The following is a 54,217-nucleotide window of genomic DNA, read 5'->3' as shown; positions in this document are numbered from 1 at the left end:
GTCAACGGCGCGGCCGTGGAGGCGATCCTTGCAGCGATCGACGTACCTGTGCAGCTCGGTGGCGGCATCCGCGACATGGCCACGATCGAGACGTGGCTCGACCGCGGCGTGACCCGCGTCATCCTCGGTACCGTCGCGGTGGAAGACCCCGACCTCGTCCGCGAGGCGGCGCGGGCGCATCCGGGCCGCGTCGCCGTCGGGCTCGACGCGCGCAACGGCCGCGTCGCCACGCGCGGCTGGGCGGAGGAGACCGATGTCGAGGTGACGGATCTCGCCCGAAGGTTCGAGGACGCAGGCATCGCCGCCATCATCTATACCGACATCGACCGGGACGGCGCGATGGGCGGGCCGAATATCGCGGCGACCGAGGCGCTGGCGCGGGCGGTCGCGGTTCCGGTCATCGCCTCCGGCGGCGTCGCATCCCTCGCCGACCTCATCGCGCTTCGCGAAACCAGAGTCGTCGCGGGCGCCATCTCCGGTCGCGCTCTCTATGACGGCGCGCTGGACCTGCGCAAGGCGCTTGCGGCGCTGTCCGGTACGGCAGAGGGCGCATCATGCTGAAGACCCGCATCATCCCCTGCCTCGACGTCAAGGACGGACGCGTCGTCAAGGGTGTCAACTTCGTCGACCTGATCGACGCGGGCGACCCGGTGGAGGCGGCGCAGGCCTACGACGCGGCGGGGGCGGACGAGCTCTGCTTCCTCGACATCGCAGCGACGCACGAGAACCGCGGCACCATGTATGACCTCGCGACCCGTACGGCCGAGCACTGCTTCATGCCGCTGACGATAGGCGGTGGAGTCCGCACCCCGGACGACGTGCGCAGCCTGCTGCTGGCTGGCGCCGACAAGGTCAGTTTCAATTCTGCCGCCGTCGCGGATCCGACGGTGGTCGCCCGCTCCGCCGACCGCTTCGGCAGCCAGTGCATCGTCGTCGCCATCGACGCCAAGCGCGTTGCGCTAAGCCGGTGGGAGATCTTCACCCACGGCGGCCGCCGCTCCACCGGCCTCGACGCTCTGGCCTTCGCCGAGGAAGTCGAGCGGCAGGGCGCGGGCGAAATCCTGCTGACCTCGATGGATCGCGACGGCACCCGCTCGGGCTTCGACCTCGAGCTGACGCGGGCGGTGTCGGACCTCGTCTCGGTGCCGGTCATCGCCTCGGGCGGGGTCGGCACGCTGGACCATCTCGTCGAGGGCGTGACCAAGGGCGGCGCGTCGGCGGTGCTCGCCGCGTCGATCTTCCATTTCGGCGAGTACACCATCGCCGAGGCCAAAGCGCGCATGGCCGAGGCCGGAATTCCGATGAGGCTATCGTGAGCGCGCTGGAGCGGCTGGCCGCCACCGTTGCGGCACGCCGCGGCGCCGATCCAGAGTCGTCCTGGACGGCAAGGCTGCTGGCGCGCGGCCCCGGCAAGTGCGCGGAGAAGTTCGGCGAGGAGGCGGTCGAGGCGATCGTCGCCGCCGCCTCGGGAAGCCGCGAGGAGCTGACGGCCGAGGCGGCCGATGTGCTCTACCACCTCTTGGTGATGCTGGCCGCCCGCGACATCCCGCTGGACGACGTGCTGGCCGAACTCGAGCGGCGCGAGGGACGCTCGGGGATCGAGGAGAAGGCCGCGCGCCGCTAGGCCATCAGGCGCCGGTGGTCCACCATCGCGCAACGGTCCTGCACTACCGCGATCCCGCGCGAGCGCGCCAGATCGGCAGCCTCGTCGTTGCGGATGCCGACCTGCATCCAGATCGTGCGCAGACCCGGAAGCGCATCGATGGCCTCGCGCACGAGGGGCAGCACGTGCCCCGGGCGCCGGAAGATGTCCAGCATATCGGTGTCATCCGGGGCGTCGCCCACAGTCGCGACCACCGTCTGGCCCAGCAGTTGCCGGCCCGCCTGCCCCGGATTGACACCGACGACGCGGTAGCCCGCGCCGGCGAGGTACGCCGAGACGTAGTGGCTGGGGCGCGCGGGATTGGGCGATAGACCAACGCAGGCGATGGTCCGCGTCCGCCGGAAAATGTCGCGCAACTCGTCGTCGGATGACATGACATTTCCTCTTTGCGCCCGCCGCGACCGTCGAAGAAAAAGGCGCCCGAAGCAATGCTCGGGCGCCAGTCACGGAACGAGGGACAGTGATAGGGACAAGGGTGTTCCAAACCGATGCCCCGTAACGGGAAAGATAGGAGAAAGGACTGAGTTTTTCAGCCTATAGCGCGAAAACGTGAAATGTCCGCGATCAGCCGAGGACGTCCGGCCAGTTGTCGTCCGCGCGCCTGATGTTACCCGCGATGTCTCGCCTGAAGAGCGCGCGCTCTCGCAGGGTCCTGTTAAGGTAGAGAGCGCCGTCATGGATCGTCCAGGCGCCCGGATCGATCGGCGCGGTGTGTCCCCTGCTGACGGCGAAGGCACAGTAGCCGCCGTAGCGCGGCGCGTAGGCCGTCGGGTTGGCCTCGAACCGCTCCCTGTTCTCCGACGATGCAAAGAGCCAGACCGCCCCATCCCACTGGACGCCTTGACTGATCTGGCCGGCAACAGGTCCGCCTGCGGTAAAGTAGGCGACGGGATCGGCGCCACGGATGGCAATTCCGTGCTCGGCGAAGATCGGCGGGTGCCCCGCTTCGACCGGAAGCGCGGCGACGACCGGCATCGCGAGTGACGACAGGAGCAAGGTGCGGCGGCAGAGCATGAGACGATTCGTGGTAGCGTGAGACCCGGCGAAGGTGCGCTCCACCGCCGCCACTTGGAAGACCCGGCACGAATGCGTGAAGCCGCGTGAGCCTTCAGTCGAAGATGTCCTCGATCGTGTCGAGCGCCTTGGCGAAGAGGCGGTGCTTGATCGACTTCTTCCGTCGTTTCGGTCGGCGCGGCAACGGCTGGTGCGGGATCTCGCGCCGCGCGACGGGCGCTTGCCTGGCCTTGAGCCGCTTCATCGCGTGGAGCGGCGCACCGCAGGAGGCGCAGGCGAGTTCATGCCGCTCGCGCCCCTTGAGCGTGAGCGCGGCGCGCGTGCCGCAATAGCAGCAGGTGGCGATCTTGACGTCGGGCATCGGCGGCAACTTAGGTCCTGCGAGCGCGACTTTCGAGTGGCTCAGTCCGCTCGGCGTCGAGACGCCGCATAGAGCGCAACCGCTGCCGCGTTGGACACGTTGAGCGAGCCGAACTCGCCCGCTGCGCGGATACGCGCGAGACAACCGCAGGTCTCCCGCGTCTTCTCCCGAAGCCCCGGCCCCTCGGCCCCGAGCGCGATCGCTACGGGTCCCGACGGCAGCACGTCGCCCAGGTCGGCATCCGCCTCGCCAACGAGACCGACCAGTGCGTATCCCAGGTCCCGCAGCCGCAGCATCTCGTCCGCGAGGTTTCTCACCCGGAGATACGGCTGCCGTTCAAGGGCGCCCGACGCCGCCTTGGCGAGCGCGCCGGTCTCGGGCGCGGAATGGCGCGCCGGAGCAATCACGGCACGTGCACCAAAAACCTCCGCAGATCTCAGGACCGCGCCGACGTTGTGAGGGTCCGTCACGCGATCGAGCAGGACGAGGACCGGAGCCTCGTCCGGCGCTGGCGCGCACACCTCCTCGACACCGCCCCAGTCGAGCGGCCGCACCTCGAGCGCAGCGCCCTGGTGCACGGACCCGGCGTCGAGAGGCACGTCGAAGCGCCGCGGGTCTCTGACCTCGGCTTCAGGACCGTGCGCGAGAGCCGAGCCAAGGCGATCTGCCGCGTTGCGCGTGACGACGAGGCGCAGCGCCTCGCGCCGCGGGTTCAGCAGCGCATCGCGCACCGCGTGGAGACCGAAGAGCCAAACGGTCTCGGATGCGCCGGCGCGGCGCGCGCGCTCCTTGTCGATGACCCATTTCGGTTTCTTCATCGCGGCCTTCCATGCCCGCGGGCCCGCCGCGCGGCAAGCGGATTTCGCCTTGACGCTTCCGGGAGGCGCCGGTATCCCCGCCGGCGCGTCGGGCGACGTGCTGCAAGGTGCGGCAGCGGACTGTAACTCCGCCGGGGAGACCCACGCCTGGTTCGATTCCAGGGTCGCCCACCATCACCCTTACAATGCAAGCGTGCGGAGCTGCTCTGCGCTCACACCCCGCGCACGGCGGCATCCCTCCCGCGCTGCAGGATCAGCCATGCCAGCGAGCAGGTCCAAATCAGCGCGATCATTCCCAGAAGCCGTTCGTAGACGCCGTCGACACTGGTCGGCACGAAGAAGAACACCGGCGCCGCGACCGCCCATGCGACGCCGCAGAGACGGAAGATCCGCCGGTAGCCGAGGTGGACGCTGCCGGCACCCTTGGCCATCGAGAGCGGGGCGAGCGCGAAGAGCACGCCAAGCAGGTACACGAGGTAGATGTGGATCACGATCCCGTCGCGGTCAGAGTCGCCGTACTCGTTCCGCGCACCGACCATCACCACCAGCGCCGCGATGATGGCGAGGGAGAAGATCCCGACGGACCACCAGCGATCCCCGAGATGCGCGTGGGCGGCCCCGATCGACAGGGAAATCAGTCCCGCCGCGTAACCGTAGAGCGCGATGTCGACGATGATCTCCAGCGGCCCCGCCCCGAGGTCGCTGATGGTCTCGGCCACCCAGTCATGGTCCGGCACGAAGATGCTGCCCACGACGACGCCGATCAGGAGCGCCGCGGCACCGAGCAGCGCGATTATCCCGGATGCGACGAGCAGGTGCGACTTCTCAGATGCAATTGAAGTCATCGAGACCCGAACACCGCCGCCGGGCGCGGGTTCCAAGCGTCGCTCCGCATCGGCCCGGCCGGACGTCCGGCACGCATCGCGGCCAGGCCCGGTTGTCATGTGCCGGCCTCGGCCGTCGGATGAGCGCCGCCACCGTCGCGCGAGGCGCCGGCAACATTCTCTTTGCGATCCGGCGCAATTTGGCCAGACTTGCGGGAACGACAGCCGCGTGAGCGTCCCGGCGTCAGCGCGCAACGCAGCGAGGGAAACGGCATGGGATTTCTCGAGGTATTCTTCGGATGGATCGGAGACTGGACGTGGGGCTGGTCGCTGATCCCGTTCCTCGTCGTCCTCGGCTGCTTCTTCACGATCGCGAGCGGCTTCGTCCAGTTCCGCTTCTTCGGACGGATGTGGGGCGTGCTCAAGGGCCACGAGAAAGGTGCGGAAGGGCACGTGAGCTCTCGCGAGGCGCTCCTCGTCTCGGTCGGCGGCAGGGTCGGCGGAGGCAACATCGCAGGGGTTGCCGTCGCGATAACGCTTGGTGGACCAGGTGCCGTCTTCTGGATGTGGGCGATTGCCCTCGTCGGCATGTGCACGAGTCTGATCGAGTGTTCGCTGGCCCAGCTCTACAAGCGCTCCGAGGGTGACGGCACCTATCGGGGGGGGCCGGCGCGCTACATCATCCACGGGCTGGGCGAGAAGTTTCGCTGGCTCGCCATCCTCTACGCCATCTGCCTGATCGCCGCCTTCGCCCTCGGCTTCAACGCCTTCCAGGGCAACACCGTCGCTGGCGCGATGCAGGACAGCTTCGGGATCGGCCGGATCTGGACGGGGCTGGCGCTGGCGGTCCTGACGGGATTCATCGTCTATGGCGGCATCCGGCGCATTGCGCGGGCCGCAGACGTCATCGTGCCGATCATGGCGATCGGCTACATCGGGTTGGCGCTCGTCATCATCCTGATCAACATCGCCGAACTGCCTGGCGTCATCGGCACCATCCTCGCCAACGCCTTCGGTTTCCAAGAGGCCGTCGGCGGCGGCATGGGGGCGGCCGTGGCGCAAGGGCTGCGCCGCGGTCTCTTCTCCAACGAGGCGGGTCTAGGCAGCGCGCCCAACGTCGCGGCGGTCGCCTACGTACCGCACCCGGTCAGCCAGGGCATCGTGCAGTCGCTCTCGGTCTTCATCGACACGATGATTATCTGCAGCGCCACCGCCTTCATGATCCTGCTGGGCGACGTCTACGTCCCGGGCGCCGACATCGACGGCGTGGTCCTGACGCAGCAGTCGCTGGTGAGCCACGTCGGCGATTGGAGCCAATATTTCCTCTCGATCGCGGTGCTGCTCTTCGCGTTCAGCTCGATCATCTACAACTACTATCTGGGCGAGAACGCGCTCAGCGTCTTCACTCACTCGCCCCCCGCGTTCCACATCCTCAGGATCGCCATCATCGGCCTCGTGTTCCTCGGCTCGGCGGCCCCGGCCGCAACGGCGGTCTTCTTCTTCTCGGACCCGCTGATGGGCGTGCTGGCGCTGGTGAACCTGCTGGCGATCGCGATGCTGTTCCCGGTCGCGCTGCGGCTCGTGAACGACTACCGCGCGCAGCTCGCCGCGGGGGCGGACGAGCCGGTGCTGGACCCTGCGGCATGGACGGGTCACGATATTGACCCGACGGCGTGGGAGGACGCGGCGGTCGGCGGCCGCGCCGCCACGGCGCCCCGGCCAGCCACCGCATAGGGTCGTCCGCCACCGGCATTGCCCGTGCTCGGGCCGTCGACTAATCAGGCGCGACATCCATAGGGGAGAGCGCCATGACGGACGGCCCGAGCTACGGCTTCGACACACTGCAGATCCACGCGGGCGCGAAGCCGGATTCCGCGACCGGTGCGCGCCAGACGCCGATCTACCAGACCACCGCTTATGTCTTCCGCGACGCCGACCATGCCGCGGCGCTCTTTAACCTGCAGGAAGTGGGCTTCATCTATTCGCGCCTGACCAACCCAACGGTGCAGGCGCTGGCGGAGCGTGTCGCGGCGCTGGAGGGCGGCGCGGGCGCCGTCTGCTGCTCGTCGGGTCACGCGGCTCAGATCATGGCGCTCTTCCCGCTGATGGCGCCGGGGCGCAACATCGTCGTCTCGACCCGCCTCTACGGCGGCACGGTCACCCAGTTTACCCAGACGATCAAGCGCTTCGGCTGGTCCGCGAGGTTCGTCGACTTCGACGACGAGGACGCGGTGCGCGCCGCCATCGACGACGACACCCGCGCAATCTTCTGCGAGTCGATCGCGAATCCGGGCGGCTACATCACCGACATCCCCGCCATCGCGGCGATCGCCGACGCGGCCGGCCTGCCGCTCATCGTCGACAACACTTCGGCCACGCCCTACCTCTGCCGCCCGATCGAGCTCGGCGCGACGCTGGTGGTGCACTCGGCCACCAAGTACCTGACCGGCAACGGCACCGTGACCGGCGGCGTCCTCGTCGACAGCGGCACGTTCGACTGGTCGGCCTCGGGCAAGTACCCGTCGCTCAGCGAGCCGGAACCGGCCTATCACGGGCTCAAGTTCCACGAGACCTTCGGCCCGCTCGCCTTCACCTTCCACAGCATCGCCATCGGGCTGCGCGACCTCGGCATGACGCTGAACCCGCAGGCGGCGCACTACACGCTGATGGGGATCGAGACGCTGAGCCTGCGGATGGCGCGGCACGTCGAGAATGCGGTCCGGGTGGCTACTTGGCTGGAGAGCGATCCGCGCGTCGACTACGTGACGTATGCCGGCCTCGACAGCTCGCCGTACAAGAGCCGCATGCCGACCGTCTGTCCCAAGGGGGCCGGAGCGCTCTTCACCTTCGCGGTCAAGGGCGGGTACGACGCGTGCGTCAAGCTGATCGACGCGGTCGAGATCTTCAGCCACGTGGCGAACCTCGGCGACACCCGGTCGCTCATCATCCATTCCGCATCGACCACGCACCGGCAGCTCGACGAGAACCAGCAGCGCGCCGCGGGCGCGGCGCCCGAGCTGGTGCGACTCTCGATCGGGATCGAGGATCCCGACGATCTGATCGCCGATCTGGATCAGGCGCTGGCCAGGGCCACCGCCTGACCCCGCGACGGCGCCGCTATTCGGCGGCGCCGATCGCGAACTCCATCGTCACCGTCGCCTCGATGCCGACCTCGCCCCGGGCGACGGGGACGCTGTCCATCGCCATGCGCATCTCCGCCTGCGGGAACGGCCCGCGCTGCGGCTCGGCGGCGTCGAGGCGCAGGACTTCACCAAGCGCGACGCCCGCCTCGTCCGCCAGCAGCTCCGCCTTGCGGGTCGCGTCGGCCACCGCCTCGCGCAGGGCCTCGTCGCGCAGCGGCTGCGGCTCCTGCATCCCGAAGTTGAGGCCGCGGAACGTGTTCGCTCCCTCGTCCGCCACGGCGTCGAGAACCGCACCGAGCCGGTCGAGATCCCGCACCCGCACGCGCAGAGTGTTTTCGGCGACGTATCCCATGACCTCGGGGTGCCCGCCGTCAGGCGCCGGCCGGTCCGCGTAGCGGGGCGAGAGCGACAGCACGTCGGTCTGCAGGTCGCGATCCTCGACCCCCTCCTGACGCAGCCGCTCCAGGACCGCCGCCATTGCCTGCGAGTTCCGCTCCAGCGCCTCGCCTGCCGTCCCCGCCTGGGTGGTCACGCCGACGCTCAGCGTCGCGAGGTCGGGCACCGCGGCGACCTGCCCCTCGCCCTGCACCGTCAGCGACGGCGCCTCCTGCGCCTGCACTGCACCGCTCAGCAGAACCGCCAGCACAACCGGCATAAATCGCATCTTCACCACCTTCGACTACCTCCCCGGACCGGCGGCCGACTGGCCGCGACGCCGGCCGAGGTTACGGAGAGGACTAGGTTTCGGCAAGAAGCTGCCCTAGTCTGCGCGCGGGAGAACACGCTGTGCGAAGGGAACGACGCTCATGGTAGGTCTTCGTTCATGAGAGCCGATTTTGCGCTCGATCTGGGTCTGGATCGCGTCCGCCTGCTCGCGCAGACGGACTTCGGTGACGAGAGCCTGGGAGAGGTCCGGCTGGACGACCCCTCCTTCCGCGCCCGCCTCGCCGAACTTCGCCGCACCGCGGGCCGCGACGGTCCGCTGCCGGTCGATGCGCTGATCCCGCGCTCGCAGATCCTCTACCTCGACATCGCCGGTGCGGGCGAAGGCGTGGAACACGCCCTTGCGACACGCCTCGAAGGCGCGACGTCCTACGACGTGCGCGACCTGATCTGGGACGTGAGGCTCGACGGCGGCACGTCGCGCGTCGCGGTGGTGGCGCGCGAGACGCTGGCCGAGGCGCAAAGCTTCCTTGATCAGCACGGCTTCGTCCGACAATCCTTCGCCGCGCGGCCTGCGCCGGAAGAGTTCCCCGGCGTCCCGCACTTCAAGCTCGCGCCCCGCGAGGCGCCCGCCTTTCGGAGCCTGCGACCGGCCGCCGCGCACCCGCAGCCCGAGCCGCCGGCCGTGACGCCCCTGCCCCAGGTGCCGCAGCGGCCCCGAGGCGAGATCGCGCGCGGTTCGAAGCTCGAACGGTCCGCGGGGCGGCGCCGGCTGCCGCTCGCCGCGGCATTGGCCGCCGTCGCGGTCGCTGCGGGCGTCTTCGCCTGGAGCGGGCGTCCCGCCGCCACGCCGGCGCCGGCGGACACGGCGCACCAGGCGGAGGCACCGGCGGCTCCGGCGATCGCCGAAGTTCCATCCGCGGAACCGAAGCGGACGGTCGTCGCCGCCGCCCCGGAACCCGCAGCGACACCTCCATCTGCGCAGCCGAGCGCGGTCAGCGAGGACGAGATCGTATGGGTCGCGCCGGACTTTGACTTCGCCGACGAGATCTACCTGCCGGACTTCGACGGGAGGTCCGGTGCCCACGACGCCATCGCGCTGGCCGAGCCGCTGGTGATGGCGGACGTGGCGCCGCAGCCGGTCCTGCTTCCACCGACTTTCGGCACGACCTACACGTTCGACGACCGCGGTCTCGTGGTCGCCACCCCGGACGGCGTGCTGACGCCGGACGGTGCCTTGATCTATGCCGGCGCGCCGCCCCTCGTCCCACCGATGCGCCCCGGCCCCGAAGCGGCGACGCGAAAGGAGCCCGAGCCGGAAGTGGCCGAGGTGACAACTCCTGTCGAAGCGCTTCCGGGAACGCGTCCCCGTCTGCGCCCCGCCGAGATGGCGGTGGCCGTCGTCGTTCCTGCGGAGCCGATGGCGCGGCCGCGGGTTCGGCCGGATCTTTCTGCGGTTGTCGCGGCGAACGTGGCTGCCGGGACCGATTTCGCGGCGCTGGCACAGCAGGCGCGCGAGCAGGCGTCGCAGGCTGCAGCGAGCACCGCACCGGCGGCCGTCGCTCCGCCACCGGCAGAACGGCAGGCTGTTGCGGTACCGAACCCAACGGTGCGACCGAACATCCCGACGCAGGCGTCGGTTGCGCGCCAGGCGACGCTGCCCAACGCGATCCGGCTGAACCGGCTCAATCTGATCGGCGTCTACGGCTCGGCTTCGAACAGGAGGGCGCTGCTGCGCCTTCCGACGGGGCGCTACGTCAAGGTGAAGGTGGGTGACAGCGTCGACGGCGGCCGCATCGCCTCCATCGCGTCCAGCCGGCTGGACTACGTCAAGGGCGGACGGACCGTCACACTGGCCATGCCCAATTGACGCCAACCATGCTAAGGGCGCCACGGCCATATGGCCGGGCGCCCTGAAGGTTCTTCGCAGCCCTGCCGGGCCAAGACATCCTTCGGCGGCCGGTCAGGCCGCGCGGCTGAGCAGCACGTCGCCCACCTGACGCTGCGCCGCATCCTCGTCGCCGCTCACGGCCGCGATCTCGCGCGTCAAGCGCTCCAGCGCTGCCTCGTAGAGCTGCCGCTCCGAATAGCTCTGCTCTCGCTGGTCGTCGGCGCGGTGCAGGTCGCGCACGACCTCCGCGATCGCGATCAGGTCGCCGGAGTTGATCTTCTGCTCGTACTCCTGCGCGCGGCGCGACCACATGGCCTTCTTGACCTTCGCCTTGCTGCGGAGCGTGGCCATCGCCTTCGACACGATGTCAGGCGACGAGAGCGAGCGCATGCCCACCTCGCTGGCCTTGTTCGTGGGGACGCGCAACGTCATCTTGTCCTTCTCGAACGAGATGACGAAGAGTTCCAAGGTGAGGCCGGCGATGTCCTGCGTCTCGATCGAGACGATCTGCCCCACGCCGTGCGCGGGGTAGACGACATAGTCGTTCGGCCGGAAGTCCGAGTTCTTGTTCTTGCTCATAGAAACTTCGTTCCTCATAGCTGCCCGCGGGCGGCGACAAGAAAGACGGCGGGCACCCCACGTTTTGCCCGTCGTCTTGCATCGTCACTTACCGGATCGCGCAGCCCATGCGATCCGAGCACCCCATGGGTCCCAATCTCTGCTCCCTATATATAGCAAAAAAACGATGCTTCGCCAAGTCCGGCGCCGCAGCGTCAACGGATCCTGCAATTCAGGCGAAAACGGTCAGGTAGGCGGCTCTCGGCAGCTTCGCGCCGAGAGATGCGCGAATCAGCCCCCTTCGCCGGCAGCCTCCGAGAAGAGCTTCATCTTCTCCGGCTTGCCGTCCATCTCGTCGGCGTCAGGCAGCGCGTCCTTCTTCGTGACGATCACAGGCCACTGCTCGGAGTACTTGCGGTTGAATTCGACCCACTGCTCCATATCCGGTTCGGTGTCCGGCCGGATCGCGTCGACAGGGCACTCCGGCTCGCAGACGCCGCAGTCGATGCACTCGTCCGGGTGTATCACCAGCATGTTCTCGCCTTCGTAGAAGCAGTCCACGGGGCACACCTCGACGCAGTCGGTGTACTTGCAGGCGATGCAATTGTCGGTGACGACATAGGTCATGCGGACCTCGTAGCTGGCTGTTGCCTCGCACTATGCGACCGCCGGTTGCTATTCAAGCGGCCTGCGCTTCGCAAGTATGGCATCGCGTCGCTCGTCCCGCTCCGGCCGGCCCTGCCGCGCCTCGGCTTCGGGCGGCGACAGATCGGTGTAGAGCGTGCGCGCCTCGGTCGCGGGGCCGCGCCGCTGGGCCAGCGCCTCGATCCGGATCACCCGCACGACACGGCCCTGCTGGAAGGTGAGCACGTCGCCGGGGCCGACGCTGCGGGCGGGCTTCGCCACCCTATTGCCGTTGACCCGGACATGGCCCGCCAGCACGACCTTGGTGGCCAGCGCGCGAGAGCGGAAGAAGCGGGCCTGCCAGAGCCACTTGTCGATCCTGACGCTGGCCGGCGGTGCCTCGCTCAGGACTTGTCCCTCAGGTTCATGAGGGCGGCGGCAAACGGGTTGTCCGGGTCGATCCGATCATTGCGTCGCGGCGGACGCGACTCGAAGTTGCGCGGCTTGTCCTTGGGCGCCTTGTCCTTGGGCGGCTGGCGCTTGCCCTTGGGCGGACCCTTGCGGCCGCGCCCGTCTTTCGCGTCGGCCGCGCGGCCCTTGCCGCCAGCGGCCGCGCTGGCCTCGCGCCGGCCGCCGCGCTTCATCCAGGTGAAGGTATAGTAGATCTCGACGCCCGCCTCCGGCTGCTCGGGCGCCGCCTCGGACGAAGGATCTGCCGGAGCCTTCGCCTCGGGCGGCTCCTCCTGCGATCCGTCGGCGGACTCCTCCTCCTCACGCGCAGCCTGTCCGTCCGCAGCCGTCGCGGGTTCCGCAGGCGGCGCGGCCTCCGGGCCATCCGCCTCGACCGGCTCGCCGACCGGAGCCTCCTCGGTCGCCGCCGGACGAACCGGCGCGGCCTTTGGCCGCTCGCCCCGCTCGGCGCGATAGCCGAGCCCCTCCATCAGCCGCGCGAACTGCTCCAGAGACAGGCCGGTGATCGACAGCATGTCCGCCGTCGCCTCGAACCCGCCGCGGCTGTCCCGGTTGCGCAGCATGTCGGCCAGCCGCTCCAGCATGTCGATGCGGATCGCCCGCTCGCCCGCCTGGCGGTAGCCCGACATCTCGTGATAGCCCGCCGGCGCGTCCTTGGCGGCGGGTATCGTCACGAGTCCGGGTGGCGGACTCTCTGGAAACTCGTCGTGTCCGTTGGCCAGCGCCCAGAGCACCAGCCTGAGCCGCGTGGGCGCGGGCTTTAGCAGGAGCGGCAGGAACACGGTGAACTGGCCGAACCGCACCCCATGCTTGCGCAGCGCCCCGCGCGCCTCCTGGTCCAGCTCCTTGACCTCGCCCGCGACCCGCTCACGCGGCAGGATGCCCAGAGCCTCGATCATCCGGAAGCCGAAGCCGCGCGCGAGGCCCGTCAGCGGCTCGTCCCGCTGGATCGCCAGCAGTGGCTCGAAAAGCGTCGCCACCTTGCGGTCGATGAAGTGCTGCAGACGGCGCTGCACCTTCTGCGCTACCTCCGGCCCCGCCTCCTCGTCGACGAATGCCTGCACCTGCGGCCTCAGCGGCTCCGGCCCGGGCACCAGCTTGCCGACGGCATGCTCGCCCCACATCAGGCCGCCCTGCTCGGTGTAGTCGAGCTCGGTGTCGGGCGCGTTGTAGAACCTGTCAGCGCGCAGGTGCATCTCCGGCCGCAGAGCCTGCAGGCTCGCCTGCCTCAGCGTCCGCGCCTCGTCAGCCGAGCCGCTGGCGTCCTGGCGGAAGCGAAAGCCCTCCAGCCGCCCCACGAACTGGTCCTCGACCGTCACCTCGCCCTTGTCGTTCACCTCGGCCAACAGGCCCTCCCTCTGCTTGAGCCGCCGCAGCAGGACGCTCGTCCGCCGGTCGACGAAGCGCTGTGTGAGCGCGTCGTGCAGCGCATCCGACAGGCGGTCTTCTACCGCGCGGGTCGCGTCGCGCCAATGTGATTCGTCCCGAACCCAGCCGTGCCGCTGGGCCACATACGTCCACGTCCGGATGTAGGCCAGACGCTTCGACAGGGCATCGATGTCGCCGTCGGTGCGGTCGATCCGCTGCACCTGCCGCGCCAGCCAGTCGTCCGGCACCCGCCCGTGCTGGTGCAGGAACCCGAAGATCCGCTCGAGCAGCCCGGCATGTTCGCCGGAGCTGATTCCGCGGAAGTCCGGGATCCGACATACGTCCCATAGCAGCCTGACCGATACCGGGTCCGACGCGCGCGCCCGCACCTCGGCGACCTCCGCCAACGACTTCAGCGCGCCCAGATCGTCCGCCTCGCGGGCGCGCCCCAGCCAGATGTCCTCGGTCGGCCGCTCCAGCGACACGATCAGACGGTCGAGGTTGCCGAAGTCCAGCCGCGGGTTGCGCCACTGCAGCCGGCTGATCGGCGTGAAGCGGTGCGCGGTGATCGCCTCCACCGTCTCGTCCTCCAGCGGCCGCGCCTCGCCCGTCACGCCGAAGGTGCCGTGATTCATATGCCGCCCTGCCCGGCCGGCGATCTGTGCCAGCTCGTTCGGCGCCAAGGGCCGCATCCGCCGCCCGTCGAACTTCACGGTGGACGAAAACGCGACGTGGTCGATGTCTAGGTTCAGCCCCATGCCGATCGCGTCGGTGGCGACGAGGTAGTCGACGTCGCCGTTCTGGTACATCGCCACCTGCGCGTTCCGCGTCCGCGGGCTGAGCGCACCCATGACCACCGCCGCGCCGCCCTTCTGCCGGCGGATCAGCTCGGCGATGGCATAGACGTTCTCGACCGAGAAGCCGACGATCGCGCTCCTCGGCTGCATCCGGCTGATCTTGCGCGCGCCGGAATAGCTCAGCGTCGAGAACCGCTCGCGCCGCTGGAACGTCGCCTCGGGCACCTGCGCCGCAATCGCCCCCCGCATCGTGTCGGAGCCGAGGAATAGCGTCTCGTGCAGGCCCCGCGCCCTCAGCAGCCGGTCGGTGAAGACATGCCCGCGTTCCGGATCGGCGCAGAGCTGGATCTCGTCGACCGCCAGGAAGTCGACGCCCATCCCCTCTGGCATCGCCTCCACCGTGCAGACCCACCAGGCAGTGCGCGGCGGCACGATCCGCTCCTCGCCGGTGACGAGCGCCACCACCGAGGGACCCCGCACCGCCACGATCCGGTCGTAGACTTCGCGCGCCAAGAGACGCAGCGGCAGGCCGATGACGCCCGTCCGGTGCGCCAGCATCCGCTCGATCGCGTAGTGGGTCTTGCCGGTGTTGGTGGGGCCGAGGACCGCCGTTATGCGTCCCGCCATGTCGAGCCTTTCGCGGGAACTAGAGCGTCTCGCCCATCGTGCGCCGTTCGAGGCGCTCCATCACTTCGTCGAGCTCGGGGTGGTTCGGCGTGATCTTCGCCACCTCCCGCCACGCCTCGAGCGCCGCGTCGTCCTCGCCGATCCGTTCGAGGATGATGGCAAGGCCGGACATAGCGCCGAAGTGCTGCGGATTGAGCGCCAGCGTCCGCCGGATGTCCTCCAGCGCCTCGCCGAAGCGCTCGGCCTGAAAGTACGCGGTCGCGCGGGCATTGTAGCCCTCGGCGAAGTCGGGAGCGTGGTCGATCAGCGCCGAGAAGTGCCCGATGGCAACGTCCCACTCCTGCGCCTCCATCGCCTCGCGCCCGCGGTCGAGCAGCAGGTCCATCGCGGGCGAGCCGCTCTGCGACCACTCCTCGTAGATCTTCTGCTCGATCGCCACCACGGCGTCGCCCTCCGCCGTCTTGAGCGCGGCGAAGAGTTCGTCGAGGTCGCGCTGCTGCGACGCGGCCGGACCGGCGGCCAGTCCCGCGCAGACAGATGCCGCAACGACGAGTTTGTGGATTTGTTTGAGAGCACCCATTATCGGCAGGAACGTAGCCGCTGTCCGACCGCTTTCCTAGGCCTCGGCAGTCACAATGCAGGAGCAACTTGATGAGCGACGTGATCGACCGCGCGGTGAGCGAACTGAACGCCAAGCTTGACGGAGGGTTCGACAACACCGCGAAGTTCGTGATCGAGGACGAGGGCACCGTCTTCGTCGACGAGAGCGGCGCGCGTGCCGGCGACGGCGACGCCGAGGTCACGCTGACCGCCGACGCCGAGACCTTCCGCCAGATCATCAACGGCGATCTCGATCCCACTGCCGCCTTCATGCAGGGCCGCCTCAAGGTCGACGGCGACATGGGTGCAGCCATGAAGCTCGGCGCCGCGCTCGGCTGAGATCGTGTCGGCGCCTTTCCATCTCTCGGTGGCCGAGGGGCCGGCGGCGGTGGAGGCCCGCTGGCTGACCGCCGCCGACGGCATCCGCATACGCGGCGTCGCCTGGCCCGAGGGCGAGGCGGGCACCATCCTGCTCTTCACCGGCCGCACCGAGTATGTCGAGAAGTACGGCCGCGCCGCAGCGGAATTCGGAGCGCGGGGCTATGCTGTAGCCAGCGTCGACTGGCGCGGCCAGGGCCTCTCGGATCGGGCTCTGACGGACGTGCTGACTGGGCACGTCGCAGATTTCGCCGACTACCAGCACGACGTGGACGCGCTCGTCGGCATGGTTCGAGAGATGGGGCTGCCGCGGCCCTTCCACCTCGTGGCGCACTCGATGGGGGGCGGCATCGGCCTCAGGTCGCTGCACCGGCGCATCGATGTCGCCTCGGCCGTCTTCAGCGCCCCGATGTGGGGGATCGGCATGTCGCCCTTCGCGCGACCGCTCGCGTGGCTGATGTCGTGGACGGCGCGCGGCCTGGGCCACGGCCACCGCTACATTCCGGGCACCAGCGCCGCCAGCTATGTCGGCGACGCACCCTTCGACGACAATCTTCTTACGACCGATCGGGAGATGTTCGACTACATGCAGCGGCAGACGGCGACGGTGCCCGAGCTGCAACTTGGCGGGCCGAGCATGTCGTGGCTGCTCGCCGCGCTGAACGAGACGCGGTCATTGCGCCGGCTGCGGCCGCCGGACGTCCCGACGCTGGCGATGATCGGCACCGACGAGGGCATCGTCGACCCTGACGCGGTGCGGGACCTGATGAAGCGCTGGCCGCGCGGCCGGCTCGACGTGGTGGAAGGTGCGCGGCACGAGATCATGATGGAGCGGCCGGACACCAGGCGCCGCTTCTTCGAGACCGCCTGCGATCATTTCAGGCGGCATTCCACGACGGGCTCGACAGTCGGGCGGAGCAACGCTGCACAGTGACGCAGGGCCGGCGGCGCGGGAACGCAAGCGGCCGGAGCCCCGTTCGTCCCTCACACAGCAACGGAGTCGGCGACATGTCCAAGGAAAAGCTCGAAGGTCGCCTGATGGGCCAGCGCAAGGTGCTGGCGCTCGTCATCGCCACACTGGCCTCTGGCAGATCCGCCGACGACCTGCTCGAACGCCTGGAGGAGCTTGAGAACTTCCAGGGCTACGACGAGGATCCGGGCGCCGTTCCGACCGAGGCCTTCGCCATCGAGGCCGCCCTTGCCGAGGAGGTCAGACTCATCGTGGAGGCGGCCCGCCGCGCCCGCAACGCTCCGGAAGGCTGAGACTTCTTCTGCGTGCCCTGCCAATCAACTTCAGCCCCACGGGCCGCGTCCGGCGCCCCTTCCGCGAGCTCCCGACTGAACGGCGTTTCCCATCTCGGCGGCCAGCGCCCGCAGTGCCGCGACGCGGTTCTCGGTCTTTGGGTGAGTCGAGAACAGCTTGTCGTAGCCATGCGCGTGCAGCGGGTTGATGATGAACATGTGCGCCGTCTGCGGATTGCGCTCGGCCACGTGGTTGTCGATCCGCGCGGCGGCGGACTGGATCCGCGTCAGCGCCGAGGCGAGCCACATCGGGTTGCCGCAGATCCCCGCGCCGATCCGGTCGGCCTCGTACTCCCGCGTGCGGCTGATCGCCATCTGCACCAGCGCCGCCGCCAGCGGCGCGAGCAGCATCATCGCCAGCGTCCCCACCAGCCCCATCGGGCTGTCCCGCCGGCCGCCGAAGAAAAGCGCGAAGTTCGCAAGCATCGCGATCGCGCCGGCGAAGGTCGCCGTTACCGTCATGATCGCCGTGTCGTGGTTGCGGATGTGCGCCAGCTCGTGCGCGATCACGCCCGCGACCTCTTCGCGGCTCAGCCGGCCGAGCAGGCCGGTGGTAACCGCGACCGCCGCTCTTTCGGGGCTGCGCCCCGTGGCGAAGGCGTTCGGCTGCTCCGTCTCGATCAGGTAGACCGCCGGCACCGGCATGCCCGCCCCCTGCGCCAGCTCCGCCACCATCGCGTGCAGACCCCAGCGATCACCCGGCGCCACCGGCCGCGCGTTGTGCATCCTCAGCACCATGCGGTCCGAGTTCCACCAGGTGAAGGCGTTCATCGCCGCCGCCACGACCAGCGCAATGATCGCCCCGCTGCCCCCGCCGAGCAGATAGCCGACGCCCATGAAGAGCGCCGTCATCGCCGCCATCAGAAGCGCCGTGCGCACGTAGCCCATCATCGCTCGGAACCCTCCTGGTCTGCTCCAGAAGGGGATATGTGCGGCGTCCCGTTCCTCGGCAAGCGCCTCAGGCGCGCACCAGCGCCTCGTATTCCTCCGCGATGTCGCGGGTGAGCTGCCCGACCTCGAAGCGGTAATCGCCGATCTGCCCCACCGGCGTGACCTCGGCGGCGGTGCCGGTCAGCCAGCACTGCTCGAAGCCCTCCAGCTCCTCGGGCATGATGTGGCGCTCGTGCACCTTGATCTGCCGGTCCTTGAGCAGCCCGATCACGCGCTGCCGGGTGAAGCCGTTGAGAAAACAGTCGGCCAGCGGCGTATGCACCTCGCCATCCTTGACGAAGAAGACGTTGGCGCCCGTCGCCTCGGCCACATAGCCGCGATAGTCCATCATAAGGCTATCGGAGCAGCCCTTGGCCTCGGCCGCGTGCTTGGACATCGTGCAGATCATGTAGAGGCCCGCCGCCTTGGCGTGGCTCGGGATCGTCTCCGGGCTCGGCCGCTTCCACTTCGAGATGTCGAGCTTGGCGCCCTGCATCTTGGCGTCGCCGTAATAGGCGCCCCATTCCCATGCAGCGACCGCCATCCGCACCGGGTTGCGCTTCGACGACACCCCCATGTCCGGCCCCGCCCCGCGCCACGCGACGACGCGCACATAGGCGTCGGAAAAGCCGTTCGCCTCCAGCACCGCGGCCTTCGCGTCCTCGATCTGGTCGACGCTCCACGGGATCGGCATGTCGATTGCCTCGCCAGACGCTAGCAGCCGTCCCGAATGCTCCCGCGACATGAAGATCCGGCCGCCGTAGGCGCGCTCGCCCTCGAATACCGAGCTCGCGTAGTGCAGCGCGTGGGTCAGGATGTGGACCTGCGCGTCGCGCCACTCCACCATCTCGCCGTCCATCCAGATCTTGCCGTCGCGATCGTCATAGGCCCCGGACATCGTCCCCTCCTTAACCGGATATTGCGCAACTGCGTCCGATGCGGACCTATTGTTGCGTTTTAGCCCGCATCCGCTAACAGCGAGGTCTTGGAATGTCAACAAGGCTGACGTAAGCTCGCACCCGCAGAAGGAGGCGGTACATGGCGGACGACGGCGCCGGTCGGCCGGGGGGCGAGAGCCTCCTGTTCCTGACCGACGAGCAGCTCAAGAAGGGGATCGAGGCGATGTTCTTCGCCTACCGCGGCTTCACCGCCGACCCCGACCGGATCCTTGCGCACTACGCCTACGGCCGGGCGCACCACCGGGCGCTGCACTTCATCAATCGCGCGCCGGGCACGACGGTGAACAACCTGCTCGCAATCCTCGGCGTCACCAAGCAGTCGCTCAACCGCGTGCTGAGGACGCTGATCGCCGACGGCCTCGTCGAAAGCCGCGTCGGCACCCGCGACAAGCGGGAGCGGCACCTGCATCTCACAGACAAGGGCCACGCCCTCGAGAGCGAGCTAAGCGACGCCCAGCGCGACCGCCTCCGCGCCGCCTACCGCGCCGCGGGGCCCGAGGCGGTGGCCGGCTTTCGCCGCGTGCTGGAGGCGATGATGGAGCCGGAGATCAGGCGCCACTTCCGGACGCTCAGGGAGGAGCGCGCGTGACGCCGAACGACCAGCACCTGCTTGTCGTCGACGACGACGAGCGGATCCGCGGCCTGCTGCAGACCTTCCTGCGCCGCAACGGATTTCACGTCACCACCGCCCGCGATGCCGCTCAGGCCCGGCGCCTGCTGGCGGGGCTGGAGTTCGACCTGATCGTGCTCGACGTGATGATGCCGGGCGAGGACGGCATCGCGCTGACCGCGTCGCTGCGCGAGGACCTCGCCACGCCGATCCTGCTGCTGACCGCGCGCGGCGGCACCGAGGACCGTATCGCCGGGCTCGAGGCCGGCGCCGACGATTATTTGCCGAAGCCCTTCGAGCCAAAGGAGCTCCTGCTCAGGATCAACGCCATCCTCCGCCGCGTGCCCGCGGCCGTCGAGGCGGTGGGACCAAAGGTGCTGCATCTGGGTCCGGTGCGCTACGACGTCGAGCGCGGCGAGATGTGGCAGGGCGAGAGCCTGATTCGCCTCACCGCCACCGAGAGCCACCTGATGCGTATCTTTGCCGCGCGGCCGGGCGAGGCAGTCAGCCGCACGCAGCTGGTCGAGGACCTGGGGCGTGACGAAAGCCAAGCGCAGGAGCGAGCCGTGGACGTGCAGATCACCCGCCTGCGCCGCAAGATCGAGAGCGACCCTCGCCAGCCGCGTTACCTCCAGACGGTCCGCGGCGCGGGCTACATGCTCGCGCCGGACTGAGCCGGGGCAGCCACATGGCCGCCCCGTCCGTTACCTTACTTGCGGAGTCGCCGCAGCCCCGCCAGCCCGCCCAGCGCGCCAAGCAGCAGCACGCCCGCCGCGGGCAGCGGGATCGGCGCCATCTCGTAGGTCGCCGTCGCGATCGGCAGCGAGGTGAGATAGCCGCCCTCCACCTCGGAGTCGACGCCGGCCAGGCTGTTCTCTATGCTGAATGTCTTGCCGGGCTGGTCGAAAGCCCCGTGCAGCACGTACTCCCTCAGGTTCAGCGGCGAGATGCTGGCCACTTGGTCAGGCGTCAGGATATACCTCTGGCTGAAGTTGATCATGCCGCCGGTCGCGTCCGGGAACGTCGCGAAGTCGTTCGGATCGTTGGTGGCATTCAGGAACACGCGAATGCCGCCGTAGAACGGCGCGCCCTCGGCCAGTTCGACATAGTCGTCGTCGTCGAAGATCGGGTTGTCCCGGTCGGGCAGGTTCGGCGGCGGGACTGAGTCGAGGTTCTGCCCGTTCTCGATCACGCCGTGGATGTGCTGGATATGCACCTGACCGGGCGCAATGCCGAAGCCGGTGCCGTCACTCTTTGCATCGACCGTCACCGTCAGCATGTTGCCGTCGATCGTGGCGGTCGTCGTGCCGAAAACGCCGGACTCGTTCAGTTCGGTGATCTTGCCAATATAGGTAACGGGCGCCGCGAAGGCGCCAACCGGAAGCAACGCGGCCAAGGCCGTCGCTGCAGCACGTTTACAGAAATTGTTCACTACTCACTCCCTTGTACTCTTGCTGGTTTCAGCCGCGATGATGCTAGCTTGCCGGCGTCGCACGTCCTGCCGCGGCGGCAGCCACGCGCCGCGCGGTGCGTGGCTCTTCAGGGTTTTGTCGAGTTACCGCAGGCACTTCCGGCGCGCCTGACGATCGCGTGACACGCCGCCTTGCCGTCGGACGTCGCGACGCCTAGCGTCGTGGCGATGACGCTGCTCTTCACCCACTCCGATTGCCTCGATCATGTGACGCCGCCCGGCCATCCGGAGCGTGTCGAGCGGATGCGGGCCCTTCAGGAGGCCCTGACGGACGAGCGCTTCGCCCTGCTCGACAGGCGCGACGCCCCCCTGGGCGCGGACGCCGACATCCTGCGCGTCCACCCGCAGAGCTACCTCGACCGCATCGTGCAGGCGCTGCCCGAGGAGGGCTGGACACAGCTCGACGCCGACACCCACCTTTCCCCCGGCTCCCTCGGCGCAGCGCGGCGCGGGGTCGGCGGCAACGTCGCGGCCGTCGACGCGGTGCTCTTGGGCGAAGTCCACAACGCCTTCGTCGGCTGCCGCCCGCCCGGCCACCATGCCGAGACCGAGACGGCGATGGGCTTCTGCCTCTTCGGCAACGTCTCGATTGCGGCGAAGCGGGCGCTCGATCACCACGGCCTCGACCGCGTCGCCATCGTCGACTTCGATGTGCATCATGGCAACGGCACCCAGGACCTGATGTGGGACGAGGAGCGCGTGCTCTTCGTCTCGACCCACCAGATGCCGCTCTACCCCGGCACCGGGGCAACGCACGAGATCGGCGCGCAGGGCAACATCCTGAACCTGCCGCTGGCGCCGATGACGGGCTCCGCCGAGATGCGGCGCACCTACGAGCAGGCGGTGTTCCCCGCGCTCGAGGAGTTCGAGCCGCAGCTCCTCCTGATCTCCGCCGGCTTCGACGCGCACGCCCAGGACCCGCTCGCCAACCTCAACTGGAGCACCGACGACTTCCGCTGGCTGACCGAGCGGCTCTGCGGCGTCGCCGCTCGCCACTGCCAGGGCCGCGTGGTCTCGACACTCGAGGGCGGCTATGATCTGCAGGCGCTCGCCGCCAGCGTTGCGGCCCACGTGTCGGTCCTGATGGAGAACACCTGATGCCGGATCAGCCGCAAGCCGCGCCAATCGACCAGATGAGCTTCGAGGACGCGATGGCCGAGCTCGAGCGCGTGGTGGACCGGCTGGAGCACGGCGATGTGGCGCTCGAGGAGTCGATCCGCCTCTACGAACGCGGGGCCAAGCTCAAGGCACATTGCGAGGCGCGGCTCAAGGCGGCGGAGGAGCGGGTCGAGGCCCTGACGCTCGACGCCGCCGGTCAGCCGAAGGGGACGACGCCGGTCGAGGGTCTGTGACCTTCGCCGACCGGCTGGCCGCCCACGCCGCCCGGATCGAGAGCCACCTTCTCGCAACGCTCGACGACTATCCCGGCGACGCGGTGGTCGAGGCAATGCGCTACGCCCTCCGGGGCGGCAAGCGCCTGCGCGGCTTCCTCGCGATCGAGAGCGCGGCGCTGCACGACGTCGCGCCCGCGCAGGCGCTGGCCGCCGCCGCCGCGGTCGAGGCGCTGCACGCCTACTCCCTCGTCCACGACGACCTGCCCTGCATGGACGACGACGACCTCCGCCGGGGTCGCCCGACGATCCACCGCGCCTGGGACGAGGCCACCGCCGTCCTCGCCGGCGACGCGCTGCAGACGCTGGCCTTCGAGCTCGCGGCCGACCAGCCGGACGCCGAGGTGGCGCGCGACCTCGTCCGCTCCCTAGCCCAAGCCGCCGGGGCGCGCGGCATGGTGCTCGGCCAGGCGCGTGACATCGCCGCCGAGCATGGTCCCCCGCTCGACCTCGACGCCGTCACAGAGCTGCAGGCCGGCAAGACCGGCGCCCTCATCCGCTGGTCCGCCGAGGCCGGGCCGCGCCTCGCCCGCGCCGACACCGGTCCGCTGTCCGCCTACGCCGATGCGCTCGGCCTCGCGTTCCAGATTGCCGACGATCTGCTCGACGCCACCGGCGACGCCGCCCTCGCGGGCAAGGCGGTCGGCAAGGATGCCGCCGCCGGCAAGGCCACCTTCGTCAGCCTGCTCGGCATCGACGGCGCCCGCGCCCGCGCCGCCCAGCTGGTCGATGAGGCCCACGCGGCGCTCGTGCCCTACGGCCCGCGCGCCGAAGCGCTGCGTGACGCGGCGCGCTTCGTGGTCGAGCGCCGCTCCTGACCTTCCCGCGCCCGCGATCGAACCGAAGCGAGGGTCACCGCGTTGTTCCCGGCCGCTCGCTGCGCTAGATCACTCCGCCAGCAGGCAACGCAAGGTTCCCATGGCCGACCGACCCTCGACCCCGCTCCTCGACCGCGTCCAGACGCCGGGCGACCTCGACCAGTTCTCCGACGGCGAGCTCAAGCGCCTGGCGGACGAGCTCCGAGCCGAGACGATCAGCGCGGTCAGCGTCACCGGCGGGCATCTCGGCGCCGGGCTCGGCGTGGTCGAACTGACGGTCGCGCTCCATGCCGTCTTCGAGACCCCGCGCGACAAGATCATCTGGGACGTCGGTCACCAGTGCTATCCTCACAAGATCCTGACCGGCCGCCGCGACCGCATCCGCACGCTCAGGCAGAAGGACGGCCTCTCGGGCTTCACCAAGCGCTCCGAGTCGCCCTACGACCCGTTCGGCGCCGCCCACTCCTCGACCTCGATCTCCGCCGCCCTCGGCTTCGCCACCGCGCGCGACCTGCAACGCGACAGCGGCATCGGCGACTGCATCGCCGTGATCGGCGACGGCGCGCTCTCCGCCGGCATGGCCTACGAGGCGATGAACAACGCAGGCCACGCGGGCCGCCGCCTGATCGTCATCCTGAACGACAACGAGATGTCGATCGCGCCCCCGGTCGGCGCGATGTCGGCCTATCTCTCCCGCCTCTACGCCGGCGCACCGTTCCAGGAATTCAAGGCGATGGCCAAGGGCGCGGTCGAGATGCTGCCGCCCCCCTTCCGCGACGGCGCCCGCCGCGCCAAGGACCTGCTCAAGCACATGACCATCGGCGGCACCCTCTTCGAGGAGCTCGGCTTCTCCTACGTCGGCCCGATCGACGGCCACGACATGGGCCAGCTCCTCCCTGTCCTGCGCACCGTCAAGGCGCGGGCCGATGGCCCGATCCTGATCCACGCCATCACCCGCAAGGGCAAGGGCTACGCGCCCGCCGAGGCCGCCGCCGACCGCGGCCACGCCACCTCCAAGTTCGACGTCGTCACCGGCACCCAGGCCAAGGCCAAGTCGAACGCGCCCAGCTACACCAAAGTCTTCTCGAACACCCTCGTCGACGAGGCCACACGCGACGATCGCATCGTCGCCGTCACCGCGGCCATGCCCGACGGCACCGGCCTCAACCTCTTCGCCGAGCGCTTCCCCGACCGCTGCTTCGACGTGGGCATCGCCGAACAGCACGGCGTGACCTTCGCCGCCGGGCTGGCCGCGGGCGGCATGCGCCCCTTCGCCGCGATCTACTCGACCTTCCTCCAACGCGCCTACGACCAGGTCGTCCACGACGTCGCGATCCAGCGCCTGCCCGTCCGCTTCGCCATCGACCGCGCCGGCCTCGTCGGCGCCGACGGCGCCACCCATGCCGGCAGCTACGACGTCGCCTATCTCGCGAACCTCCCCGGCTTCACCGTCATGGCCGCCGCCGACGAGGCGGAGCTCGTCCACATGGTCGCCACCGCGGCGCGCCACGACGACGGCCCCATCGCCTTCCGCTACCCGCGCGGCGAGGGAGTGGGCGTCGAGATGCCGGAGCGCGGCCAGCCGCTCGAGATCGGCAAGGGCCGCCTGATCTCCGAAGGCGGCCGCGTCGCCCTCCTCTCTTTCGGCACCCGCCTCGCCGAGGTCCGCGTCGCCGCCGAGTCCCTCTCCGCCCGCGGCATCACCCCCACCGTCGCCGACGCCCGCTTCGCCAAGCCGCTCGACCGCGACCTGATCCTCAACCTCGCCCGCCACCACGAGGCCCTCATCACCATCGAGGAGGGTGCCATCGGCGGCTTCGGCTCCCACGTCGCGCAGCTGCTTGCGGACGAGGGCCTCTTCGACCGGGGCCTCAGGTTCCGCTCGCTCTTCCTGCCCGACACTTTCGTCGACCAGGCCTCGCCCCGCGACATGTACGCGGTCGCCGGCATGAACGCCGAGCAGATTGAGGCGAAGGTGCTGGCTACGCTCGGCGTCCCGTTCGTCCGGGAAGTGCGGGCCGGAAACGTCTAAATTCTTGCAAGAAACGCCCTCGGGACTTGCACGAAGTTGCAAGATCGGGCGTCAGGACCGTTCGGTGGCCAACAGCGCCCGCAGGCCCTCACGGTAGGTCGGGTAGAGCAGGCTGACGCCCAGATCGCGCTTCATCCTGTCGTTCCGCACCCGCTTGGACTCGGCGTAGAAGCTGCGAGCCATCGGCGACAAGTCGGCCTCGTCGAACGGCACCTCGGCCGGCGGCGGCAAGCCAAGCAGGCCCGCCGCGTAGGCAAGCACGTCCTGCGGCGGCGCAGGCTCGTCATCGGCGACGTTCCAGACGCCGGGTGACGGCGCCAGCATCGAGGCGTGGAGGACCGCGGCGATGTCGTCGACGTGGATGCGGCTGAACACCTGACCCGGCTTGATGACGCTGCTGCGCCCCGCGCGCACCTTCTCGAAGGGGCCGCGCCCCGGCCCGTAGATCCCCGCGAGGCGGAAGACGTGGAGCGGCACACGGAGGCCGGCCCAGGCGGCCTCGGCCGCGACGCGACGCCGACCGCGGGTCGTGGCGGGGGTGAGCGGCGCCGTCTCGTCGACCCAGCCGCCCCCATGGTCGCCGTAGACGCCGGTCGTGGAGAGGTACCCGACCCAGATAGCGGACGACGCGGCGATGGCCTTTCCCAGCGTCGCCAGAACCGGATCCCCCTCCTCGCCGGGCGAGACGGACGTCAGGACATGGGTGGCCTCGGCGATGGCGTCCGCGAGATCCTCGCCCGGCCAGACCCGCATCTCGACGCCCGGTTCGGCCCGCGCGGTGCGGGACGTGCCGACGATGCGCCAGCCCTCCGCGGCAAGACGTTGGCCCAGGACGCGCGCAGAGTAGCCATGCCCGATCGACAGCAGCGTGCCGCTCATCCACGGCCCCGGTCGATTGTCACTTGAAGGCCGCAAGAGCACGTTACACAGTGTCGCATGACTTCTCTCCCCTTTAAAACATGGGCCGAGACCGCGCCGCGCCTGATCGACGTGGCGGCCGGACGCGCCCCGGCCGACACCGTGGTGCGAGGCGTCCGGTGGGTCAACGTGCATAGCCGCGAAGTGCTGGACGGGAGCGACCTTTCCATCGCGGACGGCCGCTTCGCCTGTTGCGGCCCCGACGCCAGCGCCATGATCGGCCCGCAGACCGAGGTGATTGACGGTGCGGGCCTGTTCGCGGTTCCCGGCCTCTGCGACGCGCACATGCATGTCGAGAGCGGCATGCTGACCCCCGCCGAGTTCGCCCGCGCGGTGATCCCGCACGGCACCACGACGATGTTTGCCGACCCGCACGAGATCGCGAACGTCCTGGGGCTCGATGGCGTCCGAATGATGCATGACGAGGCGCTGATGCAGCCCCTCAACATGTTCATGCAGATGCCATCCTGCGCGCCCTCGGCTCCCGGCCTCGAGACGACGGGGCGCGAGATTGGGCCGAAGGACGTGGCCGAGGCGATGACTTGGCCCGGCATCGTGGGGCTGGGCGAGATGATGAACTTTCCCGGCGTCATCGGCGGCAGCCAGCAGATGCTGGCCGAGATCGCCGAGACGCAACGGGCGGGCAAGACGGTCGGCGGGCACTACGCCTCGCCCGACCTCGCCGGGCTCAACGCCTATGCCGCGGGCGGCCCGGCGGATGACCACGAGGGCACGCGCGAGGAGGACGCGATCGCGCGGGTGCGGCAGGGGATGCGGGCGATGCTGCGGCTCGGCTCGGCCTGGTACGACGTGAAGGCGCAGATCACGGCGGTGACGGAGAAGGGCCTCGACCCGCGGAACTTCATCCTCTGCACCGACGACTGCAACGCGGGCACGCTGGTGCATGACGGGCACATGGACCGGGTGGTGCGGCACGCGATCGAGTGCGGCTGCGACCCGCTGGTGGCGCTGCAGATGGCGACCGTCAACACCGCGACGCATTTCGGGCTCGAGCGTGAGCTGGGCGCGATCGCTCCGGGGCGGCGTGCGGACCTGATCCTGACGGACGACCTGCGGACCCTGCCGATCCGCCACGTGATCGCCCGCGGCGTCACCGTCGCGCGGGACGGGGAGTGCCTGGTGGACTGCCCGCACTACGCCTGGCCAGACGCGGCGCGGCAGACGGTGCGCGTGGGCCGGACGCTGACACCCAGAGAATTCCGCGTGCCGGCACCCGAAGGGGCGGCGCGGGTGCGGGCGCGGGTGATCGGCGTGGTCGAGAACCAGGCGCCGACGCGGGCGCTGTCGCTCGACCTGCCGGTGCAGGACGGCGCCGTCACGCCGGAGGGCGATGTGGCGCGGATCGCGCTTGTGGAGCGGCACCGGGGGACCGGCGGCGTCACCAACGGCTTGGTCGGCGGCTTCGGATACCGGGGCCGGATGGCGGTCGCCTCTACCGTGGCGCACGACAGCCACCACATGATCGTCGTCGGCACCTCGGCGGCGGACATGGCCGCGGCGGCGAACCGGCTGGCCGAGGTGGGCGGCGGCGTCACCGTCTGGCGCGACGGAGCGGAGCTCGCACTGGTGGAGCTGCCGATCGCCGGGCTGATGTCCGACAGGCCCGCCGCCGAGGTCGCCGCAAGCGCGCGGGCAATGGGCGAGGCGCTGCGCGACTGCGGCTGCACGCTCAACAATGCCTTCATGCAGCATTCGCTGCTGGCTCTCGTCGTGATACCGGAGCTCAGGATCAGCGACCTTGGGCTGGTCGACGTGACGCGTTTCGAATTGACGGACGTGATTGAGGGGGTGGCATGAACGTTGCGGACCCGAACCTGCCGATCGTGACACCGCCGATGCCGGCGCCCGAGGCATTTGCCGACGCAGATGCCGCCGTCCGCCGCCTCTGCGAGATCTACGACACCTCCACCGCCTTCCTCGTGGAGAAGTTCACCGAGACTATCCGGAGCGGACGGCCCGGCGCCAAGTTCCGCGCCTACTATCCCGAGATCCGCTTCACCACGACGAGCTTCCAGATCGCCGACAGCCGGCTCAGCTTCGGCCACGTCACCACGCCCGGTACCTATTCCACGACGATCACGCGGCCGGACCTGTTCGGAAACTACCTGCGCCAGCAGATCGGGCTCCTGGTCGAGAACCACGGCGTGCCGGTCTCGATCGGACCGTCGACCACGCCGATGCCGGTGCACTTCGCGGTGGCGGGAGAGAGCGTGACTGTGCCTCAGGAGGGGGTGATGGACTTCCCCCTGCGCGACGCCTTCGACGTGCCCGACCTGACGACGACGCACGACGACATAGTCAACGGCTACGGGTTCCATCACGACGACGGATCGATGGCGCTGGCGCCCTTTACCGCGCAGCGGATCGATTACTCGCTGGCGCGCCTCGCGCACTACACGGCGACAAGCCCCGAGCACTTCCAGAACCACGTGCTCTTCACGAACTACCAGTTTTACGTCGACGAGTTCGAGGCCTACGCCCGTGGCGTGCTCGCCGATCCGGAAAGCGGCTACACCGCCTTCGTCGCGCCGGGGAACCAGGTCATCACGCGGCCCGACGACGAACTGGTGGTCCCGGCGAAGTTGCCGCAGATGCCGACCTACCACCTCAAGCGCGAGGCGGGCGCGGGCATCACGCTCGTCAACATCGGCGTCGGTCCGTCGAACGCCAAGACCGCCACCGACCATATCGCCGTGCTGCGCCCGCATGCGTGGATCATGGTCGGACATTGCGCGGGGCTGCGAAACAGCCAGCGGCTCGGCGACTTCGTCCTCGCCCATGGCTACCTGCGAGAGGATCACGTGCTGGATGACGACCTGCCGGTCTGGGTGCCAATCCCGGCGCTGGCCGAGATCCAGGTCGCGCTCGAGGACGCGGTCGAGGAGGTGACCGAGCTGCAGGGCTTCGAGCTCAAGCGGATCATGCGCACCGGCACCGTCGCCACCATCGACAACCGCAACTGGGAGTTGCGCGATCAGTCCGGCCCGGTGCAGCGCCTCAGCCAGTCCCGCGCCATCGCGCTCGACATGGAGAGCGCGACCATCGCCGCGAACGGGTTCCGGTTCCGCGTACCCTACGGCACGCTGCTCTGCGTCTCGGACAAGCCGCTGCACGGCGAGCTGAAGCTGCCTGGCATGGCATCGGACTTCTACCGCACACAGGTGGCACGGCACCTGCTGATCGGGGTCAGCGCGATGGAGCGGCTGCGGGAGATGCCTCTCGCCCGCATACACTCTCGAAAATTGCGCAGCTTTGAGGAGACGGCGTTCCTGTGACCTCATTTCTGCACAGAGACTAGTCCGATAAATGCGGATTCTGGACGACTAGGCGTTGTGCGGCTCCGGCAGTTTCCGTTTATATGCGGAAACAGCAAGATCAGTGAAAAACGGCGGAACGAGAGGAAGCGTACGATGGCGACGAAACCGATGACCAAGACCCAGCTCGTCTCGGCCCTGGCGGACAAAATGGGCTCGGACAAGAAAAGCGCGGGCGAGGCGCTGGACGCGATCAGCGCGATCATCACGGAGGAGGTCTCGAACGGAGGCGCCGTCACCCTGCCCGGCGTCGGCAAGATCTATTGCCGCGAGCGGCCGGAGCGGATGGTGCGCAACCCGGCGACCGGAGAGCAGATCAAGAAGGACGCCGACAAGGTGGTGAAGATGACGATCGCCAAGGCGCTGAAGGACAGCGTGAACGGCTGAACCTCGAGGGCAATCCAGACGGGGTCGCCTCAGGCGGCCCCTTTTTCGTTTCAGCGAGGCGGTCATGGACGTTCGCGCGGTGCTGATGGGTGTCGCCTTCGCGACGATGTGGTCCTCGGCCTTCACCTCGGCGCGCATCATCGTGGCGGACGCGCCGCCGCTCTCGGCGCTGGCGCTGCGCTTCCTGATCTCGGGCCTCATCGGAGTCGCGCTCGCGCGGGCGATGGGCGAGAGCTGGCGTCTGACGCCGGCGCAGTGGCGCGCCACCATCATTTTTGGCATCTGCCAGAACGCGCTCTACCTGGGGCTGATCTTCATTGCGATGCAGACGGTGCAGGCGGGGTTGGCGGCCATAATCGCCTCGACGCTGCCGCTCATAGTCGCGGCCGTCGGCTTCCTCGCCCTCGGCGAGCGGCTCCGCCCGCTCGGGGTGACGGGGCTGGTGGCCGGCCTCGCTGGCGTGATCATGATCATGGGCTCGCGGATCGGCGCCGGGGTCGACCTCCTTGGTGTCTTCCTCTGCGTGCTAGGCGCGCTGGCGCTGACGGTCGCTACGCTCTCGGTACGGGGCGCGACGTCGGGAGGGAACGTTCTGATGATCGTCGGGCTGCAGATGCTAATTGGTTTTGCGGCGCTGGCTGTGCCGGCGGCGTTCGAGACGCATGAAGTGCGGCTCTCGTGGCCCATGGTGCTGGCCTTCGTCTACACGACCCTGGTGCCGGGGCTGGCGGCGACGTGGGTCTGGTTCATGCTGGTGCGGCGCATCGGCGCTGTGCGGGCTGCGACGTTCCACTTCCTAAACCCGTTCCTCGGGGTCGCGATCGCCGCTGTGGTCCTGGGCGAGACGCTTCGGCCGCTCGACCTCGCGGGCGTCGCGGTCATCGCAGCCGGCATCTACGCCGTGCAGGTCTCCAAGACGTCGGCGGCGCGGGCGGCGGCGCGGGTCACGAGCTGAGGCGCGGCTTCGCCTGCATCAGCGCCATCACGGCCGCCATCTCGGGCCCGCGCGAGCGGCCGGTCACGGCGCGCCGCAGCGGCATGAAGAGTGCCTTGCCCTTGCGCCCCGTCACCGCCTTCACGCGGTCCGTCCATTCGCTCCAGGTGGTATCGTCATACGGCGGCTCGCCCAGCATTCCCAGCGCCTCGCCGACGAAGGCGCGGTCGGCGTCGTCGACCGTGGTGGCACGCTCGCCGGTCAGGATGCGCCACCATTCGGCCAGCTCAGCGCGGGTCTCGATGTTCTCGCACGTGACGTTCCAGAACCGCGGGGCGAGCGAGTCGGGCACGCCCAGCGCGCGGATCTCGTCCGCCACCGCCTCGTAAGGCTGGTGGTGGAGGTATCGCGCAGTCAGGGGACGCAGGTCGGCGACGTCGAACTTAGTCGGCGCGGCGCCGAAGCGGGTGATGTCGAAGCCCTCGACCAGCTCGTCCACCGAACCGCGCAGCTCCACCGGGTCCGCCGACCCGAGCCGCGCCATCAGGCTCAGCAGCGCCATGGGCTCGATTCCTTCGGCGCGCAGGTCGCGCAGCGCAAGCGTGCCCAAGCGCTTGGACAGCGCCTCGCCATGCGGACCCGTCAGCAGCGAATGATGCGCGAAGCGCGGCGGCTCGGACCCCAACGCGCGGATGATCTGGATCTGGGTTGCGGTATTCGTCACGTGGTCCGACCCGCGCACGATGTCGGTGACGCCCATCTCGATGTCGTCGACCGAGCTCGCGAAGGTGTAGAGCACTTGACCGTCGCCGCGGATCAGCACCGGGTCCGATACGCTCGCCGCGTCGATCGAGACGTCGCTGAGGATGCCGTCGGTCCACTCGATCCGCTCGTGGTCGAGCCTGAAGCGCCAGTGACCGCCGCGCTCTGCCCGGAGCCGGTCCTTTTGCTCGTCCGTCAGCGCCAAGGCGGCACGGTCGTAGACGGGCGGCCGCCCCATGTTGAGCTGCTTCTTGCGCTTGAGGTCCAGTTCGCCCGGCGTCTCGAACGCCTCGTAGAGCCGTTCGTCGCGTCGCAGCCGGTCGGCCGCCTCGGCATAGCGGTCGAGCCGCTTCGACTGACGCTCGACCCGGTCCCACGTCAGGCCCAGCCACTCCAGATCCTCCTGGATTGCGTCGACGTATTCTTCGCGCGAGCGCTCGGGATCGGTGTCGTCGAGCCGCAGGATGAAGGTCCCCTCGGCCTTGCGCGCGATCAGAAAGTTGAAGAGCGCGGTGCGCAGGTTTCCGACGTGCAGGTAGCCGGTCGGCGACGGGGCGAAGCGGGTGACGGTCATGGTCGGCCTCCTTGCGCGGATGCCCTTCCACAGGCGAGCGACTTTGTCCATATGGCGGCCATGGACTGGTCAGTTACCGCCCCCGATGCCGGTGAAATCGAGGCCTTGGCGCGCGCCGCGATCGCGGAGCTGCCGCCGGCCTATCGCGCCGCCGCCGACCGGATCGCGCTGCGGGTCGAAGACTTCGCCCCCGACGCGTTGCTGCACGAGATGGAGCTCGACGACGCGTTCGACCTCACCGGCCTCTACGACGGCGTCCCGCTGATCGAGAAGTCGGTGATGGACCAGCCGTCGCAGCCGGACACGATCTGGCTCTTCCGCCGGCCCATCCTCGACGAATGGGCCGGGCGGGGCGACGTGGATCTGTCCGACCTCGTCGCCCACGTCATGGTGCACGAACTGGCGCATCACTTCGGCTGGTCCGATGACGACATCGCAGCCATCGACAGGTGGTGGGAATAGCCGCGGGCAATTCAATCAAAGGCACGGTGTCGCCGCCGAAGTGCAGCGTGGCGACACCCCCCCACGATCATTGAGTTGCGGCATCCGTCGGCAAGGACGATGTGCCGCAGCCGGATCAGGCGACGAGCTTGCGGGTCATCTCCACGAGGCGGCGCGCCTGATAGGCGACGGACCTCTCGCCCGCGTCATCGAGCCCACCGGCATTGGTGGAGAAACCATATGGGTTTCCACCATCTTCAAACTTGACCGGATCGGTATAGCCCGGCGCCACGATGATGCAGCCCCAATGCATTGCGGTCGCATAGAGAGACAGGATCGTCTGCTCCTGCCCGCCATGAGTGTTCTGGGCGCTGGTCGTGGCGGTGAAGGTCTTGTTCCCAAGCTTGCCCTGCTGCCAGATCCCGCCGAGCGTGTCGAAGAAGGCCCGCAGCTGGCTCGCGCTCACGCCGTAACGGGTCGGCGCCGCCACGAAATAGCCCTCCGCCCATTCCATGTCGGCGTGACTGACCTCGGGGATGTCCTGCATGCTCGCAAGCTGCTTGGCCCTCGCCTCCTGCGACTGGACCACCTCGGCGGGTGCGGTTTCGGCGACTCGACGAAGGCGCACTTCGGCGCCCGCTTCCTCGGCGGCGCGGGCTGCAGCCCGCGCCACGGCGTAATTCGTGCCGTAGGTCGAATAATAGATAACGGCGATCTTAGGCTTGCTCATGCCTCGCTCCTCGGATGATCGTTTCCGCGGCGCGATCTAGCAGGCATGCGCAGCCAAGTCTTGTGCGGCTGTCGCCAGCCTTCCGTGCGCGAATGCGAGGAGTGTCAGATGCGCAATTCTTCCAAAGACTTGCCATCCTCGAGCATTTCCTTGACCCAACGCGGCTGCCTGCCGCGACCGGCCCAAGTGAGATCTGGGTTCTCCGGGTGGCGGTACTTCGGCACCGAAGCCGTGCCCTTTTTCCCACCACGCACGATCTCATTCAGGTCGACGCCGTGACGACGCGCAACCTCCTGCATTTCGATGAGCGCCTCCTTCTTCCGCCGCTCCTCATAGCTCGACATCGCCCTCTTCAGCTCCTTCTGGTGCCGCTGGAGTTCGTCGTAGCTCATCTTCTCGTAATCGACAGCCATCTCTTGCATTCCTTTTTATAGCTCCTCTGCCCGCCTCAGAATGTCATGCCCTCATCGCGGGATGAAGAGGGCATCACGTCTTATTGGCGACTTCCCGCTTGATGTAAAACAATCGTTCATCTTGTGAAGTGGGAAGGCATGTCTGATCGCCACCGGCCTCGTTAAAGTGATGAATTCCGTAACGGCAGCCGCTATGATTGAATATCGATGGCAGTCGAGTTGCCGACAATGCGTCTTTCGCGGGCCGTTACGTGCGTCGAGCCGCCACCGTCTTCGGCCGGAGCGCGAGGAATGTCGCGGCTCCGGCAACCGGAGCAAAGTCGTTGCGAGCGCGGCGGGCGTCCCGTAGGTTGACCGCGTTCATCACAACGCGACAACGGCGAAGACCGGGCGAGGCAAAACGTGCAGAAAATCCGCAGGATGGCGATGGCCGCCGCACTGACTTCGACCGTTGCGGTTGGAGCTATGGCGCAGGACGCCGACGCCGTGGTGACCAAGCAGTATGATGACGGTGGCATCTACGAAGGCACGTTCCGCGACGGGCGCCAGCATGGACAAGGCACCTACCGCCTGCCGAACGGCTATGAGTACAGCGGCGAGTGGGTCGATGGCGAGATCCGCGGGCAGGGCACGGCGCGCTTTCCCGACGGGTCGGTCTATGAGGGCGAGTTCGCCGAGGGCAAGCCGCATGGCAGCGGGCGCATCACGTTCGCCGACGGCGGCACCTACGAGGGCGAGTGGCAGGAGGGTGCCATCACGGGCACCGGCGTCGCCATCTACGCCAACGGCGTGCGCTACGAGGGCGAATTCCTCGACGCGATGCACCATGGCCAAGGACGGATGGAGAGCCCTGACGGCTATGTCTACGAGGGCGGCTGGGCCGACAACGTCAAGAGCGGCGAGGGGCGGATCACCTACCCCGATGGCGCGGTCTACGAGGGCGAGATGGCGGACGGCGTGCGCGAGGGACAAGGCGCCCTCACCATGCCGGACGGCCTGACCTATGTCGGCCAGTGGCAGGATGGTCAGATCCACGGCACCGGCACCCTGACGCAGGCCAACGAAGACGTCTACGAGGGCGAGTTGGTCGAGGGCCGGCGCCAGGGGCAGGGCCGCGTCACATACGCCAACGGCGACGTCTATGAAGGCGCCTTCGCGAACGACCGGCGCCATGGCGAGGGCACCTTCACCGGAGCCGACGGCTACACATACGTCGGCGAGTGGGCCGACGGCCGGATCGAGGGCGAGGGTCGCGTGACCTATCCCGATGGTTCGGTCTACGAGGGGCAGTTCGCCGACGGCGTCGCCCATGGCCAGGGACGGATCGAATATCCCGACGGCAATACCTACGAGGGGAGCTGGGTCGAGGGCGTGATCGAGGGCGAGGGCCGCGCGACCTATGCGAACGGCATGATCTACGAAGGCGGCTTCCAGGACGCCCGCAACCACGGACAAGGCGTGATGACCTACCCCGACGGCTATCGCTACGAGGGCGAGTGGGTCGACGGCCAGCGCGAAGGCGAGGGGCGCGCCACCTACCCCGACGGCACCCTCTACGAGGGCAGCTTCGTCGCCGGCGAGCGGCAGGGACAGGGCACCATCACAATGCCCGACGGCTTCACCTATACCGGCGGGTGGAACGCGGGCGAGATCGAGGGGACCGGCGTCGCCACCTATCCCAACGGCGACGTCTACGAAGGCGAGTTCGTCGCCGGCCGCCGGCAGGGCGAAGGTGTAATCCGCTACGCCAGCGGCGACGAGGTTTCGGGCACCTGGCAAAGCGGCGGCCTCGTGGCCGGCAGCGAGCAGGACCCGACGGAAGCTGATGAAGATGGGGAAGCCGAAGCCGCGGACGGTGCCGAACCAGCCGAGGACGGCGCAGAAGCCGAGACGGCGCCTGCCGAATAGTGCCCGGCCGCCGTCCTTACCACGGCACCGGCTTGCCCGAGTAGTCGTAGAAGCCGCCACTCTGCTCGGGCGTGAGGCCGTCCAGCACGTCGAGAAGGTTGCGCGCGGCTTCGTCGGGCTCGACGGTGCGGTGCCGGCCTGCGTAACGCGCCGTGAACTCGGTGGCGACCGTGCCGGGGTGCAGGGCCACGCAAAGTGCGTTCCGGTGAGTTCTGCGAATTTCGATCGCGGCGGTGTGCATCAGCTGGTTAAGGCACGCCTTTGAAGCCCGGTAAGAGTACCAGCCGCCGATGGCATTGTCGCCGATAGAACCCACCCTGGCGGAGAGTACCGCAAAAACGGCCCGGCGGTCGCTTGCGAGCAGCGGCAGCGCGTGCTTGAGCACCAGCGCCGGTCCCAGCGCGTTTGTTCGGATCTGCTCGAGGAACGCTTCCGGCGCCAGCGCTGAAAGCGCCTTCTCAGGCTCGCCCAGCGTCCCGGTAGCCACGAAGACGAGGTCGTATCCAGCGTCGAGACGGCCGAGCGCGGCCACCACTGACGCCTCGTCCGTCACGTCGAGCCCATCGCCGCTGCGCGAGAGGCCCGTGACCTCCGCTCCCCGATTTGCGAGTTCGGTCGCCAGGGCGGTGCCGATCCCGCCGGACGTCCCGATCACCAGGGCCCGTTGCGCCCCGCTCATCCGACTGCTGCTTTGGCCGGCATCGTCGACAAGCCGATGTGCTGCTCAGACGTCGGCGCGAGTGCCGCTCGCAGAGCGCGAGATGAAGGCCTGCGTGACCTCCGACAGGTGTTCCTGGATCCAGCGCGCCATCTGCTGCTCTTCTCCGAGGCTCTGCTGGAGCACCGGCACGGCGGCACTTTCGCCGGCCATGTTGGCGCTGGCGATCAGTCCGATGTAGGCGGCGATCTCGTAGTTCTCGAAGGCGTAGTTCGCAAACGAGTTCTTCAGGACCTCGTCGCCAGCCGGCATGTGACCCATGGAGGCCATTCCACCCATCGCCGACAGGAAGGCGTCCTTCATCGATGACGGTGAATGCCCTGCATCAGCGAGAATCTTGTTCAGCCGCTCGATCTGATCATTCGTCTCCGAGATGTGCTGCTGCAGCTTCCGGGAAACCTCCGGGTAATGCTCGAGGCGCTGCACCTGCGGCTCCATGATGGAGAGCGCCTGCTTCTCCATGGCATGTGCATTCTTCACGCCGACGAGAAAAACGTCGCGAGCGACGGACTGAGGGGTCATCATGGCAGTTCTCCAATTCGAGTAGCCTCGATCGGAACGCTTGCCTGCCGGACGCTGTTCCCGAGGCCGGTGGAGCACATGTCCTGCCGAAAAGCACTTGGCCTGCGACGTCAGAGGCGTATAGTCGCACGTCATGAGCATCGGTCTGCGCCTCCTTCTGCTTAGCCGCCTCTGAGCGTGCCGGCCCCCGGCGCGCGCGCTCAGGGGATGCCAGCCGCGCCGGATCGAAGAGACCCCAGCTCAGAAGGATCACGACATGACCAAGGACCGAGTCCTCATCTTCGACACGACGCTGCGCGACGGCGAGCAGTCCCCCGGCGCCACGATGAGCCATGCCGAGAAGCTCCAGATCGCCGAGTTGCTCGACGAAATGGGCGTCGACATCATCGAGGCCGGCTTTCCCATTGCCAGCGAAGGCGACTTCGAAGCGGTGCGCGACATCGCCAAGCTGGCGCGCAGTTCAGTGATCTGCGGCCTCGCGCGGGCGAACTTCAGGGACATCGACCGCGCGTGGGAGGCGGTGAGCCATGCGAAGCGGCCACGCATCCACACCTTCATCGGCACCTCGCCAAGCCACCGCGACATCACGCGCCTCGATCGGTCAGGTATGGTGGAGCGCATCCATGAGACGGTGACGCACGCCCGCAACCTGTGCGACAACGTGCAATGGTCACCGATGGACGCCACACGGACCGAGCGCGACTATCTCTGCCGGGTGGTCGAGACTGCGATCAAGGCCGGCGCGACCACCATCAACATCCCCGACACAGTCGGCTACACCGCGCCGCGAGAGAGCGCCGAGCTGATCGCGATGCTGCGCGAGCGGGTGCCGGGCGCTGACGACATCGTCTTCGCTACCCACTGTCACAACGACCTCGGGATGGCGACGGCCAACAGCCTCGCCGCGGTCGAGGCGGGGGCGCGGCAGATCGAATGCACGATCAACGGCCTCGGTGAGCGCGCCGGCAACACGGCGCTCGAGGAGGTGGTGATGGCGATGCGGGTGCGCGGCGATATCATGCCCTACGAGACCGGCATCGACACGACCCGCATCATGCAGGCGAGCCGCCTCGTCGCCACCGTCTCGGGTTTTCCGGTGCAGTTCAACAAGGCCATCGTGGGCAAGAATGCCTTTGCGCACGAGAGCGGGATCCACCAGGACGGCGTGCTCAAGAACGCCGAGACGTTCGAGATCATGCGGCCCGAGGACATCGGCCTCAACGCAACGAACATCGTGCTGGGCAAGCATTCGGGCCGCGCCGCGCTGCGCTCCAAGCTCAAGGAGCTGGGCTTCGATCTGGCGGACAACCAGCTCGGCGACGTCTTCGTGCGCTTCAAGGCGCTGGCCGACCGCAAGAAGGAGGTCTACGACGACGACCTCTTCGCGCTGATGCGGGATCAGGCGACCGACGCAAGCGACCGCATCCAGGTCAAGTTCCTGAGAGTGATCTGCGGCACCGAGGCGCCGCAGTCCGCCGATTTGATCCTGTCGATCGACGGGCAGGAGCACCGGACGACTGCGCAGGGCGACGGCCCCGTGGATGCGACATTCAACGCAGTCAAGGCGCTCTTTCCGCACGAGGCGCGGCTTCAACTCTACCAGGTCCATGCGGTGACCGAGGGGACGGACGCGCAGGCAACCGTCACCGTCCGCATGGAGGAGGCGGGCCGCATCGCGACCGGTCAGGCCGCCGACACCGACACCGTCGTGGCCAGCGCAAAGGCCTACGTAGATGCGCTGAACCGTCTGCTAATCCGGCGCGAGAAGTCCGATCCGGACGCGGACGTCAAGCAGGTCCGTTACACCACCGCGTCGTGATCCGCGGGTCCGGGCGCGCCCGCCGTCCGGACCACGCGAAAAATGGCCGAGGCGGCGGTTACGCTTTTGAAGCCCGCGGCGGACAACTATAAGAGCCCACACTCCGCGGGCAGAAGCGGATTCTCTGGGGCATGGGGCAGGACTGACGACATGGCGAGTATTGCGGGGCTGTTTTCGTCCGACATGGCGATCGATCTCGGCACGGCGAACACGCTTGTCTACGTCAAGGGTCGCGGCATCGTCCTGAACGAGCCGTCGGTCGTCGCCTATCACGTCAAGGGCGGCAAGAAAGAGGTCCTCGCGGTCGGCGAGGATGCCAAGCTGATGCTTGGCCGCACGCCGGGCAGCATCGAGGCGATCAGGCCGATGCGCGAAGGCGTCATCGCCGACTTCGACGTCGCCGAGGAAATGATCAAGTACTTCATCCGCAAGGTGCACCGGCGGTCGACCTTCACCAAGCCCAAGGTCATCGTCTGCGTCCCTCACGGTGCGACGCCGGTGGAGAAGCGGGCCATCCGCCAGTCGGTCCTTTCGGCCGGGGCGCGGCGCGCGGGCCTGATCGCCGAGCCGATCGCGGCCGCCATCGGTGCGGGGATGCCGATCACCGACCCGACCGGCAGCATGGTGGTCGACGTGGGCGGCGGCACGACCGAAGTGGCGGTTCTGTCGCTGGGCGATATCGTCTATGCCCGGTCCGTCCGCGTCGGCGGGGACCGGATGGACGAGGCGATCATCAACTACCTTCGCCGGCAGCAGAACCTGCTGATCGGCGACGCCACGGCCGAGCGCATCAAGACCGAGATCGGCACGGCGCGAATGCCCAACGACGGCCGCGGCCAGGCGCTGATGATCCGCGGCCGCGACCTCCTTAATGGCGTGCCGAAGGAGACCGAGATCAATCAGGCGCAAGTGGCCGAGGCGCTGTCCGAACCCGTGCAGGCGATCTGCGAGGCAGTGATGACCGCGCTCGAGGCGACGCCGCCTGACCTCGCCGCGGACATCGTCGATCGCGGCGTGATGCTGACGGGAGGCGGGGCGCTCCTCGGCGACCTGGATCTCGCGCTGCGCGAACAGACGGGCCTTGCCGTCACTGTTGCCGAAGAAAGCCTGAACTGCGTCGCTCTCGGAACCGGGAAGGCGCTGGAGTACGAAAAACAGCTTCGGCATGTTATAGATTACGACAGCTGACGCGGCATATCCCCTCGGGGGCGACATGGCGAGAGACACCCGCGGCATCGACTACGAAAGCCCGATCAGGCGCATCCTGATTGGTCTGCTCGTGCTGATCCTGTTCGCGCTCTTCCTGTTCTGGCGCATCGATGGGCCGCGGGCCGAGCGATTTCGCGCCGCGGTCATCGACCAGGTGGTGCCCAGTTTCGGTTGGGCGCTGGGACCGGTCTCGCGCATCGCCACGATGGTCGACAACTTTGAGAGCTACACCAACATCTACGAGCAGAACCGGCAGCTCCGCCGCGAGCTCCAGCAGATGAAGGCGTGGAAGGAGGCGGCGTTGCAGCTCGAGCAGGAGAACGCCAAGCTCCTCGACCTCAACAAGGTTCGGCTCGACCCCAAACTCACCTACGTGACCGGCGTCGTCATCGCCGACACCGGCTCGCCATTCCGGCAGTCAGTCCTGCTGAACGTCGGTGCGCGCGACGGCATCCGCGACGGCTGGGCCACGACCGACGGCCTAGGCCTTGTCGGGCGGATTGCCGGGGTCGGGCAGACCTCGTCCCGCGTCATCATGCTGACAGACCCCGGCAGCCGGGTGCCGGTTACGGTCCAGCCATCCGGCCAGCGCGCGATCCTCGCCGGAGACAACAGCGCGTTGCCGCCGCTTAGCTTTCTCGAGTCGCCGGAGCTGGTGAAGCCCGGTGACCGCATCGTGAGCTCAGGCGACGGCAAGGTCTTTCCCGCGGGCCTGCTCGTGGGACAGGTGGTGATGGACGCGGACCGGCGGCTGCGCGTGCGGCTCTCCGCCGACTACAGGCGGCTCGAATTCCTGCGCGTGCTGCGCCGGCCCGAGGGCGAGACGCCGCAGGGGCCTGTCGAGCTGCTGGCGCCACCACCGCCGGAGTTTCCCGGGCCGACGACCCTGCTCGAGCTCGGCGCCGCCACTGCGGAGCCGGCCGATGGCTGAGACGCTCACCACCCGCCGCTGGTCCTACCGCGGGCTCTACGTGGCCGTCGCGCTTGTCACGATCGGCGCCGCACTGCTGCCGCTCGGCGACGGGACGAGCGGTGTGCCCGGTCCCGAGCTGCCGGTGGTGGTCGCCTTTGCATGGATTCTCCGGCGGCCGGACTACGTACCGCCGTTGCTCCTCGCCGCCGTCGTCCTCTTGACCGATATCGTGGGCCTCAGACCGCTCGGCCTCTGGACGGCGCTCGTCGTCCTCGGGGCGGAGTTCCTGCGCTCGCGCGAGAGCCTCATTCGCGACCTGCCCTTCGTCATGGAGTGGCTGCTGGCGAGCGCGGTGCTGGTGGCGATCGCCTTCGCGTACTGGCTGGCGCTCAGCCTCTTCGTGGTGGCGCATCCGGGACTGGGATCGCTCCTGCTGCAGGCGCTGGTATCGGCTGCGGTCTACCCTGTCGTGGTGGCGCTCTCGGTCCTTGTTTTCAAGCTGCGCAAGGCGGCGCCGGGCGAGGTCGACGCTCTGGGGCACCGGCTGTGAAACGTAATTTTGCAGACAGCGCCCTCAGCGCCCGCCGGATCAACCGCCGCGCCCTGATCCTAGGTGGCGCACAGGCCGCTCTCATGGCCGGCCTTGGATTCCGCATGCGGCATATGCAGGTCGACCAGGCGGAAGAGTTCCGCCTCCTCGCCGAGGAAAACCGGATCAACATGCGTCTGATCGCCCCGGCGCGCGGGCTGATCTTCGACCGCAACGGCGTCGTCGTGGCCGAGAACGCGCAGAACTACCGCATCGTCATCGTGCGCGAGGATGCGGGCGACGTGGACGAGGTCGTGGACCGCCTGCGCCGGCTGGTGCACCTCGACGAGGCCGAACTCGAGCGCTCGCTGCGCGAGATGCACCGCCGCAGCCCCTTCGTTCCGGTGACGCTGGCCGACCGGCTGAGCTGGGAGGACATTGCCGAGGTTGCCGTGAACACCCCTGCCCTGCCCGGCGTCACCACCGAGGTCGGCCAGTCGCGCCACTATCCGATGAGCGAGGACTTCAGCCACGTCGTCGGCTATGTCGGCCCGGTCAGCGACTACGACCTCTCGCGCGTTGAGGACCCGGACCCGCTGCTGCAGATCCCGAAGTTCCAGATTGGCAAGACGGGTGTCGAGAACAAGCTCGAGCACCTTCTGCGGGGCAAGGCCGGCTCGCGCCGGATCGAGGTCAACGCAGCCGGCCGAGTGATGCGCGAGCTCGAGCGGCACGACGGCACCGCGGGGGCCGACCTGCAGCTCACCGTGGACCACCGACTGCAGAATTTCGTCCAGGCGCGGCTTGCCGGTGAAAGCGGCGCGGCGGTGGTGATGGACGTCTGGAACGGCGACATCCTGGCCATCGGATCGGCCCCCGGCTTCGATCCGAACCTCTTCGTGCGCGGCATCTCGACGACCGACTACTCGGCGTTGACCGAGAACATGTACCGCCCTCTCGCCAACAAGACCGTGCAGGGTACCTACCCCCCCGGCTCGACCTTCAAGCTCGTGACCGCCATCGCGGCGCTCGAGGCTGGCGCCGCAGGCTACGACAGCACCGTCTGGTGCCCCGGCTACCTCAACTCCGGCGGACGCCGCTTCCACTGCTGGAAGAGCGGCGGACATGGCCACATGAACCTGCACGACGCGCTCCAGCAGAGCTGCGACGTCTATTTCTACGAGGTCGCGAACCGCTGCGGCATAGACAAGATCTCCGAGGTCGCGAACCGCTTCGGCCTCGGCGTGCGACATGACCTGCCGATGTCGGCAGTGGCCGAGGGCCTGACGCCGACACGGGAGTGGAAGCGGCTGCGGCGCGGCGAGGACTGGATGCCGGGCGACACGCTCAACGCCTCCATCGGCCAGGGCTTCGTTCTCGCCTCGCCGCTGCAGCTCGCCGTGATGACGGCGCGGGTCGCCTCCGGCAGGGCGGTGCAGCCGCGGCTGGTCAAGTCGATCGGCGGCGTCGAGACCGACGTGGTCGAGGACGGCCCCCTCGCCGCAAGCGACGCGCATCTCCAGGCGGTGCGACGCGGAATGTACGCCGTCTCGAACACGAGCCGTGGCACGGCATACCGGACGCGGATCGAGGTCGAGGCGCTGCGAATGGCGGGCAAGACCGGCACCAGCCAGGTGCGCAACATCACAGCCGCCGAGCGGGCACGCGGTGTGTTTCGCAACGAAGATCTGCCGTGGGAGCGACGCGACCACGCGCTCTTTGTCGGCTACGCGCCCTACGATGCACCGCGCTACGCCGTGTCGGTGGTGATCGAGCATGGCGGCGGCGGTTCGGCCGTGGCGGCGCCGGTCGCGCGCGACGTGATGCTCGCGGCGCTGCATGACGGCGCGGTCCCGCCGCTCGAGGCCTACCCGGCAGCGCAGCGCGAGGAGATCCGCGAGCAGCAGGAGGCGCTGCCCCTGAGGCCAATGTCTGCGCAGGAGCCGGGGCGGAGCCGCGCGTGAGCTATCTCGAATATACCGTCGCGACCGTTCCCTCGGGCGCCCGCAAGATCCTCTACATGAATTGGCCGATCGTGATCCTGCTGGTCACGGTCGCCTGCACCGGCTTCCTGATGCTCTATTCCGTCGCCGGCGGATCGATGCAGCCGTGGGCCGAGCCGCAGATGAAGCGCTTCCTGCTCGGCCTCCTGGTGATGTTCGTCGTGGCGATGGTGCCGATCTGGTTCTGGCGGAACGTGTCGGCGCTGGCCTATCTCGTCTCGCTGACGCTCCTGCTCGCCGTGGAATTCTTCGGCGTCACAGGCATGGGCGCGCAGCGGTGGATCGACCTCGGCTTCTTCCGGCTGCAGCCGAGCGAGCTGGCCAAGATCACGCTCGTGATGCTGCTCGCGGCCTATTACGACTGGCTGCCGGTCGAGCGTGTATCGCGCCCGCTCTGGGTCCTCCTGCCGATCACCATCATCCTGGTGCCCACGGCGATCGTGCTGCAGCAACCGGACCTCGGGACGGCACTGTTGCTCCTCGCCGGCGGCGGGATCGTGATGTTCCTCGCGGGCGTCAGCTGGCTATACTTCGGCGCGGTGGCCGCTGCGGCGGGCGGCCTCGTCTACACGGTCCTTGCCTCGCGGGGAACGCCGTGGCAGCTCCTCAAGGACTACCAGTTCCGGCGCATCGACACCTTCCTCGACCCGGCGTCGGACCCGCTCGGGTCGGGCTATCACATCACGCAGTCCAAGATCGCGCTCGGCTCCGGCGGGCTGACGGGGCGGGGATTCATGCAGGGCACCCAGAGCCGGTTGAATTTCCTGCCCGAGAAGCACACGGACTTCATCTTCACCACGCTCGCCGAGGAGTTCGGGTTCATCGGCAGCCTTTCCCTTCTCTCGCTCTACGGTCTCATCATCGTGTTCTGCATCACCTCCGCGCTCGCCATGCGCGACCGCTTCAGCGCGCTTCTGACGCTCGGGGTCGGCGCTACCCTGTTTCTCTACTTCGCGATCAACATGAGCATGGTGATGGGCCTCGCGCCCGTCGTCGGCGTCCCCCTGCCGCTGGTCAGCTACGGCGGCTCCGCGATGCTCGTCCTGATGGCAGCGTTCGGCCTGGTGCAGAGCGCCCACGTCCACCGGCCGCGCGGCCGATGACAACGGTCCTCTTCGCCGCGAAGCCAGCGCGCTGGCGCGAGTACGAGCGCCCGCTGCGCGAGGCACTGGCCGAGGCCGGCGTGGACGTGAAGCTGACGACCGAGGCGCCGCCGGATCAGGTCGACTACATCATCTATGCGCCGAACAGCGGCATTGATGATTTCCGGCCTTTCATCCGCCTCAAGGCCGTGCTGAACCTCTGGGCGGGCGTCGAGGACATCGCGCCGAACCCGACGCTGACCGTCCCGCTCGCCCGCATGGTGGACCGCGGGCTGACGCAGGGGATGGTCGAGTACGTGACGGGTCATGTCCTGCGGCACCATCTGGGGATGGACCCGCACGTCCGCGGCCTCGGCGGCGACTGGCCGCACGACGTACCGCCGCTGGCGCCGGAGCGGAAGGTGGGCGTGCTGGGCCTCGGCGCGCTCGGCGCCGCCTGCGCCTCAGCGCTCGCCGCGCTCGGCTTCGACGTCGCGGGCTGGAGCCGGCGGCCGCACACGCTGGACGGCGTCACCTGCCACCACGGCGAGGCGGGCATGCAAGACGTTCTCGCGCGGTCCGAGATCGTGGTCCTGCTGCTGCCACTGACGGCGGCGACGGAAAACCTGCTGATCGCCCAGACGATCTCGCGGATGCGGCGCGGGGCAGTCGTCATCAACCCCGGTCGCGGCGCGCTGATCGACGACGACGCCCTGCTCGCCGCCCTTGACGACGGGCAACTTGGCCACGCCACGCTCGACACGTTCCGTGAGGAACCGCTGCCCGGCGATCACCCGTTCTGGTCGCACCCGAAGGTCACGGTAACGCCGCACATCGCCTCGGCCACGCGGCCCTCGACGGCCTCGCGCGTCATCGCCGAGAACGTGCGTCGCGGCGAGGCCGGCGAGCCGTTGCTGCACCTCGTCGACCGCGACGCGGGCTACTGACCCGCTACCTCACTCGCGGCGGCCGATCCGGATCGCGTCCCGGCGCAGCCGGCGCGGCCGCGGGTGCGGCCTTCGGCAGGTCGATCAGCATCGCCACCCGCGCCAGCCGCGCGACCAGCGGGTCGTCGCCTTTGGCGAAGGTGACGTCGACCACCCCCGCCTCCAGCCCCGAGAATGTCAGCGCCTCGCCCACCGCATGCGCCAGGGCCCGCCGCCGTTCGTCCGGTGCGTCGACGAAGAGGAGAAGCCAGCCCTTCCGCCCCCCCTCGTAGAGCGCCTCCGCAAGCCACGCCTCCCGCGCCAGGCCCCCGGCCGCGGCGAGCCGTGCCGCCAGCCCCTCGCGCAGCGTGTCCGGGACGTCCCGCGGCGGGCGCACTTCGGCTGGACGCTCGCTCACCTCCGCCGGCCGATGCAGAAGCGTGCCCGCCAGCCACGAAATAGCCTCGGGCGGGAGCATCGTCCCCGCCGGAGAAATGCCAAGGTCGAGCGTCAGTCCGGCCTCCGAAGCAACCAGCATCTGGACCAGGGCACGTCCCGAAAGCGTCGCGTGATCCACGGTCTTGGCCGCAAACTCCGCCAGCCGCTCCTCCGAAGTGAAGGCCAGGACAAAGGGATGGCCGTCATGTTCGATCGACCGCGGCGCCACCCGGCCCGCCTCCGCCTCGCCATCGAGAAGCAGATGGACCTCAGAATCGGCCAGACGCGCATAGAAGCGGAGCCGCAGCGCGTCGTCGTCGGGGGACGCCGCCATCGCCTCGAGCGCGTCGGCGAGGTCCGTCACGCCAGCGCCTCCGCCACCCGTCGTCGGAGCACCGGCAGCAGCTCCGACTCGAACCACGGGTTGCGCTTGAGCCAGGCCGTGTTGCGCCAGGACGGGTGCGGCAGCGGGATGACGTCCGGCGGTAAGTCGCGCCACGCGGCGACTGTCCGCGTGACGCCCCCCTTGGCCGCGTCGCCCAGATGCCAGCGCTGCGCGTGGCCGCCGATCAGCACGGTCAGTCGCAGGCCGGACAACCGCGACAGGATCGGGTCGCGCCAGGTGCGCGCGCAGCCCGGAGGCGGCGGAAGGTCCGATCCCTTCGCGTCGTATCCGGGGAAGCAGAACGCCATCGGCACGATCGCGACACGCGAGGTGTCGTAGAAGGTCGCCTCGTCCATCCCCAGCCAGTCGCGCAGGCGCTGGCCGGAGCGGTCCCAGAATGGCCGCAGCGCCTCGTGCACCCGCAGCCCCGGTGCCTGGCTGGCGATCAGGATACGGGCCCGGCCGCCGAACCAGACCACAGGACGCGGCGCATGGCCCGTGGCCGTGGCGGCAAATCGGTCTGCGCAGAGCGTGCAGGAGCCGAGTCGCCGCTTCAGATCACCCATGCTTTCCATCGCCGCTCTCCTACCGCCGGCTTGTCGGACCGGCAACGCCTCGAGAGGCCGTTTGGCGACTGCGCCGATGTCGCAGCTCTACGGAAGGCGGCAGTCCCCGACCTTCCACCGACGCTCCGCAGGATCGGTTGCATCACCCCAATCCGCCCCTTGCCCTCCCCACGCCGCTTCGCTAGAAGGCGCCGCACCGTTGGGGTGTAGCCAAGTGGTAAGGCAGCGGTTTTTGGTACCGTGTACCGTAGGTTCGAATCCTACCACCCCAGCCAGTCTCACTCAGCCACCACTTTCTCCACCGCCCCCGAGGCGCAGAATTTCTCGTGTGTTTCGAGGGTTGTAGAAGGCGGGCTGAATACCACGCGGCCCGCACAGACCGCCAAAATGCGTCTCTCTCCGCGAATAGTCTCTGGCGCTATATACTTCGGGATTTAGTACACGGATCTGGAAGCTCCTAATCTGCATTACTTTTTCGGGTGTGGGCTGAGCGCATTTGCATCCAGGTGGCGCATCAGGTCCGGGCGCGCTGGCCGAAGCTCGCCGCGCTCATGGACGAGAGCGAGCACGACGTCCTGGCCTACATGGCCTTCCCCGCACAGCACCGAACCAAGCTGCACTCCACGAACCCGATCGAGCGCCTGAACAAGGAGGTGAAGCGTCGCGCCGACGTCGTCGGGATCTTCCCGAACGAAGCCTCGATCGCGCGCCTCGTCGGCGCCGTCCAGTTCGAACAGAACGACGAGTGGGCGACCCAGCATCGCTACGTGCAGGTCGAGGCCTTCTCGAAGATCGACACCGGCGAGGTCGACCCCATTCTCAGCATAACGATGAAAGCCGCCTGATCATGCCCTCAGGCCATCTCGCAAATTCCACCACGTTGACGGACGTGACCGATCGCCACATCCTACAGCGACCGCCTCGTCCACCTCGTCGGCGACGGGTTCGACGCTGCGATCCGTCTCGGCGAGCTGAAGGACTCGAGCCTCGTAGCGCGGCGCATCTCCCCGGTGCGGTCGGCCCTTGTGGCGAGCCCGCCTACCTCGCCCGCGCCGGAACGCCGGAGAGCCCGGAGGACGTCGTCCGGCACGAGACGGTTCCGCACGGCGACGCGTCGTGGCGGTTCCAGCTGAAGGGCCGCACCGTCACAATCCGCCCGCTCGGGCGCTTCCTAGCCGATACCGGTACCCGCCGAGCTTGCCGCCGTGGTGGCGGGCCTCGGTGTCTCGCTGATGCCGGGCTTTCTCGCCGGCCACGCGCTCGGACGGGGCGAACTCGTGCAACTGCTGCCGGAGTGGGAGTTCCCGTGCTCGGCCTCTACGTGGTCCGGCCTCCACCTGCGGCACCGGTTCCGAACAAGGTCAAGGCGCTCACCGCCATCATGGTCGAGAAGTTCGGTGACGCAGATTGGGGTGGCCGTCCTCCTCCACATCATGAGGGGCGGGAGGCAAATATCTGACGGGACCGGCGCGGTAGGTGCGCTCGGCTTGGCTCAGCCTCCGAGGGTTGTCACCTGTGACGCTGCTGGGCGATCTCGGCTGACGTGCTCGGCCTGCAAGTCATCGCCGCGTCATCGGCGGGCAGCGATTTTGCTGGCGAGGCCAAGGAACGCGCTCATGCCAGCGGAACGATTGCGGCGTCCCGGGTAGTACAGGCAGTAGCCCGGCAAGGGCGGTGTCCAATCGTCGAGGATACGGATCAGGCGCCCGGCCGCGATGTCTGCGAGGACGTCCGGCTCCATGAAGAAGCCGATGCCTGCACCCTCCAGCGCGGCGGCCCGCGCAAGACTCGCTTCGTCGATGGTGATGCGGCCGCGAACGTCCACCTTGGTGGTCTCGCCATGTCGCTCGAAGTGCCAGCGGTAGAGCGCGCCGTTCGGCAGACGCACGCGGATGCAGTTGTGCTCGAGGAGGTCGGTCGGTACGGAGGGCCGCGGGTGGCGCGCGAAGTACTCAGGGGAGGCCACGACGGCAAAGCGCTGCGGGCGGCCGAGCGAGAGGGCGATCATGTCGCTGGGAACGAGGTCTCCGGTCCGGACGCCGAGGTCAAACCCCTCGGCGACGATGTCGACCAGCCGCCCCTCGGTAACGAGGTCGACATGCATCTCGGGATACCGGCGCAGAAACTCCAGGACGAGCGGCGAGATAATCTGCCTTCCGGCCGTCGGCGCCGCGTTGATCCGGAGAGTGCCCGAGGGCGTCTCTCGCTGGGACCGGACGCCCTCCAGCGCGCCGTGGATGTCGCCAAGCGCCGGGCCGACCTGTTCGACGAACTGACGGCCGGCATCGGTGAGCGACACGCTGCGCGTCGTCCGGTTGAAGAGCCGTACGCCAAGGCCTGCTTCCAGTCCCGCGATGGCATGGCTGAGGGCGGTCGTCGACATGCCGAGATCGACGGCGGCGGCACGGAAGGAGCCCCTGTGCGCAATGGCCAGGACGGCGTCGAGATCGTTCAATGCAAGGCGACGCATCGTCCTGTACCGTTCATCACCTCATGCCGCTCCATCCCACTTATCCGGACGATGATCGAGGAGTAATTGCTGCACACACGATGATCCGAGGAGCCGCAGCAATGAATCTTCCCGCACCCGTAGAGACGTACTTCGAAGCCGACCAGCGTCAGGACGGCGACGCCCTCGTAAGCGCTTTCGCAACCGACGCCGTCGTCAGGGACGAGGGCGCAGAGCACCACGGCGCCGCGGCGATCCGCGCCTGGTGGCTGGCGGCCAAGCAGAAGTACCACCATATCGCCGAGCCGCTGGAGATGGCCGACACGGACGAGGGCGTCAGGGTCCGCGCCCGCGTCAGCGGGCGGTTCCCGAACAGCCCGGCGATGCTGACCTTCTCCTTCGCATTGGCGGGCGACAGGATCGCCGGCCTCGAGATCGGCTGATGGAGGGCTTCCTGAGCCTCGCCGGCAAGCGCGCGCTCGTGACCGCCGCTACGAAGGGGGCGGGAGCGGCAACGGTCGCGCTCTTTCGCGACCTCGTCGCGCAGGTGCTGACGACCGCCCGCTCGCGGCCTCAGAGCCTGTCGGCGGAACATTTCGTCTCCGCCGATATGACCACCCCGGAAGGCTGCGCCACCGTCGCACAGGCGGTGCGGGAGCGGCTCGGCGGCGTCGACGTGATCGTCCACATGCTTGGCGGCCCGTCCGCCCCGGCCGGCGGCTTCGCCGCGCTGACCAAGGCCGAGTGGCGCAAGGAGTTCCACCTGAACCTCTTCCCGGCGGTCCGCCTCGACCGCGAGCTCCTGCCGGACATGATCGCGCAGGGCAGCGGGGTGATCGTCCACGTGACCTCGATCCAAGGCCGCCTTCCGCTACCGGAGGCGACGACGGCCTATGCCGCAGCCAAGGCCGCGCTCTCGACCCTTTGGCAAGAGCCTGTCGAAGGAGGTCTCGCCCAAAGGCGTGCGGGTCGTCCGCGTCTCGCCGGGCTGGATCGAGACCGAGGGCGCCGTGCACCTGGCCGAGCGCGTGGCTGCCGAGAACGGCACAGACTACCAAGAAGCGGTTCAGGCGATCATGTACTCGCTCGGCGGCATTCCCGTTGGTCGCCCCTCCCGGCCAGACGAGGTCGCAAGCCTGATCGCCTTCCTCACCTCGGATCGCGCCGCTACGATCACCGGTTCGGAGCACTTCATCGACGGGGGCACCATCCCGACGGCCTGAAGCCACTCGCCAGCACCACTGGAGCATTCTGCGTCGGCGAGGGGCCGGCGCAGACAACCGCCGCCTGCTGCACCACAGCCAGATCATCGCCATCCGCGGCGACAGCTACCGCCTGCGCGAGAAGCGCCGGTCCTGCCTCCTTCACAAGGTCGGACCGGCCCCGAACCGATTTCATGACGAAACCGGGCCAGTTCCTCGTGTCGCCACCGGACCAGTTCCCGATGTCATTTGACACCATGACCTGGAACGGGTCGTTTTGGGGCCTGGTTGGGGCTCGGAGCGGACCTGTGGCAAATCGGCGAGCCAACCATCTCCTCCGATCACAATCGAAGCGTGCGGCCCAAACCACCCTTTCGGCGATGTCGTCGCGCCCTGCGAGGTACTCGGAGCTGTAATCAGCACTCGCGGGAATCGCTGCTCCTCTTTTTGACATCAACGCTCGAAATCAGTGGCTAACGTCTCCGGCCTCCTGGCGAAGGAGGACCCAATTCCAGGCTTCCGCTGAGGATAGCTTTTAATCAGTGGGCGGAGGCAACTTGATGCGCCCGCCCGAGAGCTGAGCATTACACTACTGGATGGCCACCTTCACACCCTGAGCGGCTTCATGGATGGTGTCGGCAACCACCTGCGGCTGGGTCATGAAGACCGCGGGGCTGGCGGCCACTTCGGTCATGTCGGCACCCATCCGGTTGGCCATGTGGCGAACCATGGCGAGACCGAGGGCTTTGCCTTCGGTGGCGATCACCGCCCAGCTCGGCTTGGTGCGCCAAGCTGCATTCTCCACCGCCGTGCCGAAGACCGACATGTTGACCGGCACCTGCGAGTCGCGCAGGAAGGCCGCGTCCTCGTCGCTGGCGTCGTGTGCGAATCCGGACTTGAAGGCGTCCGGGTTGAGGAAGCCATAGCCGTCCTGCCCGATATCGATGACGAACTCGGGTGTCGCGGCAAAGCCTTAATACTGCTGGCCCGTGGTTTCGCCGGCATCCGGCGCGAGGGCCGCCACATAGACCAGGCCTGCGACATTCGGGTGCATGCCGGCCTCGGTATTGACCGTCCCGCCCCAGGAGTGGCCGACCAGCATGGTGGGGCCGTCCTGCCGGTCGAGCACGCGCCGGGTCGCCGCCACGTCGTCGGCAAGCGACGTCAATGGGTTCTGCACGATGGCCACGCGGTATCCACGGGAGGTCAGATTGTCATAGACGCCGCGCCAGCCCGAACCATCGGCAAGGCGCCGTGGACCAGCACGACGTTCTTCACGGCCTGATCCGCCGGAATCAGACCTACTGCGTGAACGGCCGGCGCCCACGAGTCGGCTGCTGCGGCAGTTGCGGCAAGCACGGTTTTGGTGACGATGCTCATCTTCCAACTCCTTTTTCTCGCGATGACTGTTGATCGCGGAAAACAGGATAATTTCGCCGAGCATTCGCCACTACTGATGCAATCCGAGAAGCAGCTAACGCGTTTCGTGGAGCTGAAATGGCGCCGCAAGGCGGCGCGTTGCGCGCGCGCACATACGCGACGACCAGTTCGACCAGAAGGTTCAGGCCGAGCTCTTCTGGAGCCTGTCAAGAAAAACACGGAGCTTCGGAAGGACCTGCCGCCGCGACGGAAACACGGCTCAGATCGCGAGATCGCGCGGCGCCGCACCCAAGATCGGCATGGGAACAAGCCTCCCGCTCGTGACCTCGTCCTGAGCGTCCCAGGCGGAGAGTTGCGCCAATCCGCGCCCGCAAACGCAAGCCGACAAGAATCCGTCAACGCTGCTCGACGAGAAACGACCGCTCACCGGTACCGATCGCTCCATGCCATCGATGACGAACTGCCAGTGGGTGGAGTTGGTCCACGTCAGGCATTGATGATCTGCGAGATCCTCGATGGTATGGGGCGCGCCGTGCCGTTCCACGTACGAAGGGGCGGCGTAGATCAGCTTGGGATTGTCTGCGACCCGCCGAGCGATGAGACCCGAGTCCTTGAGTGGCGCAATCCTGATCGCGAGGTCCCGCCGGACGCGACGATATCGACCATGGCATCGTTCATGTCGAGATCGATCCGGAGTAGCGGGTTTTCGTTTAGCAACTCGTGAATGATCGGCATGATCCTCTTGCGGCCGAGGGTCACGGGCGCCGTGGCTCGAAGCAACCCGGTTGCGCCGCCCTCTGTGGGACTAAGAGTCGCGCGCGCAGCTTCCTGTGTATCGAGAATCTCGCATGCGAACGGGAGGAAGCCCTCGCCCTCGGCGTGAGCGCCAGGGACCGGGAGGTTCGGTGGAGCAGGCGGACCCCGAGGTCTTCCTCCAATGCAACCAAGCGCCGGGTGGTGGACATGGCTGTCAACCTGAGGTGCCGGGCTGCGGCGGAAAGACTGCCCTTCCGCACCGCGCAGATGAACACCTCCAGTCCTCGGCGGTCGATTGGGCCGCCTCACTCAATCAGTGACAAGCCCAGCACTACAGGCGAATGGCGAGCAATACATCATGATCCTGATCAGGTTCGGAGTTTCCGGGGGCCGACGCTCCCGCACCTGCTCCTATATCTGGAACCCGCGATCATTGGCCGGTGAAGCTCGCTGGTGCGGGCCGATCTACGTTTCGACCTCGACAGTCGCGGGTCACATTTCCACTAATCCACCTGGATCGAGCGGCGACGCAAAAGCAGCGGAGACGAGAGCGTGACCATGAACCCTTCCCGCCGCCTCAGTCCGCACGTGGACGACGCGCGCGACCACGTGCTCGGCCCGGCGGACGCGCAGATGACGCTGGTGGAGTACGGCAGCTACGCCTGCCCGCATTGCCGGGCGGCCAACGAGGCGCTGGCTGCGCTCCGCGACCGCTTCGGTGAGCGCATGCGCTACGTCTTCCGGCATCGCCCACTGACGGACAACGAACTGGCGCGACGCTCGGCGGAGCTGGCGGAGCGCGCTCCGCCGGAGCGCTTCTGGAAGATCCACATGGAGCTGATGACCCGTTCCTCTACGCTGACCGAAGAGGACCTTGCTGCGGTTGCCGCCGAACAGGAGCTGGACCCGTTCGACGCCGCCGAGGCGGACCGTGCGCGGGCACGCGTTGAGGCGGACGAAGCCGGCGCCCGCGCCAGCGGCGTGAGATTCACGCCAACGTTCTTCATCAACGGTCGCCGCTACGACGGGCCGTGGGACGAGACATCGCTCGGCGAGGCGATGCTGGGAACGCTCGGCCATCGCGTTCGCGCCGCGGCGCTCGACTTCGCGAGCTGGGGTCCTTCGGCAGGCCTGCTCCTGCTCCTGGCGACGCTCATGGCGCTCGTGCTGTCGAACTCGCCGCTCGGGCCCGGATTCGAGGCGTTCTGGCACCGCGAGCTCGGCATCAGCCTCGGCGACTGGAGCTTCGGCATGTCGCTGCACCACTGGGTTAACGACGGGCTGCTCACGATCTTCTTCCTTGTCGTCGGACTGGAAATCAAGCGCGAGTTCACCGTGGGGCATCTGGCCAACCGCCGGTCGGCGGCGCTGCCGATCGCCGCCGCAATCGGCGGCATGGTGTTTCCGGCACTCCTCTACCTTCTGATCATCCCTGACGGTCCTTTCGCGCGCGGCTGGGGCGTGCCGATGGCGACCGACACCGCCTTCGCCATCGCTCTCATTGCCACGATGGGCCGCCGGGTGCCGCTGGAGCTGCGTGTGTTTCTCACGGCGGCAGCCATTGTCGACGACATCGGTGCCATCCTGGTAGTCGCGGTGTTCTAC

Annotated in this window: 59 protein-coding genes, 2 tRNA genes and 2 pseudogenes (2 of these 63 running past the window's edge); 35 read left to right on the top strand and 28 right to left on the bottom strand. The window is 68.3% G+C overall.

The genetic code is table 11. The features are described 5' to 3' along the window. The 3 genes in view from hisA to JM664_RS08645 are tightly spaced (each overlapping or abutting the next) and all read left to right on the top strand, a layout consistent with a single transcriptional unit that may run on beyond the window. Positions 1 to 561 carry the 3' portion of a 1-(5-phosphoribosyl)-5-[(5-phosphoribosylamino)methylideneamino]imidazole-4-carboxamide isomerase gene (gene hisA / locus JM664_RS08655; protein ID WP_227419515.1) on the top strand. The gene continues 180 nt to the left of window position 1, outside the view, so 561 of the gene's 741 nt are visible here — the last part of the coding sequence; its start codon lies off the left edge, out of view; it ends in the stop codon at positions 559 to 561. Next, positions 555 to 1,316: an imidazole glycerol phosphate synthase subunit HisF gene (hisF, locus tag JM664_RS08650; RefSeq protein ID WP_227419514.1), complete on the top strand. Its 762-nt coding sequence runs from the start codon at positions 555 to 557 to the stop codon at positions 1,314 to 1,316. The genes hisA and hisF overlap by 7 nt, the downstream gene beginning before the upstream one ends. Continuing rightward, entirely contained in the window at positions 1,313 to 1,624 is a 312-nt protein-coding gene (locus JM664_RS08645; protein ID WP_227419513.1) for a phosphoribosyl-ATP diphosphatase, read from the top strand. The genes hisF and JM664_RS08645 overlap by 4 nt, the downstream gene beginning before the upstream one ends. Here JM664_RS08645 and JM664_RS08640 read toward each other — a convergent pair. From JM664_RS08640 to JM664_RS08625, 4 genes are all read right to left on the bottom strand, one after another. Then, a complete protein-coding gene (locus tag JM664_RS08640) occupies positions 1,621 to 2,037 on the bottom strand; it encodes a CoA-binding protein (protein ID WP_227419512.1) in 417 nt (138 codons plus the stop codon). The genes JM664_RS08645 and JM664_RS08640 overlap by 4 nt on opposite strands. A 190-nt stretch (positions 2,038 to 2,227) precedes the next feature. Then, complete coding sequence (locus JM664_RS08635) at positions 2,228 to 2,722, bottom strand: YHS domain-containing (seleno)protein (protein ID WP_227419511.1); 495 nt, start codon at positions 2,720 to 2,722, stop codon at positions 2,228 to 2,230. 49 nt (positions 2,723 to 2,771) lie between these two features. Further along, complete coding sequence (locus JM664_RS08630) at positions 2,772 to 3,038, bottom strand: hypothetical protein (RefSeq protein WP_227419510.1); 267 nt, start codon at positions 3,036 to 3,038, stop codon at positions 2,772 to 2,774. A gap of 41 nt (positions 3,039 to 3,079) precedes the next feature. Further along, positions 3,080 to 3,856: a TrmH family RNA methyltransferase gene (locus JM664_RS08625; RefSeq protein ID WP_227419509.1), complete on the bottom strand. Its 777-nt coding sequence runs from the start codon at positions 3,854 to 3,856 to the stop codon at positions 3,080 to 3,082. Between the two features lie 90 nt (positions 3,857 to 3,946). Here JM664_RS08625 and JM664_RS08620 point away from each other — a divergent pair. Continuing rightward, positions 3,947 to 4,030: transfer RNA gene (locus tag JM664_RS08620), tRNA-Tyr, on the top strand. Between the two features lie 38 nt (positions 4,031 to 4,068). Here the strand turns inward: JM664_RS08620 and JM664_RS08615 are convergent. Further along, a complete protein-coding gene (locus JM664_RS08615) occupies positions 4,069 to 4,701 on the bottom strand; it encodes a DUF998 domain-containing protein (RefSeq protein WP_227419508.1) in 633 nt (210 codons plus the stop codon). A gap of 252 nt (positions 4,702 to 4,953) precedes the next feature. Here JM664_RS08615 and JM664_RS08610 point away from each other — a divergent pair, with 252 nt between their 5' ends. Both JM664_RS08610 and JM664_RS08605 read left to right on the top strand, forming a co-directional pair. Further along, a complete protein-coding gene (locus JM664_RS08610) occupies positions 4,954 to 6,414 on the top strand; it encodes an alanine/glycine:cation symporter family protein (protein ID WP_227419507.1) in 1,461 nt (486 codons plus the stop codon). Positions 6,415 to 6,488: 74 nt separating this feature from the next. Beyond that, positions 6,489 to 7,781 (top strand): O-acetylhomoserine aminocarboxypropyltransferase/cysteine synthase family protein, encoded by a 1,293-nt coding sequence (locus JM664_RS08605; protein ID WP_227419506.1) that lies wholly within the window; start codon positions 6,489 to 6,491, stop codon positions 7,779 to 7,781. 16 nt (positions 7,782 to 7,797) lie between these two features. Here the strand turns inward: JM664_RS08605 and JM664_RS08600 are convergent, their stop codons facing one another. After that, a complete protein-coding gene (locus JM664_RS08600) occupies positions 7,798 to 8,487 on the bottom strand; it encodes an SIMPL domain-containing protein (RefSeq protein ID WP_227419505.1) in 690 nt (229 codons plus the stop codon). A gap of 159 nt (positions 8,488 to 8,646) precedes the next feature. On the opposite strand from JM664_RS08600, the gene JM664_RS08595 reads away from it, so the two are divergent. Next, a complete protein-coding gene (locus JM664_RS08595; RefSeq protein ID WP_227419504.1) occupies positions 8,647 to 10,356 on the top strand; it encodes a hypothetical protein in 1,710 nt (569 codons plus the stop codon). Positions 10,357 to 10,449: 93 nt separating this feature from the next. Here JM664_RS08595 and JM664_RS08590 read toward each other — a convergent pair whose 3' ends face one another. From JM664_RS08590 to JM664_RS08570, 5 genes are all read right to left on the bottom strand, one after another. Then, complete coding sequence (locus JM664_RS08590) at positions 10,450 to 10,956, bottom strand: CarD family transcriptional regulator (protein ID WP_227419503.1); 507 nt, start codon at positions 10,954 to 10,956, stop codon at positions 10,450 to 10,452. A gap of 270 nt (positions 10,957 to 11,226) precedes the next feature. Next, positions 11,227 to 11,562 (bottom strand): ferredoxin FdxA, encoded by a 336-nt coding sequence (gene fdxA / locus JM664_RS08585; RefSeq protein ID WP_227419502.1) that lies wholly within the window; start codon positions 11,560 to 11,562, stop codon positions 11,227 to 11,229. Positions 11,563 to 11,610: 48 nt separating this feature from the next. After that, positions 11,611 to 11,937 (bottom strand): RNA-binding S4 domain-containing protein, encoded by a 327-nt coding sequence (locus JM664_RS08580; RefSeq protein WP_406675786.1) that lies wholly within the window; start codon positions 11,935 to 11,937, stop codon positions 11,611 to 11,613. Positions 11,938 to 11,963: 26 nt separating this feature from the next. Next, complete coding sequence (locus JM664_RS08575; protein ID WP_227419501.1) at positions 11,964 to 14,822, bottom strand: helicase-related protein; 2,859 nt, start codon at positions 14,820 to 14,822, stop codon at positions 11,964 to 11,966. Positions 14,823 to 14,841: 19 nt separating this feature from the next. Next, a complete protein-coding gene (locus tag JM664_RS08570; protein ID WP_227419500.1) occupies positions 14,842 to 15,402 on the bottom strand; it encodes a tetratricopeptide repeat protein in 561 nt (186 codons plus the stop codon). Between the two features lie 71 nt (positions 15,403 to 15,473). Between JM664_RS08570 and JM664_RS08565 the strand changes: the two genes are divergently transcribed. The 3 genes from JM664_RS08565 to JM664_RS08555 all read left to right on the top strand — a co-directional run bounded on the left by JM664_RS08565 (position 15,474) and on the right by JM664_RS08555 (position 17,063). Then, complete coding sequence (locus JM664_RS08565; RefSeq protein WP_227419499.1) at positions 15,474 to 15,761, top strand: SCP2 sterol-binding domain-containing protein; 288 nt, start codon at positions 15,474 to 15,476, stop codon at positions 15,759 to 15,761. A 4-nt stretch (positions 15,762 to 15,765) separates the two neighbouring features. Then, a complete protein-coding gene (locus JM664_RS08560; RefSeq protein ID WP_227419498.1) occupies positions 15,766 to 16,734 on the top strand; it encodes an alpha/beta fold hydrolase in 969 nt (322 codons plus the stop codon). 74 nt (positions 16,735 to 16,808) lie between these two features. After that, a complete protein-coding gene (locus JM664_RS08555) occupies positions 16,809 to 17,063 on the top strand; it encodes a hypothetical protein (protein WP_227419497.1) in 255 nt (84 codons plus the stop codon). A gap of 30 nt (positions 17,064 to 17,093) precedes the next feature. On the opposite strand, the gene htpX is transcribed toward JM664_RS08555, so the two are convergent. Together htpX and JM664_RS08545 are read right to left on the bottom strand one after the other, a co-directional pair. Continuing rightward, positions 17,094 to 17,990: a zinc metalloprotease HtpX gene (htpX, locus tag JM664_RS08550; protein ID WP_227419946.1), complete on the bottom strand. Its 897-nt coding sequence runs from the start codon at positions 17,988 to 17,990 to the stop codon at positions 17,094 to 17,096. A 70-nt stretch (positions 17,991 to 18,060) separates the two neighbouring features. After that, positions 18,061 to 18,930, bottom strand: a complete 870-nt coding sequence (locus tag JM664_RS08545) for a branched-chain amino acid aminotransferase (RefSeq protein WP_227419496.1) — start codon at positions 18,928 to 18,930, stop codon at positions 18,061 to 18,063. A 140-nt stretch (positions 18,931 to 19,070) separates the two neighbouring features. Here JM664_RS08545 and JM664_RS08540 point away from each other — a divergent pair, with 140 nt between their 5' ends. Beyond that, positions 19,071 to 19,580: a MarR family winged helix-turn-helix transcriptional regulator gene (locus JM664_RS08540; RefSeq protein WP_227419495.1), complete on the top strand. Its 510-nt coding sequence runs from the start codon at positions 19,071 to 19,073 to the stop codon at positions 19,578 to 19,580. Beyond that, positions 19,577 to 20,275 (top strand): response regulator, encoded by a 699-nt coding sequence (locus tag JM664_RS08535; RefSeq protein WP_227419494.1) that lies wholly within the window; start codon positions 19,577 to 19,579, stop codon positions 20,273 to 20,275. Before JM664_RS08540 ends, JM664_RS08535 begins: the two co-directional genes overlap by 4 nt. Positions 20,276 to 20,310: 35 nt before the next feature. On the opposite strand, the gene JM664_RS08530 is transcribed toward JM664_RS08535, so the two are convergent. Beyond that, entirely contained in the window at positions 20,311 to 20,988 is a 678-nt protein-coding gene (locus tag JM664_RS08530) for a VPLPA-CTERM sorting domain-containing protein (protein WP_227419493.1), read from the bottom strand. Between the two features lie 252 nt (positions 20,989 to 21,240). Here JM664_RS08530 and JM664_RS08525 point away from each other — a divergent pair, with 252 nt between their 5' ends. From JM664_RS08525 to dxs, 4 genes are all read left to right on the top strand, one after another. Continuing rightward, a complete protein-coding gene (locus JM664_RS08525; RefSeq protein WP_227419945.1) occupies positions 21,241 to 22,170 on the top strand; it encodes a histone deacetylase family protein in 930 nt (309 codons plus the stop codon). Then, positions 22,170 to 22,424, top strand: coding sequence for an exodeoxyribonuclease VII small subunit (locus tag JM664_RS08520; RefSeq protein ID WP_227419492.1), 255 nt, complete (start codon positions 22,170 to 22,172; stop codon positions 22,422 to 22,424). Before JM664_RS08525 ends, JM664_RS08520 begins: the two co-directional genes overlap by 1 nt. Further along, a complete protein-coding gene (locus JM664_RS08515) occupies positions 22,421 to 23,281 on the top strand; it encodes a polyprenyl synthetase family protein (RefSeq protein ID WP_227419491.1) in 861 nt (286 codons plus the stop codon). Before JM664_RS08520 ends, JM664_RS08515 begins: the two co-directional genes overlap by 4 nt. Positions 23,282 to 23,381: 100 nt before the next feature. Next, positions 23,382 to 25,313, top strand: a complete 1,932-nt coding sequence (gene dxs / locus JM664_RS08510) for a 1-deoxy-D-xylulose-5-phosphate synthase (protein ID WP_227419490.1) — start codon at positions 23,382 to 23,384, stop codon at positions 25,311 to 25,313. Between the two features lie 51 nt (positions 25,314 to 25,364). Here dxs and JM664_RS08505 read toward each other — a convergent pair whose 3' ends face one another. Further along, complete coding sequence (locus tag JM664_RS08505) at positions 25,365 to 26,192, bottom strand: SDR family oxidoreductase (protein ID WP_227419489.1); 828 nt, start codon at positions 26,190 to 26,192, stop codon at positions 25,365 to 25,367. A gap of 57 nt (positions 26,193 to 26,249) precedes the next feature. On the opposite strand from JM664_RS08505, the gene ade reads away from it, so the two are divergent. The 4 genes from ade to JM664_RS08485 all read left to right on the top strand — a co-directional run bounded on the left by ade (position 26,250) and on the right by JM664_RS08485 (position 30,908). Then, positions 26,250 to 28,049 carry an adenine deaminase gene (gene ade / locus JM664_RS08500; RefSeq protein WP_227419488.1) on the top strand — a complete coding sequence of 600 codons (1,800 nt, stop codon included), beginning with the start codon at positions 26,250 to 26,252 and terminating at the stop codon, positions 28,047 to 28,049. Positions 28,050 to 28,087: 38 nt separating this feature from the next. After that, on the top strand, positions 28,088 to 29,527 hold the full coding sequence (locus tag JM664_RS08495) for an AMP nucleosidase (protein ID WP_406675785.1): 1,440 nt from the start codon (positions 28,088 to 28,090) through the stop codon (positions 29,525 to 29,527). Between the two features lie 135 nt (positions 29,528 to 29,662). Further along, complete coding sequence (locus tag JM664_RS08490; RefSeq protein WP_227419486.1) at positions 29,663 to 29,953, top strand: HU family DNA-binding protein; 291 nt, start codon at positions 29,663 to 29,665, stop codon at positions 29,951 to 29,953. 64 nt (positions 29,954 to 30,017) lie between these two features. After that, on the top strand, positions 30,018 to 30,908 hold the full coding sequence (locus JM664_RS08485; RefSeq protein WP_227419485.1) for a DMT family transporter: 891 nt from the start codon (positions 30,018 to 30,020) through the stop codon (positions 30,906 to 30,908). On the opposite strand, the gene gltX is transcribed toward JM664_RS08485, so the two are convergent. Then, the gene (gene gltX / locus JM664_RS08480) at positions 30,898 to 32,223 is read right to left on the bottom strand and encodes a glutamate--tRNA ligase (protein WP_227419484.1); all 1,326 of its coding nucleotides are present in this window, start codon (positions 32,221 to 32,223) and stop codon (positions 30,898 to 30,900) included. The genes JM664_RS08485 and gltX overlap by 11 nt on opposite strands. A gap of 60 nt (positions 32,224 to 32,283) precedes the next feature. On the opposite strand from gltX, the gene JM664_RS08475 reads away from it, so the two are divergent. After that, positions 32,284 to 32,685, top strand: a complete 402-nt coding sequence (locus JM664_RS08475; RefSeq protein ID WP_227419483.1) for a metallopeptidase family protein — start codon at positions 32,284 to 32,286, stop codon at positions 32,683 to 32,685. 115 nt (positions 32,686 to 32,800) lie between these two features. On the opposite strand, the gene wrbA is transcribed toward JM664_RS08475, so the two are convergent. Both wrbA and JM664_RS08465 read right to left on the bottom strand, forming a co-directional pair. Continuing rightward, positions 32,801 to 33,394 (bottom strand): NAD(P)H:quinone oxidoreductase, encoded by a 594-nt coding sequence (gene wrbA, locus JM664_RS08470; RefSeq protein ID WP_227419482.1) that lies wholly within the window; start codon positions 33,392 to 33,394, stop codon positions 32,801 to 32,803. Between the two features lie 104 nt (positions 33,395 to 33,498). After that, complete coding sequence (locus tag JM664_RS08465; protein ID WP_227419481.1) at positions 33,499 to 33,807, bottom strand: H-NS histone family protein; 309 nt, start codon at positions 33,805 to 33,807, stop codon at positions 33,499 to 33,501. Positions 33,808 to 34,272: 465 nt separating this feature from the next. Between JM664_RS08465 and JM664_RS08460 the strand changes: the two genes are divergently transcribed. Further along, a complete protein-coding gene (locus JM664_RS08460; protein ID WP_227419480.1) occupies positions 34,273 to 35,715 on the top strand; it encodes an MORN repeat-containing protein in 1,443 nt (480 codons plus the stop codon). 16 nt (positions 35,716 to 35,731) lie between these two features. Here JM664_RS08460 and JM664_RS08455 read toward each other — a convergent pair whose 3' ends face one another. Further along, positions 35,732 to 36,394 carry an SDR family NAD(P)-dependent oxidoreductase gene (locus JM664_RS08455; protein ID WP_227419479.1) on the bottom strand — a complete coding sequence of 221 codons (663 nt, stop codon included), beginning with the start codon at positions 36,392 to 36,394 and terminating at the stop codon, positions 35,732 to 35,734. Between the two features lie 45 nt (positions 36,395 to 36,439). After that, positions 36,440 to 36,958, bottom strand: a complete 519-nt coding sequence (locus JM664_RS08450; RefSeq protein ID WP_227419478.1) for a ferritin-like domain-containing protein — start codon at positions 36,956 to 36,958, stop codon at positions 36,440 to 36,442. A 253-nt stretch (positions 36,959 to 37,211) separates the two neighbouring features. Between JM664_RS08450 and JM664_RS08445 the strand changes: the two genes are divergently transcribed. The 7 genes from JM664_RS08445 (at position 37,212) to JM664_RS08415 (ending at position 45,457) form a co-directional block, all read left to right on the top strand. After that, a complete protein-coding gene (locus JM664_RS08445) occupies positions 37,212 to 38,774 on the top strand; it encodes a 2-isopropylmalate synthase (RefSeq protein ID WP_227419477.1) in 1,563 nt (520 codons plus the stop codon). Positions 38,775 to 38,924: 150 nt separating this feature from the next. Next, positions 38,925 to 39,962, top strand: a complete 1,038-nt coding sequence (locus JM664_RS08440) for a rod shape-determining protein (RefSeq protein ID WP_227419476.1) — start codon at positions 38,925 to 38,927, stop codon at positions 39,960 to 39,962. A gap of 25 nt (positions 39,963 to 39,987) precedes the next feature. Continuing rightward, positions 39,988 to 40,914, top strand: coding sequence for a rod shape-determining protein MreC (gene mreC / locus JM664_RS08435; protein WP_227419475.1), 927 nt, complete (start codon positions 39,988 to 39,990; stop codon positions 40,912 to 40,914). Further along, on the top strand, positions 40,907 to 41,446 hold the full coding sequence (locus tag JM664_RS08430; RefSeq protein WP_227419474.1) for a rod shape-determining protein MreD: 540 nt from the start codon (positions 40,907 to 40,909) through the stop codon (positions 41,444 to 41,446). Before mreC ends, JM664_RS08430 begins: the two co-directional genes overlap by 8 nt. Continuing rightward, positions 41,443 to 43,389 (top strand): penicillin-binding protein 2, encoded by a 1,947-nt coding sequence (mrdA, locus tag JM664_RS08425; protein ID WP_227419472.1) that lies wholly within the window; start codon positions 41,443 to 41,445, stop codon positions 43,387 to 43,389. The genes JM664_RS08430 and mrdA overlap by 4 nt, the downstream gene beginning before the upstream one ends. Beyond that, on the top strand, positions 43,386 to 44,531 hold the full coding sequence (gene rodA / locus JM664_RS08420) for a rod shape-determining protein RodA (protein ID WP_227419471.1): 1,146 nt from the start codon (positions 43,386 to 43,388) through the stop codon (positions 44,529 to 44,531). The genes mrdA and rodA overlap by 4 nt, the downstream gene beginning before the upstream one ends. Next, positions 44,528 to 45,457 carry a 2-hydroxyacid dehydrogenase gene (locus JM664_RS08415; protein WP_227419470.1) on the top strand — a complete coding sequence of 310 codons (930 nt, stop codon included), beginning with the start codon at positions 44,528 to 44,530 and terminating at the stop codon, positions 45,455 to 45,457. Before rodA ends, JM664_RS08415 begins: the two co-directional genes overlap by 4 nt. Before the next feature lie 4 nt (positions 45,458 to 45,461). Here the strand turns inward: JM664_RS08415 and JM664_RS08410 are convergent, their stop codons facing one another. Together JM664_RS08410 and JM664_RS08405 are read right to left on the bottom strand one after the other, a co-directional pair. Beyond that, positions 45,462 to 46,238 carry an SseB family protein gene (locus tag JM664_RS08410; protein WP_227419469.1) on the bottom strand — a complete coding sequence of 259 codons (777 nt, stop codon included), beginning with the start codon at positions 46,236 to 46,238 and terminating at the stop codon, positions 45,462 to 45,464. Next, positions 46,235 to 46,825 carry a uracil-DNA glycosylase family protein gene (locus tag JM664_RS08405; protein ID WP_227419944.1) on the bottom strand — a complete coding sequence of 197 codons (591 nt, stop codon included), beginning with the start codon at positions 46,823 to 46,825 and terminating at the stop codon, positions 46,235 to 46,237. Before JM664_RS08405 ends, JM664_RS08410 begins: the two co-directional genes overlap by 4 nt. 200 nt (positions 46,826 to 47,025) lie before the next feature. On the opposite strand from JM664_RS08405, the gene JM664_RS08400 reads away from it, so the two are divergent. Both JM664_RS08400 and JM664_RS08395 read left to right on the top strand, forming a co-directional pair. Beyond that, positions 47,026 to 47,100 (top strand) — tRNA-Gln (locus JM664_RS08400). A gap of 231 nt (positions 47,101 to 47,331) precedes the next feature. Next, positions 47,332 to 47,670 (top strand): annotated as a pseudogene (locus JM664_RS08395) (transposase); the annotation flags it as partial. 725 nt (positions 47,671 to 48,395) lie between these two features. Here the strand turns inward: JM664_RS08395 and JM664_RS08390 are convergent. Further along, complete coding sequence (locus JM664_RS08390) at positions 48,396 to 49,295, bottom strand: LysR family transcriptional regulator (RefSeq protein ID WP_406675779.1); 900 nt, start codon at positions 49,293 to 49,295, stop codon at positions 48,396 to 48,398. A gap of 101 nt (positions 49,296 to 49,396) precedes the next feature. Here JM664_RS08390 and JM664_RS08385 point away from each other — a divergent pair, with 101 nt between their 5' ends. The 3 genes and pseudogenes from JM664_RS08385 to JM664_RS18690 all read left to right on the top strand — a co-directional run bounded on the left by JM664_RS08385 (position 49,397) and on the right by JM664_RS18690 (position 50,497). After that, entirely contained in the window at positions 49,397 to 49,717 is a 321-nt protein-coding gene (locus JM664_RS08385; protein WP_227419467.1) for a nuclear transport factor 2 family protein, read from the top strand. Next, positions 49,717 to 50,142, top strand: a pseudogene (locus tag JM664_RS18695) (SDR family NAD(P)-dependent oxidoreductase); the annotation flags it as partial. The gene JM664_RS08385 and the pseudogene JM664_RS18695, both read left to right, overlap by 1 nt. A 25-nt stretch (positions 50,143 to 50,167) precedes the next feature. Then, complete coding sequence (locus JM664_RS18690; RefSeq protein WP_264465589.1) at positions 50,168 to 50,497, top strand: SDR family oxidoreductase; 330 nt, start codon at positions 50,168 to 50,170, stop codon at positions 50,495 to 50,497. Between the two features lie 568 nt (positions 50,498 to 51,065). On the opposite strand, the gene JM664_RS08370 is transcribed toward JM664_RS18690, so the two are convergent. The 5 genes from JM664_RS08370 to JM664_RS08350 all read right to left on the bottom strand — a co-directional run bounded on the left by JM664_RS08370 (position 51,066) and on the right by JM664_RS08350 (position 52,887). Then, complete coding sequence (locus JM664_RS08370; RefSeq protein WP_227419466.1) at positions 51,066 to 51,302, bottom strand: hypothetical protein; 237 nt, start codon at positions 51,300 to 51,302, stop codon at positions 51,066 to 51,068. Between the two features lie 147 nt (positions 51,303 to 51,449). Continuing rightward, positions 51,450 to 51,665 (bottom strand): alpha/beta fold hydrolase, encoded by a 216-nt coding sequence (locus JM664_RS08365; protein WP_227419465.1) that lies wholly within the window; start codon positions 51,663 to 51,665, stop codon positions 51,450 to 51,452. Between the two features lie 17 nt (positions 51,666 to 51,682). Next, positions 51,683 to 51,856 (bottom strand): hypothetical protein, encoded by a 174-nt coding sequence (locus tag JM664_RS08360; RefSeq protein WP_227419464.1) that lies wholly within the window; start codon positions 51,854 to 51,856, stop codon positions 51,683 to 51,685. 259 nt (positions 51,857 to 52,115) lie between these two features. Next, positions 52,116 to 52,454, bottom strand: a complete 339-nt coding sequence (locus JM664_RS18995; protein WP_406675784.1) for a LysR substrate-binding domain-containing protein — start codon at positions 52,452 to 52,454, stop codon at positions 52,116 to 52,118. A gap of 157 nt (positions 52,455 to 52,611) precedes the next feature. After that, on the bottom strand, positions 52,612 to 52,887 hold the full coding sequence (locus tag JM664_RS08350) for a helix-turn-helix domain-containing protein (protein WP_227419463.1): 276 nt from the start codon (positions 52,885 to 52,887) through the stop codon (positions 52,612 to 52,614). Between the two features lie 283 nt (positions 52,888 to 53,170). On the opposite strand from JM664_RS08350, the gene nhaA reads away from it, so the two are divergent. Continuing rightward, a protein-coding gene (gene nhaA, locus JM664_RS08345; RefSeq protein ID WP_227419942.1) for a Na+/H+ antiporter NhaA crosses the window boundary here: on the top strand, positions 53,171 to 54,217 show its 5' portion. Its footprint extends 774 nt past the window's final position; only the first 1,047 of its 1,821 coding nucleotides appear in the window; its start codon is at positions 53,171 to 53,173; its stop codon lies beyond the right edge, outside the window.

The organism is Roseitranquillus sediminis (assembly GCF_016918935.1).
GTDB lineage: Bacteria > Pseudomonadota > Alphaproteobacteria > Rhodobacterales > Rhodobacteraceae > Roseitranquillus > Roseitranquillus sediminis.
The sequence above is the reverse complement of the archived record's forward strand: the minus strand, read 5'-3'. Positions and strand labels throughout refer to the sequence as shown.

What these genes read in the sequence shown, in the direction of transcription:
- gltX (WP_227419484.1), bottom strand. Translation starts at nt 32,223, where the DNA reads ATGACCGTCACCCGCTTCGCCCCGTCGCCGACCGGCTACCTGCACGTC.
- JM664_RS08565 (WP_227419499.1), top strand. Translation starts at nt 15,474, where the DNA reads ATGAGCGACGTGATCGACCGCGCGGTGAGCGAACTGAACGCCAAGCTT.
- JM664_RS18690 (WP_264465589.1), top strand. Translation starts at nt 50,168, where the DNA reads ATGCCGCAGCCAAGGCCGCGCTCTCGACCCTTTGGCAAGAGCCTGTCG.
- ade (WP_227419488.1), top strand. Translation starts at nt 26,250, where the DNA reads ATGACTTCTCTCCCCTTTAAAACATGGGCCGAGACCGCGCCGCGCCTG.
- wrbA (WP_227419482.1), bottom strand. Translation starts at nt 33,394, where the DNA reads ATGAGCAAGCCTAAGATCGCCGTTATCTATTATTCGACCTACGGCACG.
- JM664_RS08360 (WP_227419464.1), bottom strand. Translation starts at nt 51,856, where the DNA reads ATGAGCATCGTCACCAAAACCGTGCTTGCCGCAACTGCCGCAGCAGCC.
- JM664_RS08390 (WP_406675779.1), bottom strand. Translation starts at nt 49,295, where the DNA reads ATGCGTCGCCTTGCATTGAACGATCTCGACGCCGTCCTGGCCATTGCG.
- JM664_RS08450 (WP_227419478.1), bottom strand. Translation starts at nt 36,958, where the DNA reads ATGATGACCCCTCAGTCCGTCGCTCGCGACGTTTTTCTCGTCGGCGTG.
- JM664_RS08415 (WP_227419470.1), top strand. Translation starts at nt 44,528, where the DNA reads ATGACAACGGTCCTCTTCGCCGCGAAGCCAGCGCGCTGGCGCGAGTAC.
- JM664_RS08555 (WP_227419497.1), top strand. Translation starts at nt 16,809, where the DNA reads ATGTCCAAGGAAAAGCTCGAAGGTCGCCTGATGGGCCAGCGCAAGGTG.
- htpX (WP_227419946.1), bottom strand. Translation starts at nt 17,990, where the DNA reads ATGGGCTACGTGCGCACGGCGCTTCTGATGGCGGCGATGACGGCGCTC.
- JM664_RS08440 (WP_227419476.1), top strand. Translation starts at nt 38,925, where the DNA reads ATGGCGAGTATTGCGGGGCTGTTTTCGTCCGACATGGCGATCGATCTC.
- JM664_RS08370 (WP_227419466.1), bottom strand. Translation starts at nt 51,302, where the DNA reads ATGTCGGTCTTCGGCACGGCGGTGGAGAATGCAGCTTGGCGCACCAAG.
- JM664_RS08465 (WP_227419481.1), bottom strand. Translation starts at nt 33,807, where the DNA reads ATGGCTGTCGATTACGAGAAGATGAGCTACGACGAACTCCAGCGGCAC.
- JM664_RS08445 (WP_227419477.1), top strand. Translation starts at nt 37,212, where the DNA reads ATGACCAAGGACCGAGTCCTCATCTTCGACACGACGCTGCGCGACGGC.
- JM664_RS08640 (WP_227419512.1), bottom strand. Translation starts at nt 2,037, where the DNA reads ATGTCATCCGACGACGAGTTGCGCGACATTTTCCGGCGGACGCGGACC.
- mreC (WP_227419475.1), top strand. Translation starts at nt 39,988, where the DNA reads ATGGCGAGAGACACCCGCGGCATCGACTACGAAAGCCCGATCAGGCGC.
- JM664_RS08385 (WP_227419467.1), top strand. Translation starts at nt 49,397, where the DNA reads ATGAATCTTCCCGCACCCGTAGAGACGTACTTCGAAGCCGACCAGCGT.
- JM664_RS08600 (WP_227419505.1), bottom strand. Translation starts at nt 8,487, where the DNA reads ATGCGATTTATGCCGGTTGTGCTGGCGGTTCTGCTGAGCGGTGCAGTG.
- JM664_RS08525 (WP_227419945.1), top strand. Translation starts at nt 21,241, where the DNA reads ATGACGCTGCTCTTCACCCACTCCGATTGCCTCGATCATGTGACGCCG.
- JM664_RS08520 (WP_227419492.1), top strand. Translation starts at nt 22,170, where the DNA reads ATGCCGGATCAGCCGCAAGCCGCGCCAATCGACCAGATGAGCTTCGAG.
- JM664_RS08610 (WP_227419507.1), top strand. Translation starts at nt 4,954, where the DNA reads ATGGGATTTCTCGAGGTATTCTTCGGATGGATCGGAGACTGGACGTGG.
- JM664_RS08625 (WP_227419509.1), bottom strand. Translation starts at nt 3,856, where the DNA reads ATGAAGAAACCGAAATGGGTCATCGACAAGGAGCGCGCGCGCCGCGCC.
- JM664_RS08540 (WP_227419495.1), top strand. Translation starts at nt 19,071, where the DNA reads ATGGCGGACGACGGCGCCGGTCGGCCGGGGGGCGAGAGCCTCCTGTTC.
- JM664_RS08630 (WP_227419510.1), bottom strand. Translation starts at nt 3,038, where the DNA reads ATGCCCGACGTCAAGATCGCCACCTGCTGCTATTGCGGCACGCGCGCC.
- JM664_RS08505 (WP_227419489.1), bottom strand. Translation starts at nt 26,192, where the DNA reads ATGAGCGGCACGCTGCTGTCGATCGGGCATGGCTACTCTGCGCGCGTC.
- JM664_RS08455 (WP_227419479.1), bottom strand. Translation starts at nt 36,394, where the DNA reads ATGAGCGGGGCGCAACGGGCCCTGGTGATCGGGACGTCCGGCGGGATC.
- dxs (WP_227419490.1), top strand. Translation starts at nt 23,382, where the DNA reads ATGGCCGACCGACCCTCGACCCCGCTCCTCGACCGCGTCCAGACGCCG.
- JM664_RS08475 (WP_227419483.1), top strand. Translation starts at nt 32,284, where the DNA reads ATGGACTGGTCAGTTACCGCCCCCGATGCCGGTGAAATCGAGGCCTTG.
- JM664_RS08545 (WP_227419496.1), bottom strand. Translation starts at nt 18,930, where the DNA reads ATGTCCGGGGCCTATGACGATCGCGACGGCAAGATCTGGATGGACGGC.
- hisF (WP_227419514.1), top strand. Translation starts at nt 555, where the DNA reads ATGCTGAAGACCCGCATCATCCCCTGCCTCGACGTCAAGGACGGACGC.
- JM664_RS08430 (WP_227419474.1), top strand. Translation starts at nt 40,907, where the DNA reads ATGGCTGAGACGCTCACCACCCGCCGCTGGTCCTACCGCGGGCTCTAC.
- JM664_RS08595 (WP_227419504.1), top strand. Translation starts at nt 8,647, where the DNA reads ATGAGAGCCGATTTTGCGCTCGATCTGGGTCTGGATCGCGTCCGCCTG.
- JM664_RS08570 (WP_227419500.1), bottom strand. Translation starts at nt 15,402, where the DNA reads ATGGGTGCTCTCAAACAAATCCACAAACTCGTCGTTGCGGCATCTGTC.
- JM664_RS08605 (WP_227419506.1), top strand. Translation starts at nt 6,489, where the DNA reads ATGACGGACGGCCCGAGCTACGGCTTCGACACACTGCAGATCCACGCG.
- JM664_RS08495 (WP_406675785.1), top strand. Translation starts at nt 28,088, where the DNA reads ATGCCGGCGCCCGAGGCATTTGCCGACGCAGATGCCGCCGTCCGCCGC.
- JM664_RS08575 (WP_227419501.1), bottom strand. Translation starts at nt 14,822, where the DNA reads ATGGCGGGACGCATAACGGCGGTCCTCGGCCCCACCAACACCGGCAAG.
- JM664_RS08460 (WP_227419480.1), top strand. Translation starts at nt 34,273, where the DNA reads ATGGCGCAGGACGCCGACGCCGTGGTGACCAAGCAGTATGATGACGGT.
- fdxA (WP_227419502.1), bottom strand. Translation starts at nt 11,562, where the DNA reads ATGACCTATGTCGTCACCGACAATTGCATCGCCTGCAAGTACACCGAC.
- JM664_RS08485 (WP_227419485.1), top strand. Translation starts at nt 30,018, where the DNA reads ATGGACGTTCGCGCGGTGCTGATGGGTGTCGCCTTCGCGACGATGTGG.
- JM664_RS08615 (WP_227419508.1), bottom strand. Translation starts at nt 4,701, where the DNA reads ATGACTTCAATTGCATCTGAGAAGTCGCACCTGCTCGTCGCATCCGGG.
- JM664_RS08590 (WP_227419503.1), bottom strand. Translation starts at nt 10,956, where the DNA reads ATGAGCAAGAACAAGAACTCGGACTTCCGGCCGAACGACTATGTCGTC.
- JM664_RS08490 (WP_227419486.1), top strand. Translation starts at nt 29,663, where the DNA reads ATGGCGACGAAACCGATGACCAAGACCCAGCTCGTCTCGGCCCTGGCG.
- JM664_RS08405 (WP_227419944.1), bottom strand. Translation starts at nt 46,825, where the DNA reads ATGGGTGATCTGAAGCGGCGACTCGGCTCCTGCACGCTCTGCGCAGAC.